51 protein-coding genes, 1 tRNA gene and 2 pseudogenes (2 of these 54 only partly in view) are annotated in these 56,655 nt (G+C 64.2%); 25 read left to right on the top strand and 29 right to left on the bottom strand.

Translation table 11 applies throughout. From position 1 onward, the window contains the following. Window positions 1-165: the 3' portion of a DUF6173 family protein gene (locus OKW30_RS13770; protein ID WP_429346926.1), read on the top strand. It extends 177 nt beyond the left edge of the window; 165 of the gene's 342 nt are visible here — the last part of the coding sequence; its start codon lies off the left edge, out of view; it ends in the stop codon at window positions 163-165. A gap of 32 nt (window positions 166-197) precedes the next feature. On the opposite strand, the gene OKW30_RS13765 is transcribed toward OKW30_RS13770, so the two are convergent. After that, the gene (locus OKW30_RS13765) at window positions 198-512 is read right to left on the bottom strand and encodes a hypothetical protein (protein WP_429346925.1); all 315 of its coding nucleotides are present in this window, start codon (window positions 510-512) and stop codon (window positions 198-200) included. 91 nt (window positions 513-603) lie between these two features. Between OKW30_RS13765 and OKW30_RS13760 the strand changes: the two genes are divergently transcribed. Both OKW30_RS13760 and OKW30_RS13755 read left to right on the top strand, forming a co-directional pair. Then, the gene (locus OKW30_RS13760) at window positions 604-1,596 is read left to right on the top strand and encodes an ATP-binding protein (protein ID WP_429346924.1); all 993 of its coding nucleotides are present in this window, start codon (window positions 604-606) and stop codon (window positions 1,594-1,596) included. 7 nt (window positions 1,597-1,603) lie between these two features. After that, a complete protein-coding gene (locus tag OKW30_RS13755) occupies window positions 1,604-1,915 on the top strand; it encodes an STAS-like domain-containing protein (RefSeq protein WP_429346923.1) in 312 nt (103 codons plus the stop codon). Between the two features lie 285 nt (window positions 1,916-2,200). Here the strand turns inward: OKW30_RS13755 and OKW30_RS13750 are convergent. Together OKW30_RS13750 and OKW30_RS13745 are read right to left on the bottom strand one after the other, a co-directional pair. Beyond that, window positions 2,201-2,275 (bottom strand) — tRNA-Arg (locus tag OKW30_RS13750). 235 nt (window positions 2,276-2,510) lie between these two features. Next, window positions 2,511-2,702, bottom strand: a complete 192-nt coding sequence (locus tag OKW30_RS13745; protein ID WP_184009557.1) for a rubredoxin — start codon at window positions 2,700-2,702, stop codon at window positions 2,511-2,513. A gap of 308 nt (window positions 2,703-3,010) precedes the next feature. On the opposite strand from OKW30_RS13745, the gene OKW30_RS13740 reads away from it, so the two are divergent. The 5 genes from OKW30_RS13740 to OKW30_RS13720 all read left to right on the top strand — a co-directional run bounded on the left by OKW30_RS13740 (window position 3,011) and on the right by OKW30_RS13720 (window position 11,067). After that, a complete protein-coding gene (locus tag OKW30_RS13740) occupies window positions 3,011-3,412 on the top strand; it encodes a DUF4399 domain-containing protein (RefSeq protein ID WP_429346922.1) in 402 nt (133 codons plus the stop codon). Between the two features lie 171 nt (window positions 3,413-3,583). Continuing rightward, the gene (locus OKW30_RS13735) at window positions 3,584-5,518 is read left to right on the top strand and encodes an ATP-binding cassette domain-containing protein (protein WP_184065757.1); all 1,935 of its coding nucleotides are present in this window, start codon (window positions 3,584-3,586) and stop codon (window positions 5,516-5,518) included. A gap of 433 nt (window positions 5,519-5,951) precedes the next feature. Continuing rightward, window positions 5,952-7,937: a DNA topoisomerase IV subunit B gene (locus OKW30_RS13730; protein ID WP_184065576.1), complete on the top strand. Its 1,986-nt coding sequence runs from the start codon at window positions 5,952-5,954 to the stop codon at window positions 7,935-7,937. Between the two features lie 60 nt (window positions 7,938-7,997). Then, a complete protein-coding gene (gene parC / locus OKW30_RS13725; protein ID WP_429346921.1) occupies window positions 7,998-10,319 on the top strand; it encodes a DNA topoisomerase IV subunit A in 2,322 nt (773 codons plus the stop codon). A 289-nt stretch (window positions 10,320-10,608) separates the two neighbouring features. After that, complete coding sequence (locus OKW30_RS13720; protein ID WP_184045759.1) at window positions 10,609-11,067, top strand: CopD family protein; 459 nt, start codon at window positions 10,609-10,611, stop codon at window positions 11,065-11,067. Between the two features lie 80 nt (window positions 11,068-11,147). Here OKW30_RS13720 and OKW30_RS13715 read toward each other — a convergent pair whose 3' ends face one another. From OKW30_RS13715 to OKW30_RS13690, 6 genes are all read right to left on the bottom strand, one after another. Further along, window positions 11,148-12,356, bottom strand: coding sequence for a chromate transporter (locus tag OKW30_RS13715; protein WP_429346920.1), 1,209 nt, complete (start codon window positions 12,354-12,356; stop codon window positions 11,148-11,150). Between the two features lie 38 nt (window positions 12,357-12,394). Continuing rightward, complete coding sequence (locus OKW30_RS13710) at window positions 12,395-14,755, bottom strand: bifunctional diguanylate cyclase/phosphodiesterase (RefSeq protein ID WP_429346919.1); 2,361 nt, start codon at window positions 14,753-14,755, stop codon at window positions 12,395-12,397. A 472-nt stretch (window positions 14,756-15,227) separates the two neighbouring features. Then, the gene (locus OKW30_RS13705) at window positions 15,228-16,127 is read right to left on the bottom strand and encodes a PhzF family phenazine biosynthesis protein (protein ID WP_429346918.1); all 900 of its coding nucleotides are present in this window, start codon (window positions 16,125-16,127) and stop codon (window positions 15,228-15,230) included. Window positions 16,128-16,322: 195 nt separating this feature from the next. Continuing rightward, complete coding sequence (locus tag OKW30_RS13700) at window positions 16,323-16,787, bottom strand: RidA family protein (RefSeq protein WP_090803605.1); 465 nt, start codon at window positions 16,785-16,787, stop codon at window positions 16,323-16,325. Between the two features lie 103 nt (window positions 16,788-16,890). Beyond that, entirely contained in the window at window positions 16,891-18,087 is a 1,197-nt protein-coding gene (locus OKW30_RS13695; protein ID WP_429346917.1) for a PLP-dependent aminotransferase family protein, read from the bottom strand. A 118-nt stretch (window positions 18,088-18,205) separates the two neighbouring features. Beyond that, window positions 18,206-18,898 (bottom strand): VOC family protein, encoded by a 693-nt coding sequence (locus OKW30_RS13690; RefSeq protein ID WP_184065760.1) that lies wholly within the window; start codon window positions 18,896-18,898, stop codon window positions 18,206-18,208. Window positions 18,899-19,129: 231 nt separating this feature from the next. Between OKW30_RS13690 and OKW30_RS13685 the strand changes: the two genes are divergently transcribed. The 4 genes from OKW30_RS13685 to OKW30_RS13670 all read left to right on the top strand — a co-directional run bounded on the left by OKW30_RS13685 (window position 19,130) and on the right by OKW30_RS13670 (window position 24,016). Then, window positions 19,130-20,587 carry a PLP-dependent aminotransferase family protein gene (locus OKW30_RS13685; protein ID WP_184065596.1) on the top strand — a complete coding sequence of 486 codons (1,458 nt, stop codon included), beginning with the start codon at window positions 19,130-19,132 and terminating at the stop codon, window positions 20,585-20,587. Between the two features lie 134 nt (window positions 20,588-20,721). Beyond that, window positions 20,722-22,620: a molecular chaperone HtpG gene (gene htpG, locus OKW30_RS13680; protein WP_429346916.1), complete on the top strand. Its 1,899-nt coding sequence runs from the start codon at window positions 20,722-20,724 to the stop codon at window positions 22,618-22,620. Between the two features lie 188 nt (window positions 22,621-22,808). Further along, window positions 22,809-23,525, top strand: a complete 717-nt coding sequence (locus tag OKW30_RS13675; protein ID WP_429346915.1) for a chorismate--pyruvate lyase family protein — start codon at window positions 22,809-22,811, stop codon at window positions 23,523-23,525. After that, window positions 23,525-24,016: a DNA-deoxyinosine glycosylase gene (locus tag OKW30_RS13670; protein ID WP_184065605.1), complete on the top strand. Its 492-nt coding sequence runs from the start codon at window positions 23,525-23,527 to the stop codon at window positions 24,014-24,016. The genes OKW30_RS13675 and OKW30_RS13670 overlap by 1 nt, the downstream gene beginning before the upstream one ends. A 25-nt stretch (window positions 24,017-24,041) precedes the next feature. Here OKW30_RS13670 and OKW30_RS13665 read toward each other — a convergent pair whose 3' ends face one another. The 5 genes from OKW30_RS13665 to OKW30_RS13645 form a co-directional block, all read right to left on the bottom strand. Further along, window positions 24,042-24,536 (bottom strand): GNAT family N-acetyltransferase, encoded by a 495-nt coding sequence (locus OKW30_RS13665; protein ID WP_260336411.1) that lies wholly within the window; start codon window positions 24,534-24,536, stop codon window positions 24,042-24,044. Beyond that, on the bottom strand, window positions 24,527-24,928 hold the full coding sequence (locus OKW30_RS13660; RefSeq protein ID WP_429346914.1) for a cupin domain-containing protein: 402 nt from the start codon (window positions 24,926-24,928) through the stop codon (window positions 24,527-24,529). Before OKW30_RS13660 ends, OKW30_RS13665 begins: the two co-directional genes overlap by 10 nt. A gap of 81 nt (window positions 24,929-25,009) precedes the next feature. Next, complete coding sequence (locus OKW30_RS13655; RefSeq protein ID WP_429346913.1) at window positions 25,010-25,837, bottom strand: AraC family transcriptional regulator; 828 nt, start codon at window positions 25,835-25,837, stop codon at window positions 25,010-25,012. A 519-nt stretch (window positions 25,838-26,356) separates the two neighbouring features. Continuing rightward, complete coding sequence (locus tag OKW30_RS13650; RefSeq protein ID WP_184065611.1) at window positions 26,357-26,650, bottom strand: contact-dependent growth inhibition system immunity protein; 294 nt, start codon at window positions 26,648-26,650, stop codon at window positions 26,357-26,359. An 11-nt stretch (window positions 26,651-26,661) separates the two neighbouring features. Next, the gene (locus OKW30_RS13645) at window positions 26,662-27,489 is read right to left on the bottom strand and encodes an RNase A-like domain-containing protein (protein WP_184065614.1); all 828 of its coding nucleotides are present in this window, start codon (window positions 27,487-27,489) and stop codon (window positions 26,662-26,664) included. 273 nt (window positions 27,490-27,762) lie between these two features. Between OKW30_RS13645 and OKW30_RS13640 the strand changes: the two genes are divergently transcribed. Further along, entirely contained in the window at window positions 27,763-28,032 is a 270-nt protein-coding gene (locus tag OKW30_RS13640) for a contact-dependent growth inhibition system immunity protein (RefSeq protein WP_260336412.1), read from the top strand. Window positions 28,033-28,138: 106 nt separating this feature from the next. Here the strand turns inward: OKW30_RS13640 and OKW30_RS13635 are convergent, their stop codons facing one another. Next, the gene (locus tag OKW30_RS13635) at window positions 28,139-28,957 is read right to left on the bottom strand and encodes an SIR2 family NAD-dependent protein deacylase (protein ID WP_429346912.1); all 819 of its coding nucleotides are present in this window, start codon (window positions 28,955-28,957) and stop codon (window positions 28,139-28,141) included. A gap of 255 nt (window positions 28,958-29,212) precedes the next feature. Here OKW30_RS13635 and OKW30_RS13630 point away from each other — a divergent pair, with 255 nt between their 5' ends. Continuing rightward, window positions 29,213-31,453 carry an NADP-dependent isocitrate dehydrogenase gene (locus tag OKW30_RS13630; protein ID WP_429346911.1) on the top strand — a complete coding sequence of 747 codons (2,241 nt, stop codon included), beginning with the start codon at window positions 29,213-29,215 and terminating at the stop codon, window positions 31,451-31,453. A gap of 90 nt (window positions 31,454-31,543) precedes the next feature. Here OKW30_RS13630 and OKW30_RS13625 read toward each other — a convergent pair. Then, window positions 31,544-31,839 (bottom strand): annotated as a pseudogene (locus OKW30_RS13625) (OmpA/MotB family protein); the annotation flags it as partial. Here OKW30_RS13625 and OKW30_RS13620 point away from each other — a divergent pair. From OKW30_RS13620 to OKW30_RS13600, 5 genes are all read left to right on the top strand, one after another. Continuing rightward, window positions 31,762-31,989 (top strand): hypothetical protein, encoded by a 228-nt coding sequence (locus tag OKW30_RS13620; protein WP_429346910.1) that lies wholly within the window; start codon window positions 31,762-31,764, stop codon window positions 31,987-31,989. The pseudogene OKW30_RS13625 and the gene OKW30_RS13620 sit on opposite strands and share 78 nt — an antisense overlap. 85 nt (window positions 31,990-32,074) lie before the next feature. Next, window positions 32,075-33,010, top strand: coding sequence for a spermidine synthase (locus OKW30_RS13615; protein ID WP_184065623.1), 936 nt, complete (start codon window positions 32,075-32,077; stop codon window positions 33,008-33,010). Between the two features lie 299 nt (window positions 33,011-33,309). After that, window positions 33,310-33,552, top strand: coding sequence for a DUF3311 domain-containing protein (locus OKW30_RS13610; RefSeq protein WP_184059463.1), 243 nt, complete (start codon window positions 33,310-33,312; stop codon window positions 33,550-33,552). Next, window positions 33,549-35,099: a monocarboxylate uptake permease MctP gene (mctP, locus tag OKW30_RS13605; protein ID WP_184065626.1), complete on the top strand. Its 1,551-nt coding sequence runs from the start codon at window positions 33,549-33,551 to the stop codon at window positions 35,097-35,099. Before OKW30_RS13610 ends, mctP begins: the two co-directional genes overlap by 4 nt. A gap of 128 nt (window positions 35,100-35,227) precedes the next feature. After that, window positions 35,228-36,352 (top strand): FUSC family protein, encoded by a 1,125-nt coding sequence (locus tag OKW30_RS13600; protein ID WP_429346909.1) that lies wholly within the window; start codon window positions 35,228-35,230, stop codon window positions 36,350-36,352. A 27-nt stretch (window positions 36,353-36,379) separates the two neighbouring features. Here OKW30_RS13600 and OKW30_RS13595 read toward each other — a convergent pair whose 3' ends face one another. From OKW30_RS13595 to OKW30_RS13575, 5 genes and pseudogenes are all read right to left on the bottom strand, one after another. Further along, entirely contained in the window at window positions 36,380-36,799 is a 420-nt protein-coding gene (locus OKW30_RS13595) for a VOC family protein (protein WP_090805641.1), read from the bottom strand. 254 nt (window positions 36,800-37,053) lie between these two features. Then, a complete protein-coding gene (tal, locus tag OKW30_RS13590) occupies window positions 37,054-38,007 on the bottom strand; it encodes a transaldolase (protein WP_184065632.1) in 954 nt (317 codons plus the stop codon). 214 nt (window positions 38,008-38,221) lie between these two features. Then, window positions 38,222-38,650: pseudogene (locus OKW30_RS13585) on the bottom strand (benzoate/H(+) symporter BenE family transporter); the annotation flags it as partial. Between the two features lie 17 nt (window positions 38,651-38,667). Beyond that, window positions 38,668-39,843: a vWA domain-containing protein gene (locus OKW30_RS13580; RefSeq protein WP_429346908.1), complete on the bottom strand. Its 1,176-nt coding sequence runs from the start codon at window positions 39,841-39,843 to the stop codon at window positions 38,668-38,670. Between the two features lie 28 nt (window positions 39,844-39,871). Next, window positions 39,872-40,714, bottom strand: a complete 843-nt coding sequence (locus tag OKW30_RS13575; protein WP_184065638.1) for an AAA family ATPase — start codon at window positions 40,712-40,714, stop codon at window positions 39,872-39,874. Between the two features lie 316 nt (window positions 40,715-41,030). Here OKW30_RS13575 and OKW30_RS13570 point away from each other — a divergent pair, with 316 nt between their 5' ends. Continuing rightward, window positions 41,031-41,399 (top strand): c-type cytochrome, encoded by a 369-nt coding sequence (locus OKW30_RS13570; RefSeq protein ID WP_184021535.1) that lies wholly within the window; start codon window positions 41,031-41,033, stop codon window positions 41,397-41,399. 46 nt (window positions 41,400-41,445) lie between these two features. Further along, window positions 41,446-41,826, top strand: coding sequence for a c-type cytochrome (locus OKW30_RS13565; protein WP_184065640.1), 381 nt, complete (start codon window positions 41,446-41,448; stop codon window positions 41,824-41,826). 126 nt (window positions 41,827-41,952) lie between these two features. On the opposite strand, the gene OKW30_RS13560 is transcribed toward OKW30_RS13565, so the two are convergent. From OKW30_RS13560 to rsxB, 3 genes are all read right to left on the bottom strand, one after another. Beyond that, window positions 41,953-42,387: a DUF1841 family protein gene (locus OKW30_RS13560; protein ID WP_184065643.1), complete on the bottom strand. Its 435-nt coding sequence runs from the start codon at window positions 42,385-42,387 to the stop codon at window positions 41,953-41,955. A 145-nt stretch (window positions 42,388-42,532) separates the two neighbouring features. Next, window positions 42,533-43,177, bottom strand: a complete 645-nt coding sequence (gene nth, locus OKW30_RS13555) for an endonuclease III (protein WP_184021540.1) — start codon at window positions 43,175-43,177, stop codon at window positions 42,533-42,535. A 43-nt stretch (window positions 43,178-43,220) separates the two neighbouring features. Further along, window positions 43,221-44,117, bottom strand: coding sequence for an electron transport complex subunit RsxB (rsxB, locus tag OKW30_RS13550; RefSeq protein WP_429346907.1), 897 nt, complete (start codon window positions 44,115-44,117; stop codon window positions 43,221-43,223). Window positions 44,118-44,357: 240 nt separating this feature from the next. Between rsxB and OKW30_RS13545 the strand changes: the two genes are divergently transcribed. After that, window positions 44,358-44,990, top strand: a complete 633-nt coding sequence (locus tag OKW30_RS13545; RefSeq protein WP_013088849.1) for a TetR family transcriptional regulator — start codon at window positions 44,358-44,360, stop codon at window positions 44,988-44,990. Window positions 44,991-45,113: 123 nt separating this feature from the next. Here OKW30_RS13545 and OKW30_RS13540 read toward each other — a convergent pair whose 3' ends face one another. Together OKW30_RS13540 and OKW30_RS13535 are read right to left on the bottom strand one after the other, a co-directional pair. Next, the gene (locus OKW30_RS13540; protein WP_090803645.1) at window positions 45,114-46,391 is read right to left on the bottom strand and encodes a polyhydroxyalkanoate depolymerase; all 1,278 of its coding nucleotides are present in this window, start codon (window positions 46,389-46,391) and stop codon (window positions 45,114-45,116) included. 179 nt (window positions 46,392-46,570) lie between these two features. Next, window positions 46,571-48,460, bottom strand: coding sequence for a glycoside hydrolase family 15 protein (locus OKW30_RS13535; RefSeq protein ID WP_429294838.1), 1,890 nt, complete (start codon window positions 48,458-48,460; stop codon window positions 46,571-46,573). 244 nt (window positions 48,461-48,704) lie between these two features. Here OKW30_RS13535 and OKW30_RS13530 point away from each other — a divergent pair, with 244 nt between their 5' ends. Beyond that, complete coding sequence (locus tag OKW30_RS13530) at window positions 48,705-48,950, top strand: hypothetical protein (protein WP_090803648.1); 246 nt, start codon at window positions 48,705-48,707, stop codon at window positions 48,948-48,950. 317 nt (window positions 48,951-49,267) lie between these two features. On the opposite strand, the gene OKW30_RS13525 is transcribed toward OKW30_RS13530, so the two are convergent. Further along, window positions 49,268-49,420, bottom strand: a complete 153-nt coding sequence (locus OKW30_RS13525) for a DUF3096 domain-containing protein (protein ID WP_075296265.1) — start codon at window positions 49,418-49,420, stop codon at window positions 49,268-49,270. A 267-nt stretch (window positions 49,421-49,687) separates the two neighbouring features. On the opposite strand from OKW30_RS13525, the gene OKW30_RS13520 reads away from it, so the two are divergent. Then, a complete protein-coding gene (locus OKW30_RS13520; protein WP_260336413.1) occupies window positions 49,688-51,079 on the top strand; it encodes a lactonase family protein in 1,392 nt (463 codons plus the stop codon). A 104-nt stretch (window positions 51,080-51,183) separates the two neighbouring features. Here the strand turns inward: OKW30_RS13520 and OKW30_RS13515 are convergent, their stop codons facing one another. Both OKW30_RS13515 and OKW30_RS13510 read right to left on the bottom strand, forming a co-directional pair. Next, window positions 51,184-55,281, bottom strand: coding sequence for a DNA translocase FtsK (locus OKW30_RS13515; protein ID WP_429346906.1), 4,098 nt, complete (start codon window positions 55,279-55,281; stop codon window positions 51,184-51,186). Window positions 55,282-55,394: 113 nt separating this feature from the next. Then, a complete protein-coding gene (locus OKW30_RS13510) occupies window positions 55,395-55,931 on the bottom strand; it encodes an META domain-containing protein (RefSeq protein ID WP_184065657.1) in 537 nt (178 codons plus the stop codon). Window positions 55,932-56,178: 247 nt separating this feature from the next. On the opposite strand from OKW30_RS13510, the gene purT reads away from it, so the two are divergent. Beyond that, window positions 56,179-56,655 carry the 5' portion of a formate-dependent phosphoribosylglycinamide formyltransferase gene (purT, locus tag OKW30_RS13505; RefSeq protein ID WP_184065660.1) on the top strand. The gene runs 738 nt beyond the window's last position, so the window shows 477 of its 1,215 coding nt (coding positions 1-477); the start codon lies at window positions 56,179-56,181; the stop codon falls past the right edge of the window.

Below are 56,655 nucleotides of genomic sequence, written 5' to 3'. Positions count from 1 at the left end.
CAGATTCAGACGATTTCGCGCGCGGGACAATACTTTTGCTTTGAAGGAATTACACCGGACGGCAACGACGCTCGCTTAGTTCAGCATTACACGCAGGCGTCGCTGCTCTTTATCAAACTGAAAGCTGAGCAGCCTCGGCAGCCGATTGGATTTGTAGCTGATTGACTGGCGTCGCCTACACTCAGCCGGTCAAACGTTCAAGCGTCGACCGGCTGTACTAGGAGTTGCATTCCAAGGTGCCCCAGCGCTTCCATGAACTGCGCTAACCCATGATTTCCGAAGGGTGCGAGGTCTGGATAAGGGAACACGTCGTCGGCTTGCGGATCATCCGCAGCCTTTGGCACGCGGCAGTCCTTGGCCTGATCGAAAACGACAGCGGCGGCCATGCCGGAGTCGCCAGTAGACAGCGCCAGGTTGATCTGTTCGGCTTTGGCCTCGACGGTGTCTGGGGTGTGGCCGAAAGCGTTGATGATGGCCGTGAGAGCATCGATATCGGTGGGTTCGGTATTCATGGCCATGTCAACGGCACGGCGCCTCGCAACCTTTAGTTAGCTGGGCGGTGTCGATATACTTCTCGCATCTACACGAGCTTTAGGAAAAACAATGGCCCGGCACTTGGCGCCGCAGCGCATCACTAGCGAAGACCTGCACGAGGCTTCGGAATTCTTCAATGCGCTTTATGAAGACCGGGATGACGAACTACGGATCAATGGCGCCAATCTACGGTTTGTTGATCCGCTGGGCCTTTGCCTACTTAGGCATCATCTCGGGCTGTTGTCGGCGGCGGGTGCGCAGATCCACTTGGAGAATCTTTCCCCGGCCAACGCTGCGTACCTTGAGCGCATGGATTTTTTCGATGGTCTCGAGAACGTACATTGTCAAAACCGGCCGGCCGACAATCGCAGAAATGCGCTCGGACATTCTCTGGTCGAGTTGCATCAGATACGAAACAGTCACGATGTAGATCCGGCGGCAGGACGCATCGCCGCTGCTGTGGTCGGGGTGTCCCGCGCGCCGGCCGAGCCCGACCCGGACGGGATGCATGCAAGTCCAGCTGACCGAATGCACAGCGCGTTGCAGTACGTGTTCAGCGAGCTACTTAATAACTCGGCCTTCCACGGGCGCGCGCGCGGGTTTACCGCCGCTGAAATTTGGGTTGCTGCACAGTACTATCGCCGTACCGGTCGTGTGCATTTGGCGATCCTAGATAACGGTTGTGGTTTTCTTCTCAGCTTGCGCGATCACTCCGCGCTACGGGAGCAGACCCATCAGGCCGCGATCGAAGCAGCACTGCGGCCTCGCGTGAGTTGCAACAGGGATTTGGCTCGAGGTTTGGACTCGGGAAATCAGGGTATCGGACTTACTGCATCTCACGCCATCGCCCTCGCGTCGGCAGGAACAGTGGACATCATCAGCGGAGACGCTTGGCTCCGCTCGACAGCCGACGGGCAAAACTATGACGAGTTGGCGCGTCAGTGGCAGGGCGTCGGTGTGTCGTTGCAGATGAGCCGCGAACTGCTGCAGGACGTTGTCATTGGCGATATTATTGGGAATATCGCGCCCCTTCGAGAAGTGCGCGACTTTCAATTCGAGTGAGGTGTTTATGCAGACTGTTAGCCTTGCGATCGCCCCACCACATGGGTTTTACGGAACCCGGTCACGGGCGTTTGAGTTTAGAGATCAGATCGAGCAACAGCTCGACGCCGACGTCGAGCGCGTGGTCATTGAGTTCTCAGGCGTATCCGCCACGCAGTCTTTTATCGACGAACTGTTGGGTGTTCTGGTCGTTGAGCGTGGTGCGGGGGTCGTTCGCCGGCTGGTGTTCAAGGGTTGCTCAGACGATCTACGGGCGATCATCCGATTTGTCTTGAACGACCGCATCGAGCAGTTGGAGGATGCGCAGGCTCGGCACTGAGCTCGTGCCATAGGTCTTATGCGCCAGGCGTCGTGCGCAAACGATTGAGGTAGGCTGCCCACGCTTCCATCAGCTCGAGCCGCTGATCCGTCCACTGAGTCTGGTTGTAAGCTATTCCCAAGCTGTCGCGGACGTTGTGCGCCGGTTGCCTCTCGAGGATTTCCTGGCTGATACCCAACTTCTCGACCGCCAGCCTCCGCGCGGTAACCTCTCATTATCGATTACGCCAATTTTACGCCAAACTCGTCTGAGCTCCTTATGAAATAAGGCGTCCCGGGCGTTTCTTGGTCCCCCTGACAGGAATCGAACCTGTATCTAGCGCTTAGGAGGCACTTGTTCTATCCATTGAACTACAGGGAGAGGACCGGGCCGGACAGATCGGCGAGGACTCGGTGAGTCCAGACTGACCACCGAGCGCAGAGTATATCAAACCGGCGCGGGCAAAAGGAGAGCCAAGCCGGCAGCCGCCCGCGCCTCGCACAAATCCCGCAAAAACAAACGGCCCCGCAGACATCGCCTGCCGGGCCGCGCAAACCACCTGAGCATCTGGCGAAGCGCACGCAACCGCGCCTATCGCCCCAAGCTCATCTCACTGTCAAAACTCCACCACCGCGAACTCCGCCTTGCCCACGTCGCACAGCGGGCAGCGCCAGTCTTCCGGAATGTCGGCGAAACGCGTGCCCGGTGCGATGCCTTCTTCGGGCAGACCGTCTTCCTCGTTGTAGATCCAACCGCAAATCAGGCAGACCCAGCTCTTGAATTCCGTCACTTCGATCACTTCGCTCACGACACGCTCTCTCGTTCAATGCAATGGCCGGCTTGCTCTGCCCCTTTATGGGGCGGCGCGGCGACCCGCAATATTACCGGAATTTGTCAAATCAGCCGCAGACGACCGATGCGGCGCCGCCCCAACGCCTTTGCGGCGAGCCCGGGTTCGCGCGACGGGCCTCGTCACACAAGCCGTGTACGCTTTGACCTGCAAGCTATCTGATTGGACAGATGCGGCGCGCGCTTCGCACCTATTGCGACGATCGGTCTCGGGCGAGGCCGCTGGCGGCGCCGCATCGCCGGGTTTCGTTTCCAAAGGAGAAAACGATGTTTAAAAGCCGATGGTTGGTCGGCGTCGCGGCGGCTGGGCTACTCGCCGGGTCGGGTGTGGCGCAGGCGGCGGGCGTGACCTTCGTGCAACCGGCGGACGGCGCCACCGTCACCAATCCGGTGCACGTCGTGTTTGGCCTCGACGGCATGAAGATCGCGCCCGCCGGCACGCTGACGGACGGCACCGGGCATCATCACCTGCTGATCGACGGCAAGCCGCTGCCGAAGGGCGAGGTCGTCCCCGCGACCGACAAGTCGCTGCACTTCGGCAAAGGCCAGACTGAAACCGATCTGACGCTGCCGCCGGGCGACCATACGCTGACGCTGCAATTCGGCGACGGCGCGCATCGCTCGTATGGGCCGGAGATGAGCAAGACGATCACGGTGCACGTCAAGTAAGCAACTGCTTGAAAGGCCGGGCCGGCGCGCGCGTCGCCGGCCCGCGCCGATCGCGTTGCACACTGTGTCGCGCGCTTCATCGCACGGATGTTCCCGCCCGGCATACCTGCGACCGGCCCTGCGCCCGGTACAATGAGCAGTTCCGACTCATCGCTGTCTTCTCCCATTCCCATGTCGCTTTACACCATTACCGGAGCGCAGCTCGCGTTCGGTCACGTCGCGCTGCTCGACCGCGCGGATTTCTCGCTCGAAGCGGGCGAGCACGTCGGGCTGATCGGGCGCAACGGCGCGGGCAAGTCGTCGCTGTTGAAAATCGTCGCCGATCTGGCCAAACCCGACGACGGCCTCGTCACGCGTCAGCAGCATCTGAGCACGGTCTACGTGCCGCAGGAGCCCGAGTTCAACGCCGACGACACCGTGTTCGACGCGGTCGCCGCCGGACTGACCGAGGCGCGCGCGCTGCTCGACGAATACGACGCGGTCGCGCATCAGCTCGCCGACACGCCTGAGGGCGCCGAACACGACGCGCTGCTCGCGCGCATGAACACGCTGCAATCGGCGTTGGACGCCGCGGACGCATGGAATTGGAGCACGCGCGTCGCGACCACGCTGCAGCAGATCGGCCTGAACGGCGAAGCCCGTGTCGGCTCGCTGTCGGGCGGCATGCAGAAGCGCGCCGCGCTCGCGCGCGCGCTCGTCGTGCAGCCCGACGTGCTGCTGCTCGACGAGCCGACCAACCATCTCGACTTCGACGGCATCCGCTGGCTCGAAGATCTGCTGGTGTCGCTGCGCGCCGGGCTGCTGTTCATCACACACGATCGCGCGTTTCTCGACCGCGTCGCGACGCGCATCGTCGAGCTCGATCGCGGGCGGCTGCTGTCGTATCCGGGCAATTTCTCCGCGTACCAGACGCGCAAGGCGCAGCAGCTCGAAGTCGAGCGCATCGAGAGCGAGAAGTTCGACAAACTGCTCGCGCAGGAAGAAGTGTGGATTCGCAAGGGCGTCGAGGCACGCCGCACGCGCAGCGTCGGCCGCATCGCGCGCCTCGTGCAGATGCGCAACGAGCGCGCCGAGCGCCGCAACGTGCAGGGCAACGTGAAGCTCGACGTCGGTCAGGGCGAGAAGTCCGGCAAGATCGTGGCGGAACTGACGGACGTGACGAAGCGCTATGGCGAGCGCGCGGTGGTGGACCGCTTCACGGCCACGGTGATGCGCGGCGACAAGATCGGCTTCGTCGGTCCGAACGGCGCGGGCAAGACCACGCTGCTGAAGCTGATCCTCGGTGAACTCGCGCCGGACGAGGGCAACGTGCGCGTCGGCACGAATCCGCAGGTCGCGTATTTCGATCAGATGCGCGCGGCGCTCGATCTGGAAAAGAGTCTCGCGGACACGATCAGCCCCGGCAGCGAGTGGGTCGAAATCAACGGCCAGAAGAAGCACGTGATGAGCTATCTCGGCGACTTCCTGTTCGCGCCGGAGCGCGCGCGTTCGCCGGTCAAGTCGCTGTCGGGCGGCGAGCGCAACCGGCTGTTGCTCGCGCGCCTGTTCGCGCGCCCGGCCAACGTGCTGGTGCTCGATGAACCGACCAACGACCTCGACATTCCGACGCTCGAACTGCTCGAAGAACTGCTGATCGACTACGACGGCACGGTGCTGCTCGTCAGCCACGACCGCGCCTTTCTCGATAACGTCGTGACGTCGGTGATCGCATCGGAAGGCGGCGGCAAGTGGCGCGAATACGTCGGCGGCTTCACGGACTGGCAGACGCAGCGCGATCGCTCGGAGCAACTCGCGCTCGAAGCGCAGAAAGAATCGAGCAAGGAAGCGCCGAAAGAAGCGGCGCCGAAGGACAGCGCGTCGGGCCGCAATGCGCAGCGCAGCGCGAAGCTGTCGTTCAAGGAGCAGCGCGAACTGGAGGCGCTACCGAAAATGATTGCCGACCTCGAGGCCGAACAGAAGGCAATCGGCGCGCAGCTCGAAGACGGCTCGGTGTTCGCGAAAGATGCACGCGAAGGCGCGCGTCTGACCGAGCGCTATGCCGAGATCGACGAGGAGTTGATGCTCGCGCTCGAACGTTGGGACGAGCTGGAAAACCGCGTCAAGTAACGCGGCGTGCGCGGCCGGCACAAAAACAACAGAAAGCGCCGCCGCGCACGGCACCGAAATTCAGCCGGCGCGCGCCCGTGCATTTTCCGCCGATACCTATCGCGCCGCCGTCCTGCGAGCCGTCCATCCTCCATTGCATGTCCCCCAACGCCCGCCGTGCCTTATCCGGTCGGCCAATTCAGCGCGGGGTCAATTGCCGCCGTGATCGAAATCAGTACAATACCCCGCGAACAGGCTTCCCCGGCGGGCTGTGCGTCCATGTCCGGCATTCGAGCGCGCCAACGGAAGCCGCGCGACAAAACAGCTTGCCCGCATCGCGGGCGCTCCACCTAACCCCGTTGTTTCGTTTCGCTTTTTTTGAATACTCAACGCATTGTCCAGGCCCTGTCCACAGGACCTGTGGACAACGATGAACCGACGCACCGAGTCAATCATGTCTACGAAAAAGCCAAACGCCGCGTATAGCGAAGCGTCGATCAAGGTGTTGAAGGGTCTGGAGCCGGTCAAGCAACGACCCGGCATGTACACCCGCACCGAGAATCCGCTGCACATCATTCAGGAAGTCATCGACAACGCATCGGACGAGGCCCTCGGCGGCTACGGCCGGCAAATCACGGTCACGCTGCACGCGGACCATTCGGTCTCGGTCGACGACGACGGCCGCGGCATTCCATTCGGCCTGCACCCCGACGAAGGCGTACCGGTCGTCGAAATCGTTTTCACGCGCTTGCACGCGGGCGGCAAGTTCGACAAGGCCGCCGGCGGCGCCTATACGTTCTCGGGCGGTCTGCACGGCGTCGGCGTGTCGGTCACCAACGCGCTGTCCACGCGGCTCGACGTCACCGTGTGGCGCGACGGCAAGGTCGCCGAACTGAGCTTCGCGCACGGCGACGTCGCGAAGCCGCTCGAAGTGCGTGCCGCCACCAAGGCCGACAAGAAATCCGGCACGCGCGTGACCGCGTGGGCCGATCCGAAGTACTTCGATTCACCGAACCTGCCGCTCGGCGAATTGCAGCGTCTGTTGCGCTCAAAAGCGGTGCTGCTGCCGGGCGTCGAGGTCACGCTCGTCAACGAGAAAACCGGCGAGCGGCAAAGCTGGAAATACGAAGACGGCCTGCGCGGCTATCTGCTCGAAGGCATGAACGGCAGCGATCTGCTGATTCCGCTGTTCGAGGGCGAGCGCTACGCGGAAAGCTCGCGTTCGAGCGAAGAGACGTTCGCCGAAGGCGAGGGCGCGGCGTGGGTCGTCGCGTGGAGCGAGGAAGGACCGCTCACGCGCGAGTCGTACGTGAACCTGATTCCTACGCCCGCGGGCGGCACGCATGAGTCGGGCTTGCGCGACGGTCTTTATCAGGCGGTCAAGAGCTTCGTCGAGTTGCACAACCTGCAGCCGAAGGGCGTGAAACTGCTCGCCGAAGACGTGTTCGCGCGGGTGTCGTTCGTGCTGTCGGCGAAGGTGCTCGATCCGCAGTTTCAAGGGCAGATCAAGGAGCGCCTGAATAGCCGCGATGCGGTCAAGCTCGTGTCGTCGTTCGCTCGGCCGGCGCTCGAACTGTGGTTGAACCAGCACGTCGAGCATGGCAAGAAACTCGCGGACCTCGTGATCAAGCAGGCGCAGGCGCGCACGCGTGCGGGGCAGAAGGTCGAGAAGCGCAAGAGCTCGGGCGTCGCCGTGCTGCCCGGCAAGCTGACCGATTGCGAATCGACGGAAATCGGCCGCAACGAACTGTTCCTCGTCGAGGGCGACTCGGCGGGCGGCTCCGCGAAGATGGGCCGCGACAAGGAATACCAGGCGATCCTGCCGCTGCGCGGCAAGGTGCTGAACACATGGGAAACCGAACGTGATCGCCTGTTCGCGAACAACGAGGTGCACGACATTTCAGTGGCGATCGGCGTCGATCCGCATAATCCGGACGACAAGATCGATCTGTCGAATCTGCGCTACGGCAAGATCTGCATTCTGTCGGATGCGGACGTCGACGGCTCGCATATCCAGGTGCTGCTGCTCACGCTGTTCTTCAAGCATTTCCCGCAACTGATCGAGCGCGGTCATGTGTGCGTCGCGCGTCCGCCGCTGTTTCGCGTCGATGCGCCCGCGCGCGGCAAGAAGCCCGCGCAGAAGCTCTATGCGCTCGACGAAGGCGAACTCGAGGCGATTCTCGACAAGCTGCGCAAGGACGGCGTGCGCGACAACCAGTGGTCGATCAGCCGCTTCAAGGGTCTCGGTGAAATGAGCGCCGAGCAGCTGTGGGACACGACGATGAATCCCGACACGCGCCGCCTGCAGCCGGTCGCGCTCGGCGAACTCGACTACGATGCGACCGTCGCGCGCATGACGATGCTGATGGGCAAGGGCGAAGCCGCGTCGCGTCGCAGCTGGCTCGAAGAGAAGGGCAACGAAGTGGAAGCGGACATCTGAGCGCATTGCGCCTCAATGCGACATATGACACTGCAAGCCAAACACGGACACGGAATCTAGATGGACGACGATAACACTCTCGACCTTTTCAACGAGCCACCGTCGGACAGCGACGTGCTGACGCTCGGCAACTACGCGGAGCGCGCGTACCTCGAGTATGCGGTCAGCGTGGTCAAGGGCCGCGCGCTGCCCGATGTTTGCGATGGGCAGAAGCCGGTGCAGCGCCGCATCCTGTTCGCGATGAACGAGATGGGCCTTGGCGACAACGCGAAGCCGGTCAAATCGGCGCGCGTGGTCGGCGACGTGCTCGGTAAGTATCACCCGCACGGCGACCAGTCCGCGTACGACGCACTCGTGCGTCTCGCGCAAGACTTTTCGATGCGCTATCCGCTGATCGACGGCCAGGGCAACTTCGGCTCGCGCGACGGCGACGGCGCGGCGGCGATGCGTTACACCGAAGCGCGCCTGACGCCGATCGCAAAGCTGCTGCTCGCCGAAATCGATCAGGGCACGGTCGACTTCATGCCGAACTACGACGGCTCGTTCGAAGAGCCGAAGGTGCTGCCGGCGCGTCTGCCGTTCGTGCTGCTCAATGGCGCATCGGGCATCGCCGTCGGCCTCGCGACGGAAATTCCGTCGCACAACCTGCGCGAAGTCGCAGGAGCGGCGGTCGCGCTGATCCGCAATCCGAAGCTCTCGCATGCGGAGCTGATGCAGCACGTGCCCGGTCCGGACTTCCCCGGCGGCGGCCAGATCATTTCGAGCGAGGCGGAAATCGCCACCGCGTACGAAATCGGCCGCGGCAGCCTGAAGGTGCGCGCGCGCTGGAAGATCGAGGATCTCGCGCGCGGCCAGTGGCAACTCGTGATCACCGAACTGCCGCCGAATACGGCCGCGCAGAAGGTGCTCGAGGAAATCGAAGAACAGACCAACCCGAAAATCAAGCTCGGCAAGAAGACGCTGACGCCCGAGCAGTTGCAGACGCGGCAGACGCTGCTCGGGCTCGTCGACGCGGTGCGCGACGAATCGGGCAAGGACGCGCCGGTGCGTCTCGTGTTCGAGCCGAAGTCGAGCCGCATCGATCAGACCGACTTCGTCAACACGCTGCTCGCGCATACGAGCCTCGAATCGAACGCACCGCTGAACATGGTGATGGTCGGCGGCGATGGCCGGCCGCGTCAGAAGGGCTTGAGCGAAATCCTGCACGAGTGGATCGCGTTCCGTTTCGCGACGGTGACGCGCCGCACGCGGCATCGTCTGTCGAAGGTCGACGACCGCATCCATATTCTCGAAGGCCGGATGATCGTCTTCCTGAATATCGACGAAGTCATCCGCATCATTCGCGAATCGGACGAGCCGAAGGTCGCGCTGATGGCCGCGTTCGGTCTCACGGATCGCCAGGCCGAGGACATCCTCGAAATCCGGCTGCGTCAGTTGGCGCGCCTCGAGAAGATCAAGATCGAGAAGGAACTGGCCGAGCTGCGCGACGAGAAGGCCAAGCTCGAAGAGCTGCTCGGCAGCGAACCGGCGATGAAGCGCCTGCTGATCAAGGAAATCGAAGCCGACGCGAAACAGTATGGCGACGAGCGCCGCACGCTGATCCAGCAGGAAAAGCGCGCGACGTTCGAAGCGCGCGTGGTCGATGAGCCGGTCACCGTCGTGGTGTCGCAGAAGGGCTGGGTGCGCGCGCTGAAGGGCCACGGGCTCGATACGGCCGGCTTCAGCTTCAAGGCCGGCGACGGCCTTTACGCGGCGTTCCAATGCCGCACGCCCGATACGCTGATCGCGTGGGGTAGCAACGGGCGCGTCTATTCGGTCGCGGTGGCTCAGCTGCCGGGCGGACGCGGCGACGGCGTGCCGGTCACGTCGCTGATCGAGCTCGAATCGGGCAGTCATTTGATGCACTACTACGCGGCGTCGGCGGAACAGGCGCTGCTGCTCGCGTCGAGCAACGGCTTCGGCTTCATCGCGAAGGTCGGCGATATGGTGAGCCGCGTGAAGGCCGGCAAGTCGTTCATGACGATCGACGCCGGCGCCGCGCCGCTCGCGCCGATGCCGATGCTGCCGGACGCGGCGCAGGTCGCGTGTCTGTCGTCGGGCGGGCGTCTGCTCGTGTTCGGCCTCGACGAGATGAAGACGCTGTCGGGCGGCGGCCGTGGCGTCACGCTGATGGCGCTCGACGACAACGAAACGCTCGTGCAGGCGCTCGCGATCAATCAAGCAGGCGTGATGCTGATCGGCACGCGTCGTGGCGGCCGCGTCGACGAGGAGAAGCTGGCCGGCGCCGAGCTTGCGGCGCATGTCGGCAAGCGTGCACGCAAGGGACGCGCGCCCGTCAGCAAGCTGAAGCTCGACGGCATGCGTCCGGTGCTGCCGGCCTAGTGGAGTCGATTTAACGAAGTTTGACGCTGTAAAACCGTGAGCGCCTGCTAGCATGCGGGGCGCTCGCGGTCTGTCGCAGCAATGTCCGTCGCGCGAAGGGTGTGGAAGCAAACGGGGCGCGGCCGCGTCGCGGCCAGATGAACGGGCCGCGATCACAACGACAAAACACGACGCAATAGACGTCGATACCCGGAACTGCCTGCATCACGTATGGTCGAACGCGCTCAGTTGGTGCTGAGCGGGATCGCGTGTCCTAAACGGTGTGGCGTCGTCGGGAGAGGAAAACTACATGAACAAGGCTATCGAAGTCGCGCTTTTTCTGCATCTGCTCGGGGTGGCGGTGTGGGTCGGCGGTATGGTGTTCGCGCATTTCTGCCTGCGTCCTGCGCTCGGCGATCTGTCGCCGCAACTGCGCCTGCCGCTGTGGGAGTCGGTATTTGGCCGCTTCTTCAACTGGGTCGGGGTGTCGGTTCTCGTGATCCTGATCAGCGGCGGCTTCCTGCTGATGCAATTCGGCGGCGCTCATGCTAGCTGGCCGCTGCATGCGATGGCCGGTCTCGGCATCGTGATGATGCTGATCTTTGGGCATATCCGCTTCGCCGTGTATCCGCGCATTCGCCGCGCGGTGCAGGCGCAGAAGTGGCCCGATGGCGCGCAGGCGGTCGGCACGGTCCGCCGTCTCGTGCTGATCAATCTCGTGCTGGGCGTCGTGACGATCGGCTTCGCTGTGCTGTCGCGCGGGTTCTGATCGCCGGACCGCCGGATCGCCGGACCGCCGGACCGCCGGATCGCCAACGGCGCAGCAGGCTTCGTGCGGCCCGCGACGCATCACGTCGTGGCGCCGTACGCGAGCCACAAACCGCACGCCACCGCCACCGTTCCATACACGGCATACACCGGCACCTTCAGCTTCGCGAAGCACATCGCGGAGAACGTCGCGGTCAGCAGATAGATCGGCTCCAGCGGTACGTGCACGGCAATGCGCAGTACCGCGACCGCGAGAAACGCGGTCGTGACCGCGCGCAGAATCCTCATGCCGTGCTCGAAGCGCGGGTTCACCTTCAACTGATGCAGATGCCGCTGCGCGAGCACGACGAGGCAGCCTGACGGCACGAATAGCGCGAGCGTCGCGATCAGCGCGCCGAGCCAGCCATCGACGAGATAACCGAAGAACGGGACCACGTTCAGCAGGGGTCCCGGGGACAACGGCGACAGCGTAAACGCGAGCGTGAAGTCGTTATCGGATACGCCGACCACCGGCGTAACGAACAGCGTCTTCAGCACCGGCAACGCCGAGAAGCCGCCGCCGAACAGCGTCATGCCGGCGCCCGCGAGGCGCGGCCACAGCAGCGCGAGGTCATAGCGATGCGGCAGCGGCAGCGCAAACAGCACGAGCAGCACGCCGAGCGCGGCCAGCAGCCGATAGTCGCCGCACTGGAGCGACACGGCGAGTCGCGAGTCGCGCTCCCGACTCGCGAACCAGCCGGCGCCGAAGGCCGCGCCGAGCATCACCACATACGCCGCGGCGCTGTGCGCATAGAGCAGCGCGATGCTGCCGAGCAGCGCCGCCGTCCATTCGAGCTTGCCGCGCACGAGCGCGCGGGTTTGCTTGTACCAGGTGACCGCGATCAGCGTCGCGAGCACGACGCTGAAGTGATGCAGCAGGGTTTGCGACGCGATCGTGTGCGCGATGGGCGTGCGATAGAAGATCGCGAACAGCGTCATCAGCGTGAAGAAGGGCAGTACGCTCGCCACCCCGGCGACCCATGCGCCCGCGCGTCCGCGCAGCGCGTGCCCGAGCTGCACGGCGACGTTGCAGCCGACGGGTCCCGGCACCATCCACGCGAGCGCGATCAGGTCCGAGAACGCCACGCGCGAGAGCCGCCCCTCGCGTTCCACGTAATGATGCTCGAGCTGCGCCATCAACGCGAGACCGCCCCACGACAGCGCCGACAGGCCGCACACGACCCGGAACAGCGTCCATAGCGGTTCCCGTTGCCCGCGGCGGGCAGCCTCATCGCTCGTGATGGTCTGCATCGGCGCTGCGCGGGCCCCGCCGTGCGGGCGCCCGTCCTTTAATTGTTGCTGGATAGGCTGCTTGCGCTGTGGGCTTCGTGCGCGACGCGGCGGCCGCCGACGCTGTTCATGCCGCATACCCCGAAGCGCTCGAGCAGTGCCGGGATCGCCTCCACTGGCACCGGCCGCGAGAACAGAAAGCCCTGTGCCTCGATATGGCCGAGCGCGGCCAGCCACGCAATCTGCTCTTCGGTCTCCGTGCCTTCGACCACCACCGTGAGCCCGAGCGAGCGCGCGAGGTTGACGATCGCGGTGACCATTACGCAGACGCTGCGGTCGCCCGGAATCGCCTGGACGAACGAGCGGTCCACCTTCAGCGTATCGACGGCAAAGCGGTTGAGATAGGACAGCGAAGAGTAGCCGGTGCCGAAATCGTCGAGCGCGATGCGTACGCCGAGACGCTTCAGGGCGAAGATTTTTTCGGAGACCACTTCCGGAAATTCCATCATCGTCGTTTCGGTGATTTCGAGTTCGAGGCGACGCGCGGAGATGCCGGTTTCCTCGATCGCGCGCGAGACCGTTTCGAGCAGGTCGCCGCGCCAGAACTGCACCGCCGAAATGTTCACCGCGAGCGATAGCGTGTCGTAGCCCTGCTGCTGCCATTGCGCGAGCTGACGGCATGCGGTCTCGATCACGAAGTCGCCGATCGGCACGATCAGGCCGGTCGACTCGGCCACGGGGATGAACTCGTTGGCCGGGATCAGTCCGTGCTGCGGATGGTTCCAGCGCACGAGCGCTTCGAAGCCGGTGATGCAGCGGCGCTTCAGATCGATCTTCGGCTGATAGGCGAGGAACAGTTGCCCCTCGGCCAGCGCGACGCGCAACTGCTGTTCCCACTTCATCAGATGGTCCGCGCGATGCGACAGATGCGGCGAATAGAACTGGTAGCAGTTCTTGCCGGCGTCCTTCGCGCTGTACATCGCGAGGTCGGCTTTCTTCAGCAGGTCGATCTCGCTTTCGTTGGCGACCGAGTACAGCGCGATGCCGATGCTCGCATGCAGCACGAACGCGCTGCCGCGCACCTCGAACGGCTTCGAGAACGCTTCGCCGGCGGCCTCGGCGAGCGCAACCGCGCGCTTTTCGACATCGTCGCCCTTGATCACGACGACGAACTCGTCCCCGCCGATGCGGCTCAGCGCGCCGTCGTCGCCGACCGCGGCGGCGAGGCGCGAGGCTGTCATCTGCAGCACGATGTCGCCGGCGTTGTGGCCGAGCGTGTCGTTGACGGTCTTGAAGTTGTCGAGGTCGATAAAAAGAATCGCGAGGCGACCCAGGTTGAACGGCTGCGCGACGTCATGGCGCAGCGCCTGCAGCGTCGCGTAGCGATTGCGCAGGCCGGTCAACAGATCGTATTCGACGAGTTCCGTCATCTCGCGCTCGCGGCCGAGCAGTTTGCCTATCAGGCCGGTCGCGACCGCGAAGAAGCTGAGCATCGCGAGCGAGATGAAGCCCGCCATCAACAGATAGACGTTGCGCGTGTGGTTGTAATCGGCGAATTCTTCGCCCTGCGAAAGACCGACGAGCACGCCGAGCGGATAGCCGTCGATGTGCCGGTACGACACGATGCGCGTGACGTTGTCGATCGAATCGACGTAGGTGCCCGACACATGCTCCGAGGTCGGATACGTGCCGCTCGCGGTGAACGTGCTGCTCGTCCTGCTGGCGTTGCCGGTGCGGCGCGCGAGCACGGTGCCGCTGTCCGAGATCACCGCGATCACGCCTTCGCGGCCGATCGCCGCGTTGTTGTAGAAGTCCGAGGTAAAGTAGCTCGGGTCTTCGGAGACCACGATGACGCCCGCGAACGAGCCGTCCGGATGATTGAGACGCCGCGTCATCTGCAGCGTCCAGTGACCCGACACGCGGCCGAGCACGGGCTTGCTGATGTACAGCTGGTCGTCGTTTTCGTGCTCGTGGACCTTGAAGTGCTCGCGGTCAGACAAGTCGATGTGAGCGGGGTTGAGTTCGGCCGTATTGGCGATCAGTCTGCCGTGCTCGTCGATTATCGACACCTGCACGAGCGTTTCGCTTTGCACGACACCTTTTTCGACCGTGCTCGCGAGATCGAAATGATTGGGCGTCTTTTCGAACTCGTACTTGACGAAGCGCGTGATCTGATCGACCTGGTGAATCGCCTTGATGGTGTGCTGCTCGAGCGCCGCGGAAAGTATGGCGGAAGACGCCATCGCTTCGCGGTACGTCGCGTCCCTTTCTACCGACAGCCGCGCGAAGATCACGGTCCACAGCAGGATCAGTACGAGTACCCCGAGGGCGGGAATGACGAGCAATGCGCGCCGGCGCGTGACCAATGGATCGCGTCGCGGCCTGGCTTCGCGCGGCTCGGAGAAGCGGGACTGAGTCATCGCGCGGGCCTTGGCTGGGTGCGGGCCGCTTGCAAACGCATGGGCATCGACTGCGCGAAATAGATGGATGGCTGCATGGTGACCAAGATGCCAAAGCTGCTGCGCAGGAGGAGAGGGCGTGGCGCCGCGCCGGACCGTCCACAGGTCATCGGATACGGTTCGATATTACTGAATGCCACCGGATTAAGGAAGCTTCCGGGCATGGGGTATACGCTCGCGCGGCGGGCGCCCAGGTGCGGCTCTTCACGTGGCCTGCATCGCCGGTCTTATGACGCGGCCGGTCCGTGGTTTGTCGAAGACTTCATCGGCAACGGTGCCTGCCACTCGGCAGTTTCTGGCAGGGCTTTTGCAATCCGGCCACGATGAATTCGGAGAACCAGGTATGGCGACACCATCGCGCTGCGGCTTTTTGTGGTGTGAAGCGGCGGCATGTGGCGTGTCGCCGTGGCGTGCTCGCGAAGCCGCAGCTCGCTTACGCGAGCCGGCACGTGCCGTCGACGATCGTCACCGAAGGCCCGCCGATCCAGATCTTGCCGCGCGCATCGTCGTAGTGGACCGACACGTGGCCCGCGCGCCCGAGCGCGGTGCCCTGACGCGCCGTGTAGCGCGCGGCGGGACGACGGTGCTGCAGGTTCAGCAGACCCGCGAGCGCGGCATTGGCGCTGCCCGTCACCGGGTCTTCGCCGACACCGAAGCCGCCGCCCGCCATCAGGCAACGGACCTCGAACGTCGCGGGGCCGTCGGCGTCGTGCGGTCCATACACGGCGACGCCGTGCGTGTCGACCGAATGCACGAGCTCGGCGAGCGCCGCCGCGTCGGGTTCGAGCGCGAGGCAGGCGCGTGCCGAATCGACCCGCACGACGAGCCACGGCGCACCGTTGTCGACCGCGCATGGCGGCGCGCTGAAGTCGATCGCCTGACTACGTAAAGCCGTAGACAGCGCTTCGTAACGATGCTCGGCGAGTGGTGTCACGCACGCGGGCGGCGCGGCGAACGCCCATGCGCCGTGCATGTTGTCGCCGCCGTCGAGCGCTTCGAGTTCGACGAGACCCACGCCGCATTGCTGGATCAGCTTGCCGGCCTGCTTCGGCTGGTAGCCGCTTTCGCGCAAAGCATGCGCGGTGCCCAAGGTCGGATGACCCGCGAACGGCAACTCGCCCCCCGGCGTGAAGATGCGCACGCGATAGTCGGCGGCCGCGTCGGTCGGCTTTAGCAGAAACGTGGTTTCGGACAGATTGGTCCAGCGCGCAATGGCCTGCATTTGCGCGGTATCGAGCGCGTCGGCATCGAACACGACGGCAAGCGGATTGCCCTTGAACGGTGTCGACGTAAACACGTCGACCTGTTTGAAACGAACGGTGTGAGCGGACATCGACAGGCCCCGGCGCAATGGACGTTGAGGGAGTTCGCGGATTCTATCCGCCTGCGCGGCGGCGATCCACCGTCGCCATAAAACAAAAACGCGCCGCCGGTGCGTAACACCGGTCGGCGCGTTTCAATCGCAATGCGGCGTGAATCAGGTGCCGATCTCGCGCGACACCGCACGCATTGTCACATCGCGTCGATGCTATTGGACCTCGGCGATCAGCTCGATCTCCACGCACGCGCCGAGCGGAATCTGCGCGACGCCGAACGCCGAGCGCGCGTGCTTGCCGCGTTCGCCGAACACGTCGGCGATCAGCTCGGACGCACCGTTGGTGACCAGATGCTGCTCGGTGAACTCGAGCGTCGAGTTGACGAGGCTCATCAGCTTGACGACGCGCGTGACGCGGTTCAGGTCGCCGACGTGCGCATGCAAGGTGGCGAGCAGATCGATCGCGATCGAGCGCGCGGCGGCCTTACCTTCCTCGGTGGAGAGCGTCGCGCCGAGCTTGCCGACCCACACCTTGCCGTCCTTCTTGGCGATGTGGCCCGACAGGTACACCGTGTTGCCGCTTTGCGCGCTCATCACATAGGCCGCCGCCGGCGCACCCGCCGCCGGCAATTCGATGCCGAGTTCCTTGAGCTTGTCGTACACATTCGATTGAGCCATGTCGTGTCCTCGTTTCGGTGAGATTGCATGAATGCAGGCGGGGCGAAGTCTGCACGCAACGCGCGTGCAAGCTTCGCCCCGATGGCAGTGCGGCTAACGCCGTTCAGATTTTCGCGCGCACGAGTGCGGCGAGACGCGCCACGCCTTCGTCGATTTTAGCCGGTGGCACCGTGACGAACGACAGACGCAGCGTGTTGTGCTGGGCTTCGCTCGCGAAGAACGGAGCGCCCGGCACGAACGCGACATTCTGCGCGACCGCTTCCTCGAGCAGCTTCATGGTGTCGATGCCCGCCGGCAGATTGACCCAGATGAACATGCCGCCTTCCGGACGGTTCCAGCTGACGCCTTCGGGCATATAGCGCTCGAGCGCGGTGAGCATCGCGTCGCACTGGTTGCGATACAGCTCGCGGATCGTCGGCACGTGCGTGTCGAGAAAGCCGTCCTTGACCACCTCGTGCACGATGCGCTGCGTGAAGCTCGGCGTGTGCAGGTCGGTGGCCTGCTTGGCCTGCACGAGTTTGAAGATCAGTTCCTCGGGCGCGATGATGAAACCGACCCGCAGACCCGGCGCGAGCACCTTCGAGAACGAGCCGAGATAGACGATGTGATCGGGCGCCATCGACAACATCGTCGGCAGCGGTTCGCCCGCGTAGTCGAGCGCGCCGTAGGGATCGTCCTCGATCACCGGGAACGGCGCGGTCTTCGCGAACTCGGCGAGCGCGCGGCGGCGTTCGACCGGCAGACGGCGGCCCGTCGGATTCTGGAAATTCGGCTGCGCGTACAGCAGACGCGCGCCATTGGTCAGTTCCGGCTTCAGGCCCTCGGGGATCAGGCCCTGCTCGTCGGTTGGCACCTGCACGTAGTGCGGCTCGTACATCGAGAACGATTGCAGCGCGCCGAGGTAGGTCGGCGTTTCGACCAGCACCGGGCTATCGACGCAGATCAGCACCTTGCCGAGCAGGTCGAGCGCCTGTTGCGAGCCGGTTGTGATCAGCACCTGCGACGCACGGATCTGCGCGCCGTTGGTCGAGTAGCGCTGCGCGATCCATTCGCGCAGCGGCAGATAACCTTCGGTCGCGCTGTACTGCAGCGCCGCGGCGGGCGTGTCGCGCAGGATGCGGTCGGACGCCTCGCGCATGCGCTCGGCCGGGAAGGTGGCCGGCGAGGGGAGGCCGCCGGCGAAGGAGATGACTTCGGGCCGTTCCGTGACCTTCAGGATCTCGCGGATCGCGGAGCTCGTGAGCTTGCGCGCGCGTTCGGACAATTGCCACGTCGGGGCTTTCAGGTCGCTTTGGTCCATGATCTCCTCTGCTGGTATTTCTGGAACCGGTCAAAATTTCAATTATCGCGCGACTGGCCAACCATTGCCGCTGGGGTGCCACCGGGGTTGCCACGGGGGTTGCACAATCACGCGCTGTTTATCCGAGGGTTCGAGAACCCTCGGGTGTTTCGAATTCGGCGACGAGCGCCGCCGCGCCGTCGGTCGGCTGTACGTCGAGCAGGTGCGCGGCGCCGAGCCAGCGCAGTTGCTCGCCAATCAGCTCTGGCCGCGGATGTACGGCTTTCAACGCTTTCAGCGCGAGGTTGGTCGGCGCCAGCGACTGCGACGGATGCCGCGTCGAGTCCCACTGGATCAGCGAGGGCAGCACGCCGTCGCCGGCGCCTTGCCACGCCGGGAACGACCCGTCGTCGGGCACAGTAAGGCCCCACGTGAAATCGCCGCGCGTCATCGGCACGACCGGCGCGATGCGCTGCGGATACTGCGCTTGCCATGTCGCCAGATGCTTCGGCCGCTCGACGCGCGCGACCCAATGCGACAGATACGGCCCGTTTTCCAGTCGCGCCTGCGTCGCCGGGTCGTCGAGCGCGAACAGGCGCGGGCGCGGCGCGGTGCCATCGGTTGCGTCGGCCGCGGCGTGCGGATCGATGGCGATCACTTCCAGGTAGACCCCGCCCCACAGGCCGAGCAGGCGATTGTGGGTCCGCATCAGCGGATGCGCGCCGCCGCCGGCCGGCGCGACGCCGAGCGTATCGGCGACGTACTGGACGCCTTCGTCCAGGGTGCGCGCGGAGACGACGAGGTGATCGAGACTGAGCGATTGGGCTGTCAGAGTGGTCATGGCGGATCGACGGAAAACGCTGTTCTTCGCAAGGGCCAGTTGCGCGCCACGCCTGAAGGCTGCGCTGCCGGGGCCGTAAGCATAACCGTTTGCCGGATCGGCGGGCCATGCGGATGGATTTACATGGTGTCACCAGCCTCGCTGGATTCAAATGTAACGGCCGTGACCTGCACAGTAACGGTACAATCGGCGCGATACTGTTCGGTACAGTTGGAGTCCGTCATGTCCGTCCCGCTTACCCAGATTCCTGCCCCGCACGACACCGCGTCGTTGACGCTGGTCGAACAGCTGGTCCAATGGGCGCGGCGCCGCATCGAGGAGCGCGTGTTCCGCCCCGGCATGCGCATGCCGTCGATCCGCAAGCTCGCGCTCGACAAGGGCGTGTCGCGCTTCACGGTGGTCGAAGCGTACGAGCGGCTCGTCGCGCAGGGTTTTCTGGAGTCGCGGCGCGGCTCCGGCTTCTATGTGCGCGAACGCCAGGGCGGCGCGGCGAGCGTCACCGAGCTGCACCCGCGCGCCGAGACGCTGCCCGCGCCGGCCAATATCGACGTCGTCTGGCTGCTGCGCAACATGCTGCACACCGGCGCGCGGCCCGAGCGCAGCCCGGGCCTCGGCTATCTGCCGGCCCGCTGGCTCGACGGCGACCTGATCACCAACGCGCTGCGCACGCTCGGCCGGCAAAGCGGCATGCAGATGCTCGGCATCGGCACCGCGCAGGGTTTCCTGCCGCTGCGTCAGCAGTTGCAGACGCGGCTCGAGGAGCTGGAGATCGGCGCGTCGCCCGAGCAGATCGTGATGGTGTCGGGCATCACCCAGGCGATCGACCTCATTTCGCGCATCTACGTGAAGCCGGGCGATGCGGTGATCGTCGGCGATCCGGCGTGGTTCCAGATGTTCGGCTGCTTCGCGTCGCAGGGCGCGCGGCTCGTCGGCATGCCGTACACGCCGGGCGGCCCCGATCTCGACGCGCTCGAAGCGCTGGTCCAGGAATGGCGCCCCAAAATGCTGGTGATCAACTCGGTGCTGCAGAACCCGACCGGCACCTCGCTGAGCGCCGCGCAGGCGTTCCGCATCCTGCGGCTTGCCGAGGCGTACGACTTCATCGTCGTCGAGGACGACATCTACGGCGACCTGTGCCCGCCCAGCTACGCGGGTACGCGCCTCGCGAGCCTCGATCAGCTAAAGCGCGTGATCTACCTCGGCAGTTTCTCGAAGACGCTTGCGCCGAATCTGCGCGTCGGTTTCATCGCATGCGCGGCAGAGGTCGCGACGGTGGTCGCCAATCAGAAGATGCTGGTCGGCATGACGAGCCCGGAGTTGAACGAGCGCGTGATCTACAAGATCCTGACCGAGGGCCACTACCGGCGGCACGTCGAGCGCATTCGCGCACGGCTCGACGGCGTGCGCGAGAAGGCCGTGCGGATGATCGAGAAGACCGGCATGACGCTGTTTCTGACGCCGACGGCCGGGATGTTCCTGTGGGCCGACACCGGCGTCGACGCAGGCGCGCTCGCCGCGGCCGGGCACGAAGCCGGCTATCTGCTGACGCCGGGCGGGCTGTTTTCGCCGCAGCAGTCGCCGAGCACGTGGATGCGCTTCAACATCGCCAATTGCGGCGATCCTGAATTACCGGCGTTCCTAAGCCGTTATCTCGACGGCGTCGCGCGCCGCGCCTCTTGAAACCGCGCCGGAGCGTCCCCATTTGCGCGGACGATCCGGCGGTCCGGCGCTCCGGCACGGCGGGCCCGAACCGCGGTTGGAATCCGCTTCGGCCGCCGCTCATCCCCCATTCGCAACCGAGAGGAAGTCCGACCATGGCACAAGAAACCATGAGCTTTCAGGCAGAAGTGAAGCAACTTCTGCAACTGATGATCCATTCGCTGTACAGCAACAAGGAAATCTTTCTGCGCGAGCTGATTTCGAACGCGTCCGACGCGGCCGACAAGCTGCGCTTCGAGGCGATCGAAAACAGCGCGCTGTACGAGAACGATCCGAACCTGCGGATTCGGGTGTCGTTCGACAAGGCCGCGCGCACCGTCACGATCGACGACAACGGCATCGGCATGAGCCGCGACGAGACGATCGGGCACCTCGGCACGATCGCGCGTTCGGGCACCAGGGAATTCTTCGGCAAGCTGTCGGGCGACCAGCAGAAGGACGCGGCGCTGATCGGCCAGTTTGGCGTGGGCTTCTACTCGGGCTTCATCGTCGCGGACAAGATCACCGTCGAGACGCGCCGCGCCGGTTTGCCGGCCTCGGACGGCGTGCGCTGGGAAAGCGCGGGCGAAGGCGATTTCGCGGTCGAGACGATCGAGCGCGCCGCGCGCGGCACGACCATCACGCTGCATCTGCGTGCCGATGAGGACGAACTGCTGTCGTCGTATCGGCTGAAGTCGATCATCCAGAAGTACTCGGACCACGTCGCGCTGCCGATCCTGATGAAGAAGGAAGAGTGGGACGCGGAAAAGAGCGAGATGGTCACGAAGGACGAGGACGAGACCGTCAACCAGGCGAGCGCGCTGTGGACCCGTCCGAAGAACGACATCACCGACGATCAATACAAGCAGTTCTACCAGCACATCTCGCACGATCATCAAGATCCGCTGACGTGGACGCATAACCGCGTCGAAGGCCGCAGCGAGTACACGCAACTGCTGTACGTGCCGGCGCACGCGCCGTTCGATCTGTGGAACCGCGAGCAGCGCGGCGGCCTGAAGCTGTACGTGAAGCGCGTGTTCATCATGGACGACGCCGAGCAACTGCTGCCCACGTACCTGCGCTTCGTGAAGGGCGTGGTCGATTCGGCCGATCTGCCGCTCAACGTGTCGCGCGAAATCCTGCAGGAAAGCCGCGACGTGAAGGCGATCCGCGAAGGCGTGACGAAGCGCGCGCTGTCGATGCTGGAAGAACTGGCCAACGCGGACAACGACGCCGATAAGGAAAAGTACGCCGGCTTCTGGAAGGAATTCGGCCAGGTGCTGAAGGAAGGCATCGGCGAGGACTTCGCCAATCGCGAGCGCGTCGCGAAGCTCGTGCGCTTCGCGACGACGCATACGGGCACGGCCGAGCAGACCGTGTCGCTGGCCGACTACGTCGCTCGCATGAAGCCCGAGCAGACGAAGATCTACTACGTGACCGCCGACACGTGGCAGGCCGCGTCGAACAGCCCGCATCTCGAAGTGTTCCGCAAGAAGGGCGTCGAAGTGCTGTTGCTGACCGATCGCGTCGATGAATGGATGTTGTCGTTCCTCAACGAATTCGACGGCAAGCCGCTGCAAAGTGTCGCGCGCGGCGACCTCGATCTCGGCGCGCTGAACGACGAGGAAAAAGAGGCGCAGGAGAAGATCGGCGAAGCGTTCAAGCCGCTCGTCGAGAAGATGAAGGAAGCGTTGAAGGACAAGGCGAAGGACGTGCGTCTGACATTCCGCCTGACCGACTCGCCGTCGTGCCTCGTTGCCGACGACGGCGAAATGAGCGGCTACCTGCAGCGCATGCTGAAGGCCGCGGGCCAGCAGGCGCCTGAGTTCCATCCGATTCTCGAAGTGAATCCGGAGCACGCCCTCGTGAAGGGTTTGCATGCCGATAGCGCGAATTTCGATGACTGGTGCCATCTGCTGTTCGATCAGGCACTGCTCGCCGAAGGCGGCGCGCTGGAAGATCCGGCGAGCTTCGTGAAGCGGACCAATGCGTTGCTGCTGTCGCGCGCGGGTTGAGCGTGAGCCGAAAGCGTTGATGTCGTTGCTGGATTGACGTCCGGTAGTTGAGAAATGCGCTGCTTCGGCAGCGCATTTTTTTTTGCCTTCCGGTTTGCGTCGGCTCCCCTGGCTGAAGCAGCGCGCACGATCGCCGCGGTCGTTGCCGCGAAAAATTACCGCGGAGCACGCCGCTATAATCCGACACCATGCCTATCCGTTTCGATCCCGCCGACGCCCACTGGCGCGTCGCGCCTTTGGCCACTTTCAGCGCCGCCCAGAAAGACTGGCTGACCCGCGGCGGTTCACTGACCGCGCACCTGCGCGCGCTCGGCGCGGTCGCGGTGCGCGTGACTCGCGAAGCCGTCGCGCTGCCGTGGCCCGACGAAGCCGCCGCGCTCGGACTCGCGCCGCGCGCGCCGGTGTGGGTGCGCGAAGTGGTGCTGTCGGTCGATGGCGTGCCGTTCGTCGCCGCGCATAGCGTGACGCCGCGTGCCGCGAGCGTCGGCATCTGGCAGGCGACGCGCCGGCTGCGCACCCGGCCGCTCGCGGAGTTGCTGTATAGCGATAGCAGTGTCGCGCGTTCGTCACTGGTGAGCCGCAGGGTGGGGCAGCGGCATCCGTTGCATCGGTTGGCCGCGCATGAAATCGACGGCGGCGATCGGCATGCGCCGCATGCGCTGGTGGCGCGTCGCTCGGTGTTCGAGCGGCATGGCGCGCCTTTGATGGTGACCGAATGCATGTTGCCGGCACTGTGGGAGCATTTGCGTGCGTTGGACGCGGCCGCTCGCGCGCACGCTGCCGCGTCAGGCACCGGCGCGGCGCATATCGCGCACGCGCGGGTGCGCGAGCACGGTCGTCCGCTCGATCACACCGCGTCGCGCGCGCACAGCGTGCCGCGCAGCGCCGACGAGCGGAGCCGCTGATGTCGTTCAAGCGTTGCTTTGCGCCTGTCGTCGACGCTGATACGCGGGTCTTGATCCTCGGTAGCTTGCCGGGCGAGGTGTCGTTGGCTCACGGCCAATACTACGCACACCCGCAGAACAAATTCTGGTTACTGGTCGGTGAAGCGATAGAACGGGATCTGGTTGGTATGGCCTATTCGACGCGTCTCGAGACGTTGCTCGAACACCATATCGGACTATGGGATGTCGTTGCCGAGGCTCGTCGAGCAGGAAGCCTGGATAGCCGGATTCGCGACCATGCCAGCAACGATCTGATTGCTCTGATCGATACGCTGCCGAAACTGGCTACCATCGCCTTCAACGGGGGGACGGCGGCCAAAATCGGGATGAAAGCGTTGGGCGAGCGGGGAGTGCAATATCGGCTTGTCCGTTTGCCATCGAGCAGTCCCGCCCATGCCTCGGTTTCATACGCTCAAAAGCTGGACATATGGCGACGGCTAACCTGCGTCTGACCGACCGACAGGATGCCATTCGCGGTCATAGATCGAGCGCAAGAAACCGTGTGCCTTCGACTGGATTCTCGTAGTAGGGCGCGGTTTCGACGAACCCTAACCGCTCGTAGATGCGCTGTGCAAAACGGGTTTGCGGAACCGAGTCGAGAACCAGCGTCGAGAATCCCAATGTCTTCGCTTGCCCGATCACCGATGTGACCAGCGTTTCGCCAAGCGACAACCCTCTGAATGCTTCACGAACATAGAGCCGTTTGATTTCCGCAGTCTCTGCCGTATGGCGCAGCAGCCCCGCGCAACCGGCGAGCTCGCCGCCGGCGTCGGCGACGAAGAACATGCCGGATGGCAGCGTATAAACGTGTTCGAACGCGTCCATTTCTGCATCGAATCCACGGTACGACAGATCCATATCCAGCCAGCGGACATACTCGTGGATCACGGCGACGAGGTTGTGCGTGTCGGCGGGGAAAACGGCTTCGCGAACGATCGGCCGCGGCGTTTGCATAGCGGCTCTCAGATCCATACGTCGTTTTCGGCCGTTCTTTCGTTGCTCGTATCGCCGGTATTGACGACGCCGCGCGGTTCGATGAGCAGCAGCTTCACCTCGGACTCGGCATACGGCTTGTGCTCGACTCCCTTTGGTACCACCGCCATTTCTCCGGGAAACAGTTCGATCGAGCGGTCGCGGAAGTCGATGCGCAACCGGCCTGCGAGGACGATGAACGTCTCGTCCGTATCGGCATGCCGATGCCAGACGAAATCGCCGGCTATCTTTACGACCTTGAACTGATAGTCATTCATTTCAGCCACGACGCGCGGCTGCCAGTGGTCGTCGATCTGACTGATCTTGTCGAGCAGGTTGATGGTCTTGTATTGGCCGCGTTGCTCGGGTGTCGGCTGGGAATCGCTTTGCATGGTGGCTCCATTCGGGTGATACCTGGAACAGAGCATAGTCCCGCCGCCGGCGAGTGTCTTGAACGATCGTGCAAGCTTGCGTTAGCCGGCGCGCCGATCGCTCGTCATCGCGAGCCAACGTGCGGGCGGGATCCCGTATGCGTGGCGAAAATGTCGGGTCATGTGGCTCTGGTCGGCGAAGCCGGCTGCGGCCGCCGCGTCCACGAGGGAAACGCTGCGCAGCATCATCGCGCGCGCGGCTTCGAGCCGGCGCATGACCAGGTAGTGATAGGGGCTGGTGCCGTAAAAAGTTCGGAAATCGCGCGACAGGCTCCAGCGGTCCTGCCCGCTGACGACGGCAAGTTCATCGAGCGTGACGGTGTGCGTGCACGATGCGTGCAGATATTCGCGTGCTCGCTGCGCTGCCGCGAAATCCGCGGACTTGCGCGTCTGCCGCGCGCCCGAGGCGTTATCCAGCGCGAGCGCGAGACCGGCGAGCGCGTCGTCACGTTCGAGCGGCTCCGCGTCGCCACGCATCTGGCGCAGCGCTGTCTGCGTGGCTTCGAACAGGCGCGGATCGGTCGTGACGCCGCCTTCGACGAAGGGCAGGGGGCGGCCGCCTAGGACTTCCTGGATCGCGGCGGGCTGCACGTAAATCATCTGATAACGAAATCCCTCGTTCGTGCCGGCCTGACCGTCGTGCACTTCGTCGGGATGCAGGACCATGGTCTGTCCGGGTAGGCTGGTGCGCAAACCGCGCCGGTAATGGAAGCATTGGACGCCGGCGAGGGTCAGGCCGATCGCGTAGGTGTCATGCCGATGCATGGAGTACGCGTTGCCGTGGAAAAACGCTTCGATGCGTTCGACTCCGTGGGTGGATTCCGAACGGGAAATCCAGTCGGATTGGGCTTTGCTGGTATCGCCGTCCATCACACGCTCCGGCTTGGTTTGGCAGATCTGCGGGAACATCGATATCGGAGGATTGTACCGGTGCGAATGTTCGCACGCTTGGCATGCGTGATAGTGCGATTGACGTCAGTGTCTCGTCGCGGGTCGTTGTTGCCGGCCGGTCCTTTAACCGTGCCACGAGGTTTGACTTGTCTGCGCCGGGCCGCCCACGGCACGCTCCGTCCTCGGTCATACGAATGATCCATCGCCCATAATTCCGATTGCGCGCTGGACAGCTTGCGGCGCGCATCGGCCAGACGTTTCTGGGCGGCCAATTTGGCGGCGCTTAGAACGGCAATAGTTTCGGGTGAGATGGGGGATCGCGTTTGCTCGGGACAAGCGAGGATATGGCACATGGTGCGGCCTCCTCTCTTTGGCGTTAAAGTCCGCCTCCCGGTTCCATACGGGTGGGCGAAGCACTTGGGCGGCTGTTGACGGTCGTATACGCGAAAAAACCCGCGACAATGGCGGGCCTTCTTTTTAACCGTCCTGAGCAATTGCCTACTTACTCAGTAGCCGTTTTACTTCATCAAGGAAGGAAGCCGTCGTGTAGCCCCACAAAACAGGATCGAACTGGCGGCCGAACCGCTTCTTAAACTCTGACTCCAGCGTGTCTGGATAGTGGGCTTTGAATGAATCGACGTCAGATATGAGCGCGTCAATGTCACTCCTTGGCATGTTCTCGGTGTAGGAAGAAACGAGTTCTTCTACTGAGTTTCCGAAAAGGTCAAAATCTTCGTGGAAACGAGAGCGGATCAACCCCGTCAGATCGCGATATTCCTCATTGTCAACCATACGATAAGCCCTCACTCCAAGTACGATGTCACGATATAGTACGGCATCCCGTTGTATGTCTGATATCGGAGGACGACTACAACCTTCTGGGCCTTAACTCTTTTGCCCGTACTCCGGGCAATCGCAAAACCAACATTTTTCCCGACGTTCTTTGCCAAGTCCAAGTCTCGTACCGGCGCTTTTGCCCATGCGCTTATCCTCAGCGCGTTTTCCCTCATCGTTTCGGATATTGCCCATTCGGCGGCGTTCAGATTGTAGAAGGTGGACACCGTCATCCGTCTTGGCTCGTCGATCAGACGCTGCCGTAACTGTGCCTCCGTCCGTCCAACATGCTTCAGGAGAGTGTGCCCGCCAATCCCGCGAGGCGTCTTCGCTTCATGCATGTTCAGCTTGATCTCGCCCATCGTGATGCGTGCAGCCCGCACCGCCTTGATTGACCCGGCAAAGCCGAACGGCACGACCATATCAAGTGACAGGCCGATATTGTTCGCCATGTCAGGACTAGCCTTCATCGCCTCGGCCAGCTTCGTCGTACCCTGCTGGGTCAGTGTGGCCGTATCCTGGCCCGTCCAGACCTGACGCAAACCTGCCGCCGCCGTATCGGAACCATGTACGCCAAACACAACACACCCTGCCTTGCTTAACATGGTCGGTTCCGGGATCACACACAACGCACTTGCGCCGACCATTTCCAGCACGCCACCGACGATTTGCAACCCGCCCCATAGCCGGTTGGAAAGCATTTCGGTCTGGGTGATTGACTGCCTTGCCAGTACCGCCGCCAATTGCGGCGCACTGAGCACCACGCGCACGCCGTCCGCATCCTGTTGATACGACATTCCGAACTTCTCCGTAGTTGTTGGGACTGCCACGCTAGCAGGCGACAACAGGGAGAGGAATGGGCGACGGATGAAAATTTGGGATCTGATTTATTCAGGCGTACTGTTATATTGCTCGTACTTCAGACATGGGGCGGGCTGCGGTCGCGGCGAATCTGTGCATCCCGTTGCGGAGAGACGCGTATGAGCGTTGTACCCGTCATTCTCAAATACGAAACGTACAACGAGACGCCATGCTATGTTCTGAGGGCGTATCTATACTGAGTTCGAGCAATGAGAAAATCTGAATACCCTGAGCTAAGTCAACTATTTGGTGTTTACCTGAACCAGGATTTCGACATATGGGGTGAGACCATTTCCGCTATTGTCGCCTGCTACAAAAGAGATAGCCCGGTGGCTGACCATAAATCAATGCTCGCAGAGATAGAGAGGTTCGAGAGAAAGCACCAGCATGATCTGGATGTCGCGTTCGATCAGGTGTACGGGCTCGAGTTTTCTCCCGTTCCATGGGGCACACGACCGCATCATTTTTTGACGAGTTGAGGCGGCTGCTGAACGAGTAGCCACCTCCCGACCGAGTCGCCTCACGGCTCTTTTATTGCGATTGCGGCGCGAACTGAAACATCGGGCCATCAGTGCCCCAGATCGCTCAGCCCATCCTTTTGTTCAGCGAACGCAGCACATCGAGCGCGCGACCCATTAGACCCAGACCTATGCGTGGATCGACCGCACATTCGCGTGGATTGATCCGCACGACGCGCGGTCCAAATCGTTCGCTCTGGTCACGAACGGTCGGTATCGCGCGGCCCGCGCCGATTTCGATGACGACAGCTTGCTCGACGCTCAACAGCCACGCCTCGTACCGCATCCGTTGATGCCTCGTGCGAGTTTCAACCCAATGCCAGTCGTCAAACATCAGAATTGCCGGTCGTGCGACGCAGCCGCAGTTCGGGCACTTCGGCAACGGCGATAGCAGTGCACAGCGATTCACGTCCACCTCTGGCTGGAAACCATCAGCCGACCACATCTGATGCGTGCAGGACTGTCCGCATTGCAGGAAGTGGATCGATCCGTGACATTCGAACAGGCGATCGTCGGCGAAGCCGGCCTTCTGGAACTGGCCATCCACATTGCTGGTGAACACGAACCCGCCGCTTCTTTTCGCTGATGCCCAGCGGCGCAAGATCTCGAAACCCGCGTGCGGGACGGTGCGCCGGTACAGGTTGAGCCGATGGCCGTAGAAACCCCATGCGCGGACCGGATCACGCAGGAAGGCCGTTCCATTGGCAATGTCATGGAAATTGATTCCGCCGGTCTTCAACGCCGGATAAGCCGCCCAGAATCCGTGATCGCCGCGAAAGTCGGGTAGTCCGGAATCGACGCCCATGCCTGCGCCCGCCGTGATCAGAATGCCGTCGGCCTCGAGTATCCAGTCAGCCGCGATCGTCATTTGCTCTGCCGTGTCCATGCGTGCTCCCGTTGTTCACATTCCGAATTCTCCTCGCAGCCCAAAAATGAGGCAGAATCCAACCGTGCGACCCGCTGCGCGACGCAGTCCGCCGTGTTCGCTTAATCGTTCCGCTTTGGCGTTCCAGGGCCCCGCGTCGCCATCCGCCACGCACAGCGTTTGTGTCCTAGCGTTGTCGTTTTCCTGATCGACGTTTGCGCATCCTGCCCGTATCACGTGCGAGATGCCTCTCAACCGCCCGCCCAGAGCCTAGCAATGACGACCCAGCAACCGACCATCATCTACACCCTTACCGACGAGGCCCCGCTGCTTGCGACGGCCGCGTTCCTGCCGATCATCCGGACCTTCACCAGGCCGGCCGGCATCGAGGTCAAGACCAGCGACATCTCGCTCGCGGGCCGCATCCTCGGTGAGTTCCCCGAGTTTCTGACCGAAGCGCAGCGGGTGCCCGACAACCTCGCGGAACTCGGTCGCCTGACCTCGTTACCCGATACCAACATCATCAAGCTGCCCAACATCAGCGCATCGGTGCCGCAATTGACGAGCTCGATCAGGGAACTGCAGGCGAAGGGCTACAAGGTGCCCGACTATCCGGAAGATCCGAAGACCGACGAACAGAAGGCGATCCGTCAGCGCTACTCGAAGTGTCTCGGCAGCGCGGTGAACCCGGTGCTGCGCGAGGGCAACTCGGACCGTCGCGCGCCGGCCGCGGTGAAGAACTACGCCCGCAAGCACCCGCACAGCATGGCCGAATGGAGCATGGCATCGCGCACGCACGTCGCGCACATGCGGCACGGCGACTTCTATCACGGCGAAAAATCGATGACGCTCGATCGCGCGCGCGACGTAAAGATGGAACTCGTCACGAAGAACGGCAAGACGATCGTGCTGAAGCCGAAGGTCGCGCTGCAGGACGGCGAGATCATCGACAGCATGTTCATGAGCAGGAAGGCGCTGCTAGCGTTCTATGAAGACCAGATGGAAGATGCGCGCAAGACCGGCATGATGCTGTCGCTGCACGTGAAGGCGACGATGATGAAGATCTCGCACCCGATCGTCTTCGGCCACGCGGTGAAAGTGTTCTACAAGGACGCGTTCGCGAAGCACGGCAAGCTGTTCGAGGAACTTGGCGTGAACGTCAACAACGGCCTCGTCAATCTGTACGAGAAGCTCGAGACGCTGCCGGAATCGCAGCGCGAGGAGGTGATCCGCGACCTGCACGCATGCCACGAGCATCGTCCGGAACTGGCGATGGTCGATTCGGCGAAGGGTATCTCGAACCTGCACGCGCCGAACGACGTGATCGTCGATGCGTCGATGCCGGCGATGATTCGCCTCGGCGGCAAGATGTGGGGCGCCGACGGTCGTCCGAAAGACACCAAGGCGGTGATCCCGGAGAGCACGTTCGCGCGCATCTACCAGGAGATTATCAACTTCTGCAAGACCAACGGCGCGTTCGATCCGGTCACGATGGGCACCGTGCCGAACGTCGGCCTGATGGCGCAGAAGGCGGAAGAATACGGCTCGCACGACAAGACCTTCGAAGTGCCGGAAGACGGCGAGGCGCGCATCGTCGATCTAGCCAGCGGCGAGGTGCTGCTCACGCAGAACGTCGAGCAGGGCGACATCTGGCGCATGTGCGAGGTGAAGGACGCGGCGATCCGCGATTGGGTCAAGCTCGCGGTCACGCGCGTGCGCAATTCGGGCATGCCCGCGGTGTTCTGGCTCGACCCGTATCGCCCGCACGAAGCGGAGCTGATCAGGAAGGTCGAGGCCTACCTGAAGGATTACGACACCACGGGCCTCGACATCCAGATCATGTCGCAGGTGCGCGCGATGCGTTACACGCTCGAGCGCGTCGTGCGCGGGCTCGATACGATCTCGGTCACCGGCAACATCCTGCGCGATTATCTGACCGACCTGTTCCCGATCATGGAGCTGGGCACGAGCGCGAAGATGCTGTCGATCGTGCCGTTGATGGCGGGCGGCGGCATGTACGAGACCGGCGCGGGTGGTTCGGCGCCGAAGCATGTGAAGCAGCTCGTCGAAGAGAACCATCTGCGTTGGGACTCGCTCGGCGAGTTCCTCGCGCTCGCGGCGTCGCTCGAAGAACTGGGCATCAAGACCGGCAACAACCGGGCGAAGATCCTCGCGAAGACGCTCGACACCGCAACCGGCAAGCTGCTCGACAACAATCGCAGCCCGAGCCCGAAGACGGGCGAGCTCGACAATCGCGGCAGCCAGTTCTATCTGGCGATGTACTGGGCGCAGGAGCTGGCCGCGCAAACGGACGACGCCGCGCTCGCCGCGCAGTTCGCGCCGCTCGCGACGCAGCTGACCGCCAACGAGCAGGTGATCGTGGCGGAGCTCGCGTCGGTGCAGGGCGCGCCGGCGGACATCGGCGGCTATTACAAGCCGGACTTCAACAAGCTCGAAGAGGTGATGCGGCCGAGCCGCACGCTGAACGAGGCGCTCGGGGCGGTACGCGTCGAATGACGTGATGCGTGAAGTGAGGTGATGTGAAGACGAGCCGCCGGCGGGCGGCTCGTAGCAGGGAAGGGCGGCCAATGCTACCGGCGAACGCGTTCAATACTGCACGACGATCGCGACCCGCCGGTTGGCCGCTCTTTTGCCGCCGCGTCATTGCCGGCGACCAACGGGAAATTGTCCGCCCGTCCGATCGCGGCCAGCCGATGCGGCTCGATCCCGCGTTCGACCAGATACCTGACTACGGCCCCCGCGCGAGCCGACGACAGCTCCCAGTTGGACGCATACTTCGCGGTCGAAATCGGCACACTGTCGGTATGCCCCTCGACGAGCACATTCCCCGTCGCATCCTTTTGCAGTCCCTGCGCGATCTGATTGAGTACATCGAACGAATCGACGACCTTCTTGTCATCGTTTGCGCGTGGCGTAATGGCGCAGGTTGGTCGCGACCCAGCGGCCGCAAAAATTTTTGGTTCTTCGAGGATGCCGAACTAAATTCGGCTTCGTCGTGGGCGTGTTGTGAGTTCGTTGAAAGCATTTTGTGAGCGGTCGATTTGAATGAGCGAACCGCAGCGAATGCTATGCTCTCGTTCGACCAAAAATATTGCGCCTGTCGCGCGACATCCCTACATGACGAATCTGATCAAGCGCGCTTCGGCCGAGGCGCGCGCTTTCCGTAACCGCGACGCCCAAGCCATCGGCGGTAAACAGAAAATGGCCCACAAAAAGGCGCCCAAATCCACGCGCAACGCGAACGGCACCGTCGAGCACGACGCACACGACGCGCCGCAAATCGAAGCGCCGCGCAAGCCGCGCTTCGCACCGGTGACGTTCTCCGAAGAGGGCGGCGTGCGCTACCTGCATTTCGGCACGGAATGGGTGCAAGGCGCGATGCGTCTGCGCAAGCCCAATCACATCGAACTCGAATACGCGCAGCAGATGATGGCCTGGCTGCTATTCCTCGAAACGCCGAAGCGCATCGTGCAGCTCGGGCTCGGCGCCGCGTCGCTGACCAAGTTCGCGCACCGCTTCCTGAAGAGCGCGAAGGTCGAGGCCGTCGAACTGAATCCGGCGGTCGTCGTGGCCGCGCGCACGATGTTCGAACTGCCGCCCGACGACGCGCGTCTGAGCGTGCATGAAAGCGACGCGTGGGACTTCGTCAACGAGAGCGCGAACCACGGCACCATCGGCGCGCTGCAGATCGACGTCTACGACGCGACCGCGCGCGGCCCAGTACTCGACAGCGTCGGCTTTTACCGTGCGGCACGTGCGTGTCTGACCGACGCGGGCATCGTCACGGTGAATCTGTTCGGCGATCATCCGAGCTTCGTGCGCAACATGAAACGTCTGAACGAAGCCTTCGACGGTCGCGTCGTCGCGCTGCCCGAAGTGCACGACGGCAACCGTATCGCGATCGCCTTCTCGGGCCCCGCGCTCGACGTGCCGTTCACCGCGCTAGAGGCGCGCGCGAAGCTGATCGAAGCCGAGCTCGGCTTGCCGGCGCGCAAATGGATCAAGGGCCTGCGCGAATCGACCGGGCAGACGGGCGCATCGTTTGCGATCTGATCAGCGCACGGAGGATGAAGCGGCCGTGCCGGCGTATCGGTCGGCACGGCCGCTTTGCTTCCGGTATTTTTTTCACGTCTACGCCGCAACGTCATCCAGCCTGCATCGTTGGCGCTTCCGTCCGCGTTGTTGGACGCCGACGCGCCTCGGGTCGTCCCTGCTTGACCGGGAGTTCGCCACTCCTATACTCTTTCGAAGCTTTCGGGGAGCCCGTGGCTGACCGCGGGACGACCACCCGCTGAGTTCCACCTCCCGTCGACCGCGGGCAGATAAATTCTAAATAGGAAACAGGAGACGTCATGGCTCACGACGCCGACGTGAAGAAAGCCAGCAAGCACTGGCTCTGGCTATTGCTGCTACCGTGGATCGCGATGATCTGGGTGCCGTCCTACAACCGGATCGAGCCGCAGCTGTTCGATTTCCCGTTCTTCTACTGGTATCAGTTGCTGTGGGTGCTGATCAGCGCGGTCATCACCGCGTTCGTCTATTCGAAGACCAGGTCCCGCTATACGGGTCGCACGAACGGGGGCGCGCAACGATGAACCCCATTGCAACTTTCGTCTTCGTTCTGTTTTTCATCGGCGTCACGATTCTCGGCTTCGTCGCGGCCCACTGGCGGCGCGGCGATCTCGCGCATATCGAAGAGTGGGGTCTCGGCGGCCGGCGCTTCGGCACGATCGTCACGTGGTTCCTGCTCGGCGGCGACCTGTACACCGCCTACACGTTCATCGCGGTGCCGGCGCTCGTGTTCGGTGCGGGCGCAACGGGCTTCTTCGCGCTGCCGTACACGATCCTGATCTATCCGTTCGCGTTCGTCGTGTTCCCGAAGCTGTGGAGCGTCGCGAAGCGGCACGGCTACGTGACCTCGGCGGACTTCGTGTCGGCCCGCTACGGCAGCCGCATGCTCGCGCTCGCCGTCGCGGTGACCGGCATCGTCGCGACGATGCCGTACATCGCGCTGCAACTGGTCGGTATCGAAGTGGTGATCGGTGCGCTCGGTTTCGACACGACCGGCTTCGTCGGCGATCTGCCGCTGATCATCGCATTCGCGATCCTCGCGGCCTACACGTACACGTCGGGCCTGCGCGCGCCGGCCATGATCGCGGTCGTCAAGGACATCCTGATCTACGTGACGATCTTCGCCGCGATCATCGTGATTCCGCCGCAGCTGGGCGGCTTCGGCCATATCTTCGGCGCGGTCCCGCCGGCCAAGCTGCTGCTGAAGTCGCCGGACGTGTCGAGCCTGAACGGCTATAGCGCGTACGCGACGCTCGCGGTGGGTTCGGCGCTCGCGCTGTTCCTGTATCCGCACTCGATCACCGCGGTGCTGTCGTCGAAGTCGAGCAACACGATCCGCCGCAACATGGCGTTGCTGCCGGCGTATTCGCTGGTGCTCGGCCTGCTCGCGCTGCTCGGCTTCATGGCGCTCGCGGCCGGCGTGAAGGACATGCCGGAGTTCGCGCCGTACTTCAAGGCCTTCGGCCCGAACTTCGCAGTGCCGGCGCTGTTCCTGCACTTCTTCCCGTCGTGGTTCGTCGGCGTCGCGTTCGCGGCGATCGGTATCGGCGCGCTGGTGCCGGCGGCGATCATGTCGATCGCGGCGGCGAATCTGTACACGCGCAACGTGCACAAGGAGTTCGTCAACCGCAACATGACGCACGAGCAGGAGACCAACGTTGCGAAGCTGGTGTCGCTGATCGTCAAGGTCGGCGCGGTGGCGTTCATTCTCGGTCTGCCGCTCACGTACGCGATCCAGTTGCAACTGCTCGGCGGGATCTGGATCATCCAGACGCTGCCGGCGATCGTGCTGGGTCTCTACACGCGCGTGCTCGACTACCGGGGTCTGTTGCTCGGCTGGGCGGCAGGTATCGCGACCGGCACGTGGATGGCGATTTCGTTGAACCTCGCGAGCTCGATCTTCACGATCCATCTGTTCGGCATGGCGATTCCGGGCTATGCGGCCGTGTGGTCGCTGGTCGTGAACCTCGTGGTGTCGGTCGTCGTGAGCCTGGTCGTGCGCGCGGTGGGCATGCAGCGCGCCGAGGACCGTACGCGTCCGGAGGACTACCTGGACATCGTCGAAGGCTGATTCCAGCTGCAAATCACGTTCTGAAACACGCAACGCCCGCCGAAGGAAGTTGGCGGGCGTTTGTGTTTGCGGGGCACTCCAGGGCAGGATAGCGGAACCGTCCTTTCACGCGTTCGCCGCGCGCCGCCATGGCTGCTGCAGATACTCCCACCGTGATCTCCCGCCGCGCGGCACTCAGCCGGATGGTGCGCGCGGTCACGTCGCCGTATTACCGCTACCGGCACGCGAAGGTACTGCATAGCCTGCGCGTCGGCCTCGCGATGCTGGTGTCGATTCTCGCGACGACCGGCATCGATATTCCGCACGGCATCTGGTCGTCGGTGACGCTGCTGGTCGTGATCGGCGGCTTGCAGCATCACGGCAATATCCGCAAGAAAGCGGCCGAACGCGCGGCCGGCACGCTGCTCGGCGCATCGATCGGGCTCGTGCTGATCGTGCAGCAAAACTTCATCGGCTCGCTGCCGCTCACCTATGTGCTGATGGCGATCGTCGCGTCGATCTGCGCGTGGTTCGCGATCGGCTCGTCCGGCTATATCGGGCTGTTGACCGCCATCACGATGTGCATCGTCGCGGGCCACGGCGACAATCTGATCGACGTCGGCCTGTGGCGCACGCTGAACGTGCTGATCGGTATCGTCATCGCGCTGGCGTTTTCGTTCGCGTTTCCGCTGCACGCTACGTATTCGTGGCGCTACGGCCTCGCCGCCAATCTGCGCGAATGCGCGGGCATCTACGCGCGGCTGCTCGACGGCGAAACGATCACCGAGGAGGAGCAGATCAAGCGCTTCCTGCGGATCAACAAGCGGCTCGTGCAACTGCGCTCGCTGATGCCGTCGGTCGCGAAGGAAATCGACGTGCCGCAGTCGAGGCTCGAGGAGATCCAGCGGCTGCATCGCTCGGTGCTCAGCTCGCTGGAACTGCTTGCCACGGGCCCGCTGATGAACGCCGATGCCGCCGCGCGCACCGCCTATGCAGCGCATTGCGGCGCCGAGGTGCGCGCCGTGCGGGCAATCCTGTTGTCCACCGCGCGCGGGCTGCGTTTTGGCCGTCCGTCGCGCTTTGGCATTCCGGCCGCGGCGCCGCCCGCGAAGGGGCACGGCGACGTGGCCACCGCGTTGCCGCCCGACTGGCAAGGGCCGTACTGGCTCGGTCAGCGGCTCGCGGAGCAGGTAGACCGGTTGCGCGCGCTATTGCTGGAGACCGAGCCGAACTGGAACATCGAGCGGCACGAGCGGGCGACGCGTGGTAGGTAGGTGCTAGCGCTGGCCTGCCCCTAAGCCTCAAACCTGCGGCGGCAGCGTGACCATCCACATCATGCCGAAGCGGTCCACTACCATTCCGAAGCCCTTGCTCCAGAACGTTTGCTGGAACGGCATCACGACCTGGCCGCCATCGGCGAGCGCGTTGAAGCATTTTTCCGCCGACGCGCCGTCATCGACGGTCAGCGACAGACTGAAGCCGTTGAACGGGCCGGCCGCCGGATCGCAGTTGCCGTCGGAAGCCATCCACGTGCTGGAGCCCAGCTGCACGCTCGCGTGCATGATCTTGTCGGCGAGTTCGGGGCGTGGCGGATTGTGCGCGTCCGGCGGCGCTTCCTTGAACAGCATCTTGAAGGTCACCTGGGCGCCGAGCTTGTCGGTGTAGTAATCGAGCGCTTCCTGGCAGCGGCCGTTGAAGAACACATAGGGCTGAACGTACATGATCGTCTCCATGGTCAGGCGTTGGGCGGGCGCCGTCGTTCCTCGCCAGCGGCGGTGGGCAGAGGCGTGGAGTCGATTGTAGTCGGTGGCGGCGCGTCGATTGTGACGCTATGTCGCCGGTGGCGACGCAGCGTAAACGAAAAGCGGCGCTGAACCGTGAGGTCCAGCGCCGCCTGTCAACGATTGCATTCGCGCGGAGCCGCGCGGCGAGCGTGAGCGTCACTCAGCCAGCCAGGCCCGCCTCCTCCGGCGCCTCAGCGCAGCGTGTCGATCAGCTTTTCCAGCTTCACCGCGTCCGCGGCGAACGTGCGGATGCCTTCGGAGAGCTTCTCGGTCGCCATCGCTTCGTCGTTGAGGAGGAAGCGGAACGACTTCTCGTCGACCGGCACGCGCTCGATGTCCGCGTCGTGCGATGTCTCCGGCGACAGCTTGCGTTCGACCTTGTCGGTGCTCTCGTGCAGTTTCTGCAGCAGGTCGGGGCTGATCGTCAACAGATCGCAGCCGGCCAGTTCCAGAATCTGCGAGGTGGTGCGGAAGCTCGCGCCCATCACCTCGGTCTTGTAGCCGAACTTCTTGTAGTACGCGTAGATGCGGCGTACCGACTTGACGCCCGGATCGTTGGCGCCGCCGTCTTTCGCTTCGTCCCACGCGCTGCCGGCGTTCTTCTTGTACCAGTCGTAGATGCGGCCGACGAACGGCGAGACCAGCTGCGCGCCGGCTTCCGCGGCGGCGGCGGCCTGCACGAGCGAAAACAGCAGCGTCATGTTGCAGTGGATGCCTTCCTTCTGCAGCGCCTCGGCCGCGCGCACGCCTTCCCACGTCGACGCGAGCTTGATCAGCACGCGGTCGCGCTCGATGCCGTGTTCCTTGTACAGCGCGATCAGCTCGCGGCCTTTCGCGATCGAGCCTTCGACGTCGAACGACAGGCGCGCGTCGACTTCGGTCGACACCCGCCCCGGGATGATCTTCAGGATTTCGGTGCCGAAGGCGATCAGCAACTGGTCGATGATCGCGCCGGGCGGCTTCGACGCATGCGCCTTCACGGTCTTTTCGAGCAGCGGCCGGTAGTCGTCTTTCTGCACGGCCTTCAGAATCAGCGACGGATTGGTGGTCGCATCGCGCGGCTTGTACTGCGCAAGCTGCTGGAAGTCGCCGGTGTCGGCCACCACGGTGGTGTATTGCTTGAGTTGGTCGAGTGCGGTTGTCATGTTCGGGCCTTCAGGGCGCGTGTGCGCCATGGTTCAGGAGAAATGAGGACGCCGCCGCGCCGGCAGGAGGAATCAGCCGGCGCCGGCGGCCGCGGGTCAAGCCGCAGCGCGTCCCACGATGGCTTGGGAAACGCTGCCGGATACATCTATTCTATGGCGGATCGCCGAGGACGGTATGAACACCGCGTATGGACAGCCGGGCGGGGATATCCGTTCACGCGCGCCGCGCGTTCAGCACGACTTGCGTCACCACGCCGGCGACGAGCCCCCAGAACGCCGAGCCGATCGACAGCAGCGTGAGTCCCGAGGCGGTCACCATGAACGTGACGAGCGCCGCCTCGCGCTGCCTCGTATCCTGCATCGCGTTGGCGAGCCCGCTCATGATCGAGCCGAACAGCGCGAGCGCCGCGACCGACACGACCAACTCCTTCGGGAACGCCGCGAACAGCGCGGCGATCGTCGCGCCGAACACGCCCGCGAGCAGTTAGAAAATGCCGCCCCATACGGCCGCTGTGTAGCGCCTGGCGGGGTTTTCGTGCGCTTCGGGGCCGGTGCAGATCGCCGCCGTGATCGCGGCAAGATTGATGCCGTGCGAGCCAAACGGCGCGAGTAGCAGCGACGCGACGCCGGTCGTCGCGGTGGATTCTGGAACGGCGGGCGTTACTTGCTCAGCACCCGCATGGCCGTCTCGAGGCCCGCGAGCGTCAGCGGATACATGCGGTGGCCCAGCACTTCGCGGATCGCGCTGACCGACTGCCGGTACGGCCACAGCGCTTCCGGCTCCGGGTTCAGCCACGCGAAGTGCGGGAAGTGATCGGCGAGCCGGCGCAACCACACCGCGCCGGCCTCGGCGTTGTTGTACTCGACCGAGCCGCCGGGCTGCAACACTTCGTACGGGCTCATCGTCGCGTCGCCGACGAAGATCAGCTTGTAGTCGGGCGTGAACTTGTGCAGCACGTCCCACGTCGGTGTGCGCTCGGCGTGGCGGCGGCGGTTGTGCTTCCACAGGAAGTCGTACACGCAGTTGTGGAAGTAGTAGAACTCGAGGTGCTTGAACTCGGCCTTCGCGGCGGAGAACAGCTCCTCGGTGCGCTTCACGTGATCGTCCATCGAGCCGCCGACGTCGAGCAGCATCAGCACCTTCACGTTGTTGTGCCGCTCGGGCACCATCTTCAGATCGAGCCAGCCGGCGTTCGCGGCGGTGCTGCGGATCGTGTCGGGCAGGTCGAGTTCTTCCGCCGCGCCTTCGCGGGCGAACCGGCGCAACCGTCGCAGCGCGACCTTGATGTTGCGCGTGCCGATGTCGACCTGGTCGTCGTAGTCGCGATACGCGCGCGCTTCCCATACCTTGACGGCCGTGCGATTGCCGGCCGCGTCGCCGCCGATGCGCACGCCTTCGGGGTTATAGCCGCCGTGACCGAACGGCGACGTGCCGCCCGTCCCGATCCACTTGTTGCCGCCCTCGTGGCGCTCTTTCTGCTCGTCGAACAGTTCCTTCAGGCGCTCCATCAGCTTGTCGATGCCGCCCATCGCCTCGATCTGCGCCTTTTCCTCGGGCGACAGATCGCGTTGCAGCTTCTTCTTCAGCCAGTCGGGCGGAATGTCGAACGCGAGCTCGGAGGTCGCCGCGACACCGTTGAAAAAGGCGCCGAACGCCTGGTCGAACTTGTCGAAGTACTGCTCGTCCTTCACGAGCGTGATGCGCGAGAGGTAGTAGAACTCGTCGAGCGACGGCGCGATCACGTTGGCCTTCAGCGCTTCGAGCAGCGTCAGGTATTCCTTCACCGAGACCGGCAGGCGGGCGGCGCGCAGCGAGTAGAAAAAGTCGATCAGCATGCTGGATGTCCTGCGGCGCGGCGCCCGCTCAACGGTTGTTGCGGTTCATGAACAGCAGCCGCTCGAACAGGCTCACGTCCTGTTCGTTCTTCAGCAGCGCGCCGTGCAGGGGCGGCACGATCTGCTTCTGATCGGCCGAGCGCAGTGCTTCGGGCGGAATGTCTTCGGCGAGCAGCAGCTTGAGCCAGTCGAGCAGTTCGGAGGTGGACGGCTTCTTCTTCAGCCCCGCGACGTTGCGCAGCTCGAAGAAGCTCTGCAGCGCCGCGGCGAGCAGATCCTTCCTGATGCCGGGGTAATGCACGTCGACGATCTGCTGCATCGTCGTCGCATCCGGAAACCTGATGTAGTGGAAGAAGCAGCGGCGCAGGAACGCGTCGGGCAACTCCTTCTCGTTGTTCGACGTGATGATCACGAGCGGGCGATGTCTGGCGCGCACCAGCTCGCGCGTCTCGTACACGTAGAACTCCATGCGGTCGAGTTCGCGCAGCAGGTCGTTCGGGAATTCGATGTCGGCTTTGTCGATCTCGTCGATCAGCAGCACGCTCTGCTCGTCCGATTCGAACGCCTGCCACAGCACGCCCTTGACGATGTAGTTGCGGATGTCCTTCACGCGCTCGTCGCCGAGCTGCGAATCGCGCAGACGCGACACCGCGTCGTATTCGTACAGCCCCTGCTGTGCCTTGGTGGTCGACTTGATGTGCCATTGCAAGAGCGGCATGCCGAGCGCGGCGGCAACTTCCTCGGCGAGCATGGTCTTGCCGGTGCCGGGTTCGCCCTTGATCAGCAGCGGACGCTTGAGCGTCATCGCGGCGTTGACCGCGAGCTTGAGGTCGTCGGTGGCGACGTACTGCGATGAGCCTTCGAAACGCATGACGAGATGCTCTTGTGCGGGAAAAAACCCAGTATAAGTCAGAAGGCCTGTTGGCCTGAAACCGGCTGACGTATGGTGTCAGCCGCGCAGTGACGCGGCGGCGGTGCCGCTGTGGCGTCGTTGCGAAGCCGCCGTGGGCATGGCGTGGGGCCCGTCCCGGCGGGCGTTGCGCGGCCCCCGTGTCTGGTGGACGTTCGGCGCGGCGTCGCGGTACAATGAGCCCGATTTTTTTGGCCTGCGCGGCTACCCTACAAGAAGAACGGCGCGGACCGCTGCCTTTGTAGGCACCCGTTTCCCCTCAAGCCAGGTTACATCTATGAATAAATTCGTCGGCAAACACGTCGTGATCGTAGCGCTGTCGGTGCTCGCGGGGTATGCGGCCAATGCGCAGGCAGCGGATGTCGTAGGCAACGCCAAGGCGGGCCAGGACAAGGTCGCGATGTGTATCGGCTGCCACGGCATCCCTGAGTACCGCACGGCTTATCCAGAGGTTTTCCGCGTGCCGAAGCTCGGTGGCCAGAATCAGGCGTACCTCGAAAACGCGCTGCGCGCCTACAAGAAGGGCGACCGCCATTTCGCCACGATGCACGCGATCGCGGTGACGCTGTCGGATCAGGACATTGCCGATGTCGCCGCGTACTACGCAGCGCAAACTGCCGCTTCGAAAAACAATCCCGACAAGTGATCGGCGTCGGTCACCAGCACATCCAATTCGCGGGATAGGAGATTTCATGATCAAGCCCCAACAGGCACTCCACACGGTATTCAAGGCGGTCGGCGCGGCGGCGGTCATCGGTCTGGCCGCGGCGAACGCAGCCCACGCGGCCGACGCCGGCAAGGGTAAGGTGCTCGCCGACAGCCACAACTGCGCGGCCTGCCACGGCCCCAACCTGAACAAGCCGGTGAGCCCGGAGTATCCGAAGCTGGCCGGTCAGTACGCCGACTATGTCTACTGGGCGCTGCGTCAGTACCAGATGGGTACTGGCAATCCAAACCTCGGCCGCAACAACGCGATCATGCAGGCACAGGTGCAGAGCCTGTCGCTAGGCGACATGAAGGACATCGCCGCTTACATCGAATCGCTGCCAGGCGACCTCGTGCAGAAGAAGTAAGCGTCGGGCGCCGGTTTCGCGCCGAAGCTTCAAAAGCAAAACACCCCGCCTTGGCGGGGTGTTTTGCTTTGAGGGCGTCGTACCTCGGCGTGCTGGCGTCGTGCCGCGCCGGAGTTTCCAGTCGCCTCAGTCGCGCGTCGCGCGCCGTTCGATGCGCTGCAGATACGCGTCCGTGTCCGGCGGCGTGCCGGTGCGCTGCGCTTCCCAGATGGTTTCGCCGAGGCAGTCCATGATCGCGTGCTGCGCCTCGTGCGTCGAGCCGAGGCGCGCGGCGAGCCGCTCATGCGCGGCTCGAATGCCGGGCGGCTGATCGATCGACAACTGCTCGGAGATCGCCAGGTGCATCGACAGGTGCAGGAACGGATTGGTCTGGCCGCGCTCCGGCGAATAGTCCTGCGCCTGGGCGGCGAGACCGTCGGCGAGATCGGCGTGATATTCGGGATGCTCGACGATCCAGTCGGCGGCGATCGCCTCGAGCGGCGTCAAAATCTCGCCCTGGCGCTGTTTGCGCCAGGTGTCGGTGAAAAAGAGGCGAACTTCGTCGCGGCTGGGATTGAACATCGTGGAACCGGTGCGTGGGAGTGGAGGCGCGGAGCGCGACGGTGCGGGTCCGCAGTGCGCGCTGCGCCGTAAGACACTATTTTACGCGGCGGCCGCGTGGGCTGCAGGCGCGCTGCACGGCCTCGGGTCTCGAACTGGGCCGGCCTTATAGATCGGGTGGCGGGGTCTTCGGCCGGAACTCGCACAGCGGCTCGATCGCGCAATGCCAGCATTCGGGGCGGCGCGCCTTGCACACGTAGCGTCCATGCAGGATCAGCCAGTGGTGCGCATCCTGCCTGAATTCGGCGGGCGTGAATTTTTCGAGTGCCGCTTCGACCGCGCGCACGTCCTTGCCGGGCGCGAGGCCGGTGCGGTTGGCGACGCGGAAAATGTGCGTGTCGACCGCGATGGTCGGATGGCCGAATGCGGTGTTCAGGATCACGTTGGCCGTTTTGCGGCCGACACCGGGCAGCCCCTCGAGTGCCTCGCGATCCTCGGGCACCTCGCCGCCATACCGGTCGAGCAGAATGCGGCAGGTCGCGATCACGTTCTTCGCCTTCGTGCGATATAGACCGATCGTCCTGATATAGCTCGCGACACCTTCCTCGCCGAGGTCGAACACCTTCTGCGGCGTGTTCGCGACCGGAAACATCCTGCGCATCGCCTTGTTGACCGACACGTCGGTCGCCTGCGCCGACAACAGCACCGCGATCAGCAGTTCGAACGGCGTCGTGTACTCGAGCTCGGTGGTTGGATGCGGATTGAGGCTCTGAAGCGTTTCGTAGATCGCGCGGCGTTTGTTCGCGTTCATGCGGAGCGGGTCCGTGTGAGTGGGCCGGGTTGCGTCGGCATGGTCAGCGCGTGGTTGGCGGCGAGTTGGACGGCGGATTGGACTCGTTTGACTCGTCGGACTGCTGCTCCGAGCCGGGCGTGTCGCCACCGCTGGCAAGACCGAGACGGCGGCGGCGCGCTTCGGCGGCGTCGATCTGTGCCTGCACGTCGGCGCTGACGTTCTCGGTGTTCAGCGGTCCCTCGCCTTTCGCGGCCAAGTCTTCCTTCTTCTTGCGCGCGCGTTCGAGCGCGGCCTGGATGATCGCGCGTTTCTTCGCTTCCGCGTCGTCCGCAATCGGGGCGGCGGGAGCCTCGGACGGCACTGTCGCGCCGCTTGCCGCAACCGCGTCCGGCGCAGCCGGCGGCGCGCTTGCGGCTCGCCGCGCCGCAGCGCGCGCTTCGGCGGCGTCGCGCTCGCGCGCGAGACGGGTCTCGTGGCGGTTATGACGCGCCCGCGCCGCGTCCGCGTGGCTTTGGCTCCATGCATCCCAGCCGGTGGCCTCGCCGGTCACGGGGAGCATCGTGATGCAGTCGACCGGGCAGGGCGGCACGCACAGGTCGCAGCCGGTGCATAGCTCGGCGACCACGGTGTGCATCTGTTTCGGTGCGCCAACTATCGCGTCGACCGGACAGGCCTGCATGCACAGCGTGCACCCGATGCACACCTGTTCGTCGATAACCGCCAACGGACGCGGACGTTCGACGCCATTGGCCGAATTGAGCGGAATCACCGGTTTGCCGAGCAGCGCGGCGAGGCGCGCGATGCCCTCGGCGCCGCCGGGCGGGCACTGGTTATAGTTCGCCTCGCCATTGGCGACGGCTTCGGCATACGGACGGCATGCGGGATAACCGCACTTCGTGCATTGCGTTTGGGGCAGCAGATCTTCGATGCGATCCGCGAGTGTTTTGACGTCTGTCACGGTTGCGGCGCGGGGGTTTGCCGTGCGATCGCACGACCTGAACTAAATAGCACATTATCGCCGATTTCCCGGATTGCCATTCGCAATCCATGTGCCATAATCGAAGCGCTTCATTCGAAAGACCGCAGAAAAGGGTGTGTTTCCCAACCACGACGCGCCCGCTAAACGCCGCCACAAAAAGGCTCGAGGAGAGGCCGGCGGCGCGATCCGGAGAACGCGGCTCACGAAGACGATGCCACCATGAATCAGCCGAAAATCAAAAGAGATCCTGAAGGCACGAGGCGCCGCATCTTGCTCGCGGCGGCGGAAGAGTTTGCAAATGGAGGGCTGTTCGGCGCGCGAGTCGATCAGATCGCTCGCCGCGCGGAAACCAATGAACGAATGCTCTACTACTACTTCGGTAGCAAGGAGCAGCTATTCACTGCGGTACTCGAGCACGCGTTCAGCGCGCTCAACGAAGCGGAACGCACGCTCGAACTCAACGGAATCGCGCCGGTCGAGGCGGTTACGCGTCTCGCGCATTTCGTGTGGGACTACTACCGCGATCATCCCGAGTTGTTGAGGCTCATCAACAACGAGAATCTGCATGAAGCACGCTATATGCAGAAGTCCACGCGCATACGCGAAATGATTTCGCCGATCGTCGCCACGCTCGGCGGCATTCTCGAACGTGGGCAGCGCGCGGGGCTGTTTCGCACGAACATCGACCCGCTGCGCTTTTACGTGACGCTCTCGGGCATGGGCTACTACATCGTGTCGAACCGTTTCACGCTCGAGGCGACGCTCGGCCGCGATTTCAGCAGCGCCGCCGAACGCAGCGAGGTGATTCAGATGAATACCGAACTGCTGCTCGCGTATTTGTTGAGAAAGTAACGGGCAGTGCCGCGGTGATCATGGCCGCGGCAAAAAATCAGTATCACGAACAAAGCGCGATAAAAAAGCCAACGGCCTCGAACGGGACCGTTGGCTTTTTATATGCTAGTGCAAGTTTGATGCTCAGGCTTCGACTTTTTCTTTCGCCGTTTTTGCTGCCTTGTTGTGCTCGAGAATGAAGTCGCGCAATTGCGGGTAAATGATCGTGCGCCAGCGGCGGCCCGAGAAAATGCCGTAGTGGCCGCATTTCTCCGCAGTGAAGTGACGCTTGTTCTTCGCCGGAATGCCGCTGCACAAGTCGTGCGCCGCGTAAGTCTGGCCGTCGCCCGAAATGTCGTCGAGTTCACCTTCGATCGTAAACAGCGCGGTCGTCGTGATGTCCTGCGGCCGCACCGGTTCGCCGTTGACGACCCACGTGCCCTCGGCAAGACGGAACTCCTGGAACACGACGCGGATCGTGTCGAGGTAATAATCGGCATCCATGTCGAGCACCGCGTTGTACTCGTCGTAGAACCGGCGGTGCGCTTCGGCGTCGTCCTCGTCGCCGCGCAGCAGGCTCTGGTAGAAATCCCAGTGCGACGCCGCGTGACGCTCCGGATTCATCGCGACGAAACCGGTGTGCTGCAGGAAGCCGGGATAGACCTTGCGGCCCGCGCCGGGATAGTTCGGCGGCACCGTGAAGATCACGTTGTTCTCGAACCACTCGTACGAGTGCTGCGTGGCCAGCGAATTGACCGAGGTCGGGCTCTTTCGTGCGTCGATCGGGCCGCCCATCATCGTCATCGTGCGCGGCGTGTCCTCGCCGCGGCTCGCCATCAGCGAAATGGCGGCGAGCACCGGCACGGTCGGCTGGCACACCGAGATCACGTGCAGATTCTTCGCGCCGATATGGCGAATGAATTCCTGGATATACGCGATGTAGTCGTTCAGACCGAACCAGCCGGCTTCTAGCGGCACCATGCGCGCGTCGAGCCAGTCGGTGATGTAGACCTTGTGGTCTTGCAGCAACGTGCGCACGGTATCGCGTAGCAGTGTGGCGTGGTGTCCTGACAACGGTGCGCAGACGAGCACGACCGGTTCGTCTTTCAGTTGGCTGACAGCCTCGCTGTCGTCCGCGAAGCGCTTGAAGCGCATCAGACGGCAGAACGGTTTTTCGATGAACGTCTGCTCGACGATCGGAATGTTATGGCCGTCTTTGACAATCTGGTGAATATTGAACTCGGGCTTTTCGTAGTCCTTGCCGAGCCGGTAAAGCAGTTCGTAGCCGGCGGAAAGGCGCGTGGCGCCCGGCACATAGGCTAGCGGACTGGCCGGATTCGCAAATGATTTCGATGCGGCCTGAGCCCAGGCGGTGAGGGGGCTCAACATCGCCCGCTGGAATTCATGAAATTGATAGAGCATGTTTGCTCCGTTTTAAGCGGTTCGCATGGGGCTTCGCAAACACGCGTGAGGCGTTGCGGCGGGCCATTGTGGTTGTAGGCACATTATTGTCGGCCGACAGTCAGATCGATAATATCGAACAAGGCAAATTTGTGCAATGCAACAATATTCGCATTCAGTGTACGCAAATTGTCACTGCGTCATGCTAATGGCGATGCTGCTCCGCCGCTATCAGGGCTTGCCTGATCCTCAAGCTCCATCGCGCGGATGCCGTTATGCGCCGGATGGCCGGTCGCCTGCGCCATCTCCTGCTCGTGCTTCATCAGGTTCAGTCCGGTGTGCACGAGCGCCACGTGGGAGAACGCCTGCGGAAAATTGCCGACGAGACGTTTATCGACCGGGTCGTACTCCTCGGACAGCAGGCCGACGTCGTTGCACAGCGCGAGCAGCCGCTCGTACATCTCGATTGCTTCCTGCACGCGTCCCTGCAGCGCAAGGTTATCCACCATCCAGAACGAACACGCAAGAAAGGTGCCTTCCCCCGGTGGCAAGCCGTCGTCGTATTCCGTGGTGCGGTAGCGCAGCACGAAGCCGCCGTGCATCAGGTCCCGCTCGATCGCCTCGACTGTGCCCTTGATGCGCGGATCGTGCGGCGGCAGGAAGGCGACCAGCGGCATCAGAAGCACGCTCGCGTCGAGCCGATCGCTGCCGTAGTACTGCGAGAACGCGTTGAGCTGCGGATTCCACGCCTTCTCGCAGACCTCGGCGTGGATCGTGTCACGCATCGCGCGCCATTCGTCGAGGGGGCCGTCGAGCTTGAACATTTCGGCCGAGCGGATCGCGCGGTCGAACGCGACCCACGCCATCACCTTCGAGAACGTGAAATGCTCGGGGCCGCCGCGCGTCTCCCAGATGCCTTCGTCGGGTTCGCGCCAGATCGTGCTCAGGTGCTCGAGCATCGCGCGCTGCACGCTCCACGCGGTGACGTCCGCCTGCAGGCCGCCGACGCGCGCCAGATGCAGCGCGTTCATCACCTCGCCGTAGACGTCGAGCTGACGCTGCCCGACCGCATTGTTGCCGATGCGCACCGGTTTCGCGCCCTCGTAGCCGGGCAGCCAGTCGATTTCGGATTCGGGCAGGCGCCGCTCGCCGCCGATGCCGTACATGATCTGCAACTGGTCCGGCGCGCCCGCCATCACGCGGCCGAGCCAGCTGCGCCAGGCGCGCGCTTCGTCGTAGTAGCCGCCGCGCATCATCGCGAGCAGCGTGATGGTCGCGTCGCGCAGCCAGCAGTAGCGGTAGTCCCAGTTGCGCGTGCCGCCGAGCCGCTCGGGCAGCGACGTGGTGGGCGCCGCGACGATGCCGCCGGTCGGCTCGTAGGCGAGCGCGCGCAGCGTGATCAGCGAGCGGCGGATCGGCCCGGCCCAACGTCCTTCGACGGTGCCGCGCGCCGCCCATTCGAGCCAGTGGTTCTCGGTGCGCGCGAGCGACGTGTGCGGATCGCGCGCGGGCGGAATGCGCAGATGCGACGCCGCGTACGCGAGCGAGAACGGCACGCGCTCGCCCTCGGTTACCGTGAATTCCGCGACGGTCTTCATGTCTTCGCCATGCAGTTCGACCGGCGTGCGCAGCACCGCGTTGTCGGGGCCGACGATCGCCTTGATGCCGCTGTCGTGCTTGAGCTTGTCGACCCACGGAATCGAGAAGCCGTAGTCGAAGCGCAGCACGAGTTCCATCTTCATGCGCACGGTGCCGCGCTTGCCGACGACGATGCGGATCAGCTCCGACCAGCCGTTGCCGGGCGGCATGAAATCGATCAGCGTGACGGCGCCGTCGGGCGTTTCGAAGTCGGTTTCGAGGATCAGCGTTTCGCCGCGATAGCGCCGCGTGATGGTCGGCGCGCCGTGCTCGCCGTCGGTAGCGGGGGCGAGCAGCCAACGGCCGTTGTCGGGCGAGCCGAGCAGCGCGGCGAAGCAGGCGCCCGAGTCGAAGCGCGGCCAGCAGAGCCAGTCGACGGAACCCTCGCGGGAGATGAGCGCGGCGGTATGGCCATCGCCGATGAGTGCGTAGTCTTCGATGTGTGCAGGCATGGAAAGCGTGTCGGAAAACGAGTCGTTATTACGGACGGCGACAGCAGCCGCGCTTCGAGTGGGTGTTATTACCGGACCACGATCGGCAGTGTTTGGTTCACCGCACAGTGCGGCAAAACGCGGGTTGGAAAATTGTCAAATCCACGCATACAATCAAATTTCATGCCGATGTCCGGCGACCTGCCGGACTGCGAATCGGCCTTGCTCATGGCGGTTGCAGACGCCGTTTCCGAGGACGAAAGCCATGCTGAACCCTTCGAAATCCGATTGCATCACGATTCTCTCGGCCGCCAGCCAGCTTGCCGGCGACTCCATGTTGCCACTCGATCATGGCCGGCTCGGCCTGAGCCGCAACGGCATGCTGGCTGCCGCCTCCTTCCTGGTCGAGCGGGCCTGCTTCCGGCGCTATCAGCAGGATGCCGATCATTATGCGGTCGGCGCGCTGTCGTTGCAGGGGCGCCTGCGGCTCGAACAGCTGGCGAACGGTTGAGCGGTAGGGCCGAGCGTTCGTAGCGCAGGTTCCTGGCGTATCCGCGCCGGCCATTCGCCGCATCCCTTCGTACCGCGCCTTCGCGTTTCCTATCCGTATCGTCACGCCGCGTCGCGTCAGGTCGATCGTTCGCGTGGCGCGGGCGGTCGCGCGCGTCCATCTTGCGCGCGATGCCCGCTTCCGCATATGTCACGGCGTGACATATGCCGCGCTCTCACATGGGCGAGTGGCGCTGGCACCCAGCGAACCTTCCCTTCGTGCGAAACCACCTCGATACCGGACGCAAATCTCACGCCCGGCGTCGCGGCGCCTGTCGCTCACAGATGCGACGAGCCCACCCCGAAGATCCCGATGACGCCGATGATGATCAGGTAAAGCGCGACGATGTAGTTCAACAGGCGCGGCATGATCAGGATCAGGATGCCTGCGATCAACGAAACGAGCGGGCCCAGGCTGAGAGTGACGTTCATGGAGACTCCGTGGTTGAGACGCGTGATGCGCGATTGAGAAAACGATTGAAAAACGTCCCGCCGCGCGGGACCCAAGCCGCTGGCGCAGACCGTGCCGCAGCGGTGGATTCACTGCATGATCCGACCTGACGCTCTTATACTGACTTCGACAACAACAACGTGGAACGACGCTCGATTCGCGGCGCGGCAGACCAGACACCGTTACAACCGCTCGTACCCCGGCTCATACGCGAGCCCGTACCAGACAACCGATGTCGAGGAGGTCTCATGCTTCACAGTCGCCGTGCCGTCGGGCGTGTTGCCGTGCGCCCAGTTCCGACTTCCGTTTTTACTTCTGTTCTTGCCAGTGTTGCATTTCAGGGTTCCCGTCCGCGTGGCGCAGACCGCGCCGCTCCATCTGCAGCGGATTGCACGGCGGAAAGCACCGCCCGGCGCGCAACGCGGCCAGTGCCGTTGCGGGCCGCCCGTTCGATAATAAGAGGTTTCGCGCTCATGGTTTCGATTGTTGCTTCGCACGCGTATGCGCAAGATTCTGGCCCGGTCCCCGCGGACGGCGTCTATACGATGCTGGTCGGTACTTACACCAGCGGCAAGAGCGAGGGCATCTACGTCTTTCGCTTCGATACGAAGACGGGCGCGGCGACCGAAGTGTCGGTCGCGCAGACGGTCAATCCGTCGTTTCTGGTCGTGAGCCGCGACCGCCGCTTCGTCTATTCGGTCAACGAACTGCCCGGTGACAACGGCCCGGCCACGCAGCGCGGCGGCATCAGCGCGTTCGGCTTCGATGCCGCGCGCGGGCAGCTGACGTTTCTGAACAAGGTGTCGTCGGACGGCAATGATCCGTGCTATCTGAGCATCTCGGCGGACGGCAAGTATCTGCTGAGCGCGAACTATTCGGTCGCGCCCGATCCGGGCGGCAGTTTCGCGGTGTTTCCGCTGCAGGCGAACGGCCGGGTCGGCACCTCGGTGCAGACCGTGCATCACGAGGGCGGCGGTCCGGTGAAAGGGCGGCAGGACAACTCGCACGTGCATTCGACCGTGTTCTCGCCTGACGGCCGCTATCTGTTCGCGCAGGACCTCGGCGCCGACAAGCTGTACTCGTACCGCTACGCGCCGCAGAGCAGCGCCGGCGCGGGTCCATTCATCGCGACGGACTGGGGCTACACGCAGCAGAAGGCCGGCACGGGTCCGCGCCATCTGATCTTTGGCGCGGACGGCAAGCACGCGTATCTGACGAGCGAACTCGCGGCGACCGTCAGCACGTTCGACTACCACGACGGCAGGCTGAAGCTCGTGCAGACACTGCCATTGAGCGAGCCTGACTTCAAGGGGAAGGTGGGCGCCGCGGCGATCCATATGTCGCCGGACGGACGCTTCGTGTATGCGTCCAATCGCGGCGACGCGAACGAGATCGTGATCTTCTCGGTCGATCCCGCCACTGGACACCTGAAGCAGATCGGCCGGCAGTCGAGCCTCGGCAAATCGCCGCGCGAGTTCACCATCGATCCGACCGGCAACTGGCTGATCGTCGGCAATCAGCTGAGCGACACGGTCTATGTGTTCAAGCGCGATCCGCAGACGGGGCTGCTCGATCCGAATCCGAAGCAGCATTTCGACCTCGGCTCGCCGGTCGACTTCAAGCTGGTATCACCGTCGTGATGCGCGGCACGCGCGGGTAAATGAAAAACGGACAGCTCACATCGTGAGGCTGTCCGTTTTTTCTTCCGGATCATCGCCGACCCGGTTAGCGATTCACCGGGCGCTCATTCCGCCGGCCCCGGCGCCAGCACTTCGCGGCTGCCGTTGATGCTCATCGCCGACACGAGGCCGGCCGTCTCCATCTGCTCGACGAGCCGCGCCGCGCGGTTATAGCCGATGCGCAACTGCCGCTGCACTGACGAGATCGACGCGCGCCGCGTGCGTACGACGAACGCGACCGCTTCGTCGTACAGCGGATCGGCTTCCGCATCCGGCGCTTCGCCGAACAGGTCCTGGGCCGCGCCGCCATCGCCGGCCGGGCCGTCGAGAATGCCTTCCTCGTATTGTGGCTCGCCGAACTGCTTCAGATATTCGACGATCGCATGCACTTCCTCGTCGGCGACGAACGCGCCGTGCACGCGCTGCGGGTAGCCGGTGCCCGGCGGCAGGAACAGCATGTCGCCCTGGCCGAGCAGCGACTCGGCGCCCATCTGGTCGAGAATCGTGCGCGAGTCGATCTTCGACGACACCTGGAACGCGACGCGCGTCGGAATGTTCGCCTTGATGAGACCGGTGATGACGTCGACGGACGGCCGCTGCGTCGCGAGGATCAGGTGGATGCCGGCCGCCCGCGCCTTCTGCGCGAGCCGCGCGATCAGCTCCTCGATCTTCTTGCCGGCGACCATCATCAGGTCGGCGAGCTCGTCGATGACGACGACGATCAGCGGCAGCGGCGCCAGCGGCTCGGGCGCATCGGGCGTCAGCGAGAACGGGTTGCCGAGCTTCTTGCCCTTCGCCTCGGTGTCGCGGATCTTCTGGTTGAAGCCGGCGAGATTGCGCACGCCGACGGCCGACATCAGCCGGTAGCGCTTTTCCATTTCGCCGACGCACCAGTTCAGCGCATTGGCCGCGAGCTTCATGTCGGTGACGACCGGCGCGAGCAGATGCGGAATCCCTTCGTAAACCGAAAGTTCGAGCATCTTCGGGTCGATCATGATCAGGCGCACTTCCTCTGGCGTCGCCTTGAACAGCAGCGAGCAGATCATCGCGTTGATCGCGACCGATTTGCCCGAGCCGGTCGTGCCGGCCACCAGCATGTGCGGCGCCTTCGCGAGATCGGCGACGACTGGATGGCCGGTGATGTCCTTGCCCATCGCAAGCGTGAGTCGCGAGTGCGAGTTCTGGTAGACGCTCGCCTCGAGAATTTCCGAGAGGCGGATCGTTTGGCGCTTCGCGTTCGGCAGTTCGAGGCCCATGCAGGTCTTGCCCGGAATCGTTTCGACCACGCGGATCGACGTGAGACCGAGACCGCGCGACAGGTCCTTCATCAGACCGACGATCTGGCTGCCGCGCACGCCGAGCGCCGGTTCGACTTCGAAGCGTGTGATGACCGGACCCGCCGATGCGCCGACCACCATCACCGGCACCTTGAATTCCTGCAGGCGCTGCTCGATCAGCAGGCCGGTTTCGCGGAGCTTTTCATCCGGGATCGGTTCGATGTCGGCATCGGCGGGGGCGAGCAGATCGAGCTTCGGCAGTTCGACCATCGATGCGGCCGGCGCGTGGAACTCGAAGCCGTTGACCGGCGCGTGGCCGAGCAGCGGCGGGCGGCCGGCGGGCTCGGTAGTGGGTTGGTCGGCGGATTGGGCCTGCGGTTGCGGTGTTAGCGCGGGTAAAGACGACGGAGCGGACGACGGAGCGGACGACGGAGCGGGCGACGGAGCGGGCGACGGTTCGGCGGCCGGCGTGTTCGCGACAGGCGTTGCGCTTGCGCCGACCGAAGGCTCGATGCTGGTCGCCGGCGCGGCGAAGCCCGGGAAACGGACTACGTTCGAGACGACGGCCGGTGCGATTGCCGGCATAGCGAGGTTCGCCGCACTCGTCGAAGTCGACGACGGCGAGTCGTTTGCGGGGGTGTTCGCGGGCTCGTTCACAGCGGGCAGGGCAGGGGCGTGCGACGTCGCGGGCTCACCTGACTGCGCACTTTCGCTCGCGAGTTCCGAGACTGTCGCGCCGGACCACGGCGGCACGCTTGCGCTCGACGGCGCGGCGGCCTCCGTCTGCGGCGAGTCCGCTGACGCGGCCGCGCGTTGAGCCGCGGCGGGGCCGAGCTTGCTCTCCCAAGGCACGAGCATCTTGTCGATGACGATTTCGGCTGCCGGAGCCAGCGCTTGCGGAGGCGTCGCGGTGTCGGCGGTGGCCGGTTCGACGGTTCGCGCGGATTCCTCCCTCTGCGATGCCGGGACGCTGGTGTTTGTTGCTGTCTGCGTCGAATCGTTTTGGACCGCCGGTGCGTCTTCTTGCGAAGCATCGTCCCGTAGGCTGGCTGCGAAGCGCTCGAATGGCGTCGCCGTCGGCGACTCATGTTGCGGCGCGCTTGCGGCGGGTTCGGTGGCGGCAGACTCAGCCACAGCGGATGCCGATGGCTCGACAACCGCGGATTCGACAGCCGCAGCAGCCACGTCGGCCACCGACTCGATTGCAGTCGTCGTCTGCGGCGCAGCCGTAAGCGGCGCATGAATGACGGGCGGTTCGGTCGGCCATTGCGCAACCGCTTCGTTGCCGCCCTCGACCGACGTCTCGGACTCGGCCACCGCACGCTCGGCCGGCAACTCGACTGGTGCGGTTTCTTGCTGCGACTGCGCCGGCGACACCATCCGCGCCGAACTCTCCACGCTCTGCGCCTGCGGCGCCGCAACCGTCTCGCCGTTTTCGACAGGTAGCACGTCCCGCTGCGCCGGTGGCACATCGAACGTCGTCGACGCACGCTCATCGTCAATCTTCGCGCTATCGGCGCCACGGCTGCGCGCCAGGCTCACGCCGGCCATGTCGGTCCAGCGCGCGGCGTTTTCCGCGATGCTGCGCAGCGTTTCCTCGACGCTCGCGGGCGGCGCGACCGTCGACGCGTTCGTCATCGTTCGCGTGAAGTTCGGTGTAGGCCGGCGCACGGTCGACGGCGAGGTCGCGCCGTTGGCGCGCGAAGCGGCCGGGAACGGTTGACGCGGGCTCGCGCCGCGATTGAGCGGCGCGCTGCCGTCGGCCGGACGTGACAGCGACGACGGGCGGCTTGCGCGGCCCGCGGCATTCATCGATCCCGCTGTGATGCCGATACCGGCGCCCGAGGCGGCGGCGCGGGCCGCCATTGCCTGTGCCGCTCGCGCCGACACGCCGGCCGCGTTGGCGGCCGTCGCCGCCAACGCGGCACTGGAGCCGAACGACGCGGCCGCACGCTGATCTCCGACCGAGCGCCGCCCGACCTGCGCAGCACCATCACGAGCCGACATGCCCGATGCGGCCGATGCACCCGCCGCACCCAGCGATGCCGCCGCCGTCGCCGCGCGCAGCTCCGTGGTGCGCAGCCAGCCGGCCGGCGCGACCGGCTCGGTCGGCACGAATGGTGCGGCGGATCTGTCCGCAGCCTTGTCCGCATGCAGCGCCTGCGTTGCCGTCGACGTTGCCGGGCGCGGCGACGCGCTCGACCCCGTGCGTAACACCGGCTCGGTCTGCTTGACCGGCCCGCGCGCCGCGTCGGCGGCCGCATCGGCTCGCCAGCTTGCGCCGGCGCCACGGGCGGAAGCGTCCTTGCTACCCGCGATGCCAGCCGCCGCGGTGCCGGCAGCAGCGGCGGAGCCCGCGCCGCGCCCGCTCGCGGGCGGACGCCACACCGTCGGCCGCGCGTAGCGACCCTTGCTATTGCGCGGCGCCATCGTGTTGGTAGCAGGCGACACATGCGACGGCGCGCCGTCGTCGACGCTGCGGTGGCGGCGCGCATCCTCGTCGCGCTTCGCGAGTCCCCGCGACAGACCGAGGCCGAACGCGCCGTCGGCCCAAACGGCGACGTCGCTCCAGCGGAAGTCGACGAGCCACGGCAGGCTGATCACGAGCAGCGCGAGCGCCGCGAGCGGCGTGCCGACATGGCCGAGCACATGTCCAAGCCCCGCGGCGAGCGCATGACCGAAACCATTGATGCCGGCGATGCCGATCAGCGAGCCCTCGAGTGTGCAACTCGCGATCAGCACGCAGACGAAGCCGAGCCACAGCCGGATCGTGCCGGGGCCGCGCAGACCCGCGCCGCCCGGCAGCATCGACTTCACGAGGCGCCACAAAAGAGGAATGAACCAGACGGCCGACCCGCCGAACCAGCCGAAAACTACCGTGTGCATACCAGACATCTACGAATGACGGAGCGCGCGAGAAGCGCAATCCGTCGAGTTTAAACGGCGCAGCGCGCGGCTTCGAAGGCCGGCGCGAATCCCGAACGCGGCGCAAACTCGCATCACTTGTCGCTGCGATCGAACATCAGGGTGTCGCCGTTGTCGAGGATCAGCTGCATCTGCTGCGGCGCTCGCATCTGCACGCCGGTGCGATCGATGCGCTCGAGCGCATCGAGGAACGGCTTCTCGATGTCGCCGCCCGGCGAGACGCACGCCATGCGTGTGCCGGCGAGGGAACCGAAGCTCAGCTTGCCGTCCTTCAGCATGTACGAACCCATGAAGCGGTTGCAGCCGGAAAAGCCGCTCGCGTGACGCCGGCCGCCTTCGGTCGACAACGTCAGCGTGAGCGGTTTCTGATCCTCCGACGGCACCGCGCGCGCCGTGCCGTCGGCGTTCTTCCACGAGCTCAGCACCCAGCTGGTGTCGTCGAGCAGTTGCGCGGCGGCGGGATTGAACGGATCGGGCGGCGGCGCCGACGAGTCCGGATGCTTCGGGATCGCGCACGCACCGAGCAGCGCGGCGATGCTCAACGCGGCGACGGCCGTGCGCAGGCACGGAATGATGCGCGCAAGAGGTCGCGGGCGGGAGCGGATGAGCATGGCGTCGTTCCTGTTCAAACTGGCGAAGGCGTAAGGGTAACGTACTAAGCTTGTCGTGCGCGAGCGATGCTCGCGGTGACGTGATCGCGGCTGCGAACGTCGACGCGGCAGCACGGTTCCGCTCGACCGCCACGGCCTCGCGAGCGCACCGAAAGCGCACCCTGAGCGCCGCGCGGCAAGGGGCCCGCATGTTAACATCGCGGTCTATCCAATCCCACCCTCATCCCGACTTTTATCTGGAGTTCCCATGCAGATCGGCCAACGGATCGGCACGCCCCTTTCTGAATCCGCGACGCGCGTGATGCTGCTCGGCGCCGGCGAGCTCGGCAAGGAAGTGATCATCGCGCTGCAACGGCTGGGCGTCGAAGTGATCGCCGTCGACCGTTACCCGAACGCGCCGGGCCATCAGGTCGCGCATCGCGCGCATGTGATCGACATGACCGACCGCGCCGCGCTGCGCGCGCTGGTCGAGCAGGAGCGCCCGCATCTGATCGTCCCCGAAATCGAGGCGATCGCCACCGACGAACTCGCCGCGATCGAAACCGAGGCGCTCGCCGAGGTGATCCCGACCGCGCGTGCCACCCAACTGACGATGAACCGCGAAGGCATCCGCCGCCTCGCTGCGGAGGAGCTTGGTCTACCGACCTCGCCGTACGCATTCGCCGATTCGCTCGACGAGCTGCGCGCGGGCATCGCGAAGGTCGGCTATCCGTGCGTCGTGAAA

Origin of the sequence: Paraburkholderia sp. Clong3, assembly GCF_050436485.1 — a bacterium.
GTDB classification, from domain to species: Bacteria; Pseudomonadota; Gammaproteobacteria; order Burkholderiales; family Burkholderiaceae; genus Paraburkholderia; species Paraburkholderia tuberum.
Note: the sequence above shows the minus strand (reverse complement) of the source record. Positions and strands in the feature narration are given on the sequence as shown.

Coding starts and splice junctions, on each gene's coding strand:
- OKW30_RS13755 (WP_429346923.1), top strand. CDS start 1,604: ATGCAGACTGTTAGCCTTGCGATCGCCCCACCACATGGGTTTTACGGA.
- OKW30_RS13715 (WP_429346920.1), bottom strand. CDS start 12,356: ATGCAGACCATCACGAGCGATGAGGCTGCCCGCCGCGGGCAACGGGAA.
- OKW30_RS13520 (WP_260336413.1), top strand. CDS start 49,688: ATGCTTCACAGTCGCCGTGCCGTCGGGCGTGTTGCCGTGCGCCCAGTT.
- OKW30_RS13545 (WP_013088849.1), top strand. CDS start 44,358: ATGAATCAGCCGAAAATCAAAAGAGATCCTGAAGGCACGAGGCGCCGC.
- OKW30_RS13535 (WP_429294838.1), bottom strand. CDS start 48,460: ATGCCTGCACACATCGAAGACTACGCACTCATCGGCGATGGCCATACC.
- OKW30_RS13515 (WP_429346906.1), bottom strand. CDS start 55,281: ATGCACACGGTAGTTTTCGGCTGGTTCGGCGGGTCGGCCGTCTGGTTC.
- OKW30_RS13760 (WP_429346924.1), top strand. CDS start 604: ATGGCCCGGCACTTGGCGCCGCAGCGCATCACTAGCGAAGACCTGCAC.
- OKW30_RS13705 (WP_429346918.1), bottom strand. CDS start 16,127: ATGTCCGCTCACACCGTTCGTTTCAAACAGGTCGACGTGTTTACGTCG.
- OKW30_RS13620 (WP_429346910.1), top strand. CDS start 31,762: ATGCCCCTCGACGAGCACATTCCCCGTCGCATCCTTTTGCAGTCCCTG.
- OKW30_RS13710 (WP_429346919.1), bottom strand. CDS start 14,755: ATGACTCAGTCCCGCTTCTCCGAGCCGCGCGAAGCCAGGCCGCGACGC.
- OKW30_RS13630 (WP_429346911.1), top strand. CDS start 29,213: ATGACGACCCAGCAACCGACCATCATCTACACCCTTACCGACGAGGCC.
- OKW30_RS13650 (WP_184065611.1), bottom strand. CDS start 26,650: ATGGTTGACAATGAGGAATATCGCGATCTGACGGGGTTGATCCGCTCT.
- OKW30_RS13645 (WP_184065614.1), bottom strand. CDS start 27,489: ATGTCGTATCAACAGGATGCGGACGGCGTGCGCGTGGTGCTCAGTGCG.
- OKW30_RS13675 (WP_429346915.1), top strand. CDS start 22,809: ATGCCTATCCGTTTCGATCCCGCCGACGCCCACTGGCGCGTCGCGCCT.
- tal (WP_184065632.1), bottom strand. CDS start 38,007: ATGACAACCGCACTCGACCAACTCAAGCAATACACCACCGTGGTGGCC.
- OKW30_RS13575 (WP_184065638.1), bottom strand. CDS start 40,714: ATGCGTTTCGAAGGCTCATCGCAGTACGTCGCCACCGACGACCTCAAG.
- OKW30_RS13560 (WP_184065643.1), bottom strand. CDS start 42,387: ATGTTCAATCCCAGCCGCGACGAAGTTCGCCTCTTTTTCACCGACACC.
- OKW30_RS13735 (WP_184065757.1), top strand. CDS start 3,584: ATGTCGCTTTACACCATTACCGGAGCGCAGCTCGCGTTCGGTCACGTC.
- OKW30_RS13730 (WP_184065576.1), top strand. CDS start 5,952: ATGTCTACGAAAAAGCCAAACGCCGCGTATAGCGAAGCGTCGATCAAG.
- OKW30_RS13720 (WP_184045759.1), top strand. CDS start 10,609: ATGAACAAGGCTATCGAAGTCGCGCTTTTTCTGCATCTGCTCGGGGTG.
- mctP (WP_184065626.1), top strand. CDS start 33,549: ATGAACCCCATTGCAACTTTCGTCTTCGTTCTGTTTTTCATCGGCGTC.
- OKW30_RS13510 (WP_184065657.1), bottom strand. CDS start 55,931: ATGCTCATCCGCTCCCGCCCGCGACCTCTTGCGCGCATCATTCCGTGC.
- OKW30_RS13540 (WP_090803645.1), bottom strand. CDS start 46,391: ATGCTCTATCAATTTCATGAATTCCAGCGGGCGATGTTGAGCCCCCTC.
- parC (WP_429346921.1), top strand. CDS start 7,998: ATGGACGACGATAACACTCTCGACCTTTTCAACGAGCCACCGTCGGAC.
- OKW30_RS13660 (WP_429346914.1), bottom strand. CDS start 24,928: ATGCAAAGCGATTCCCAGCCGACACCCGAGCAACGCGGCCAATACAAG.
- OKW30_RS13580 (WP_429346908.1), bottom strand. CDS start 39,843: ATGCTGATCGACTTTTTCTACTCGCTGCGCGCCGCCCGCCTGCCGGTC.
- OKW30_RS13640 (WP_260336412.1), top strand. CDS start 27,763: ATGAGAAAATCTGAATACCCTGAGCTAAGTCAACTATTTGGTGTTTAC.
- OKW30_RS13700 (WP_090803605.1), bottom strand. CDS start 16,787: ATGGCTCAATCGAATGTGTACGACAAGCTCAAGGAACTCGGCATCGAA.
- OKW30_RS13655 (WP_429346913.1), bottom strand. CDS start 25,837: ATGGACGGCGATACCAGCAAAGCCCAATCCGACTGGATTTCCCGTTCG.
- nth (WP_184021540.1), bottom strand. CDS start 43,177: ATGAACGCGAACAAACGCCGCGCGATCTACGAAACGCTTCAGAGCCTC.
- OKW30_RS13565 (WP_184065640.1), top strand. CDS start 41,446: ATGATCAAGCCCCAACAGGCACTCCACACGGTATTCAAGGCGGTCGGC.
- OKW30_RS13665 (WP_260336411.1), bottom strand. CDS start 24,536: ATGGATCTGAGAGCCGCTATGCAAACGCCGCGGCCGATCGTTCGCGAA.
- OKW30_RS13670 (WP_184065605.1), top strand. CDS start 23,525: ATGTCGTTCAAGCGTTGCTTTGCGCCTGTCGTCGACGCTGATACGCGG.
- htpG (WP_429346916.1), top strand. CDS start 20,722: ATGGCACAAGAAACCATGAGCTTTCAGGCAGAAGTGAAGCAACTTCTG.
- OKW30_RS13530 (WP_090803648.1), top strand. CDS start 48,705: ATGCTGAACCCTTCGAAATCCGATTGCATCACGATTCTCTCGGCCGCC.
- OKW30_RS13685 (WP_184065596.1), top strand. CDS start 19,130: ATGTCCGTCCCGCTTACCCAGATTCCTGCCCCGCACGACACCGCGTCG.
- OKW30_RS13525 (WP_075296265.1), bottom strand. CDS start 49,420: ATGAACGTCACTCTCAGCCTGGGCCCGCTCGTTTCGTTGATCGCAGGC.
- OKW30_RS13600 (WP_429346909.1), top strand. CDS start 35,228: ATGGCTGCTGCAGATACTCCCACCGTGATCTCCCGCCGCGCGGCACTC.
- OKW30_RS13595 (WP_090805641.1), bottom strand. CDS start 36,799: ATGTACGTTCAGCCCTATGTGTTCTTCAACGGCCGCTGCCAGGAAGCG.
- OKW30_RS13635 (WP_429346912.1), bottom strand. CDS start 28,957: ATGGACACGGCAGAGCAAATGACGATCGCGGCTGACTGGATACTCGAG.
- OKW30_RS13615 (WP_184065623.1), top strand. CDS start 32,075: ATGACGAATCTGATCAAGCGCGCTTCGGCCGAGGCGCGCGCTTTCCGT.
- OKW30_RS13570 (WP_184021535.1), top strand. CDS start 41,031: ATGAATAAATTCGTCGGCAAACACGTCGTGATCGTAGCGCTGTCGGTG.
- OKW30_RS13695 (WP_429346917.1), bottom strand. CDS start 18,087: ATGGACCAAAGCGACCTGAAAGCCCCGACGTGGCAATTGTCCGAACGC.
- OKW30_RS13765 (WP_429346925.1), bottom strand. CDS start 512: ATGAATACCGAACCCACCGATATCGATGCTCTCACGGCCATCATCAAC.
- OKW30_RS13740 (WP_429346922.1), top strand. CDS start 3,011: ATGTTTAAAAGCCGATGGTTGGTCGGCGTCGCGGCGGCTGGGCTACTC.
- OKW30_RS13610 (WP_184059463.1), top strand. CDS start 33,310: ATGGCTCACGACGCCGACGTGAAGAAAGCCAGCAAGCACTGGCTCTGG.